The 57,671-nt window shown below is 71.2% G+C and carries 46 protein-coding genes and 1 riboswitch (2 of these 47 only partly in view); of the genes, 30 read left to right on the plus strand and 16 right to left on the minus strand.

The features are described from left to right. The 6 genes from zwf to PKF00_RS10535 all read left to right on the plus strand — a co-directional run. Positions 1–178, plus strand: the final stretch of a protein-coding gene (gene zwf / locus PKF00_RS10510; protein WP_271217232.1) for a glucose-6-phosphate dehydrogenase. It extends 1,298 nt beyond the left edge of the window; the window shows 178 of its 1,476 coding nt (coding positions 1,299–1,476); its start codon lies beyond the left edge, outside the window; the stop codon is at positions 176–178. Positions 179–225: 47 nt separating this feature from the next. Beyond that, positions 226–2,103, plus strand: a complete 1,878-nt coding sequence (edd, locus tag PKF00_RS10515; RefSeq protein ID WP_271217233.1) for a phosphogluconate dehydratase — start codon at positions 226–228, stop codon at positions 2,101–2,103. Between the two features lie 10 nt (positions 2,104–2,113). Beyond that, entirely contained in the window at positions 2,114–3,070 is a 957-nt protein-coding gene (gene glk / locus PKF00_RS10520) for a glucokinase (RefSeq protein WP_271217234.1), read from the plus strand. Beyond that, positions 3,067–3,678 (plus strand): bifunctional 4-hydroxy-2-oxoglutarate aldolase/2-dehydro-3-deoxy-phosphogluconate aldolase, encoded by a 612-nt coding sequence (gene eda / locus PKF00_RS10525; protein WP_271217235.1) that lies wholly within the window; start codon positions 3,067–3,069, stop codon positions 3,676–3,678. Before glk ends, eda begins: the two co-directional genes overlap by 4 nt. A 335-nt stretch (positions 3,679–4,013) precedes the next feature. Beyond that, the gene (locus PKF00_RS10530) at positions 4,014–4,718 is read left to right on the plus strand and encodes an ATP-binding protein (protein WP_271217236.1); all 705 of its coding nucleotides are present in this window, start codon (positions 4,014–4,016) and stop codon (positions 4,716–4,718) included. A gap of 130 nt (positions 4,719–4,848) precedes the next feature. Then, the gene (locus PKF00_RS10535) at positions 4,849–5,442 is read left to right on the plus strand and encodes a TetR/AcrR family transcriptional regulator (RefSeq protein WP_271217237.1); all 594 of its coding nucleotides are present in this window, start codon (positions 4,849–4,851) and stop codon (positions 5,440–5,442) included. 31 nt (positions 5,443–5,473) lie between these two features. On the opposite strand, the gene PKF00_RS10540 is transcribed toward PKF00_RS10535, so the two are convergent. Next, positions 5,474–5,899, minus strand: coding sequence for a hypothetical protein (locus PKF00_RS10540; RefSeq protein ID WP_271217238.1), 426 nt, complete (start codon positions 5,897–5,899; stop codon positions 5,474–5,476). 179 nt (positions 5,900–6,078) lie between these two features. On the opposite strand from PKF00_RS10540, the gene PKF00_RS10545 reads away from it, so the two are divergent. The 4 genes from PKF00_RS10545 (at position 6,079) to PKF00_RS10560 (ending at position 10,161) form a co-directional block, all read left to right on the plus strand. After that, complete coding sequence (locus PKF00_RS10545) at positions 6,079–6,903, plus strand: helix-turn-helix domain-containing protein (RefSeq protein ID WP_271217239.1); 825 nt, start codon at positions 6,079–6,081, stop codon at positions 6,901–6,903. Further along, entirely contained in the window at positions 6,894–7,088 is a 195-nt protein-coding gene (locus PKF00_RS10550; RefSeq protein ID WP_271217240.1) for a DUF397 domain-containing protein, read from the plus strand. The genes PKF00_RS10545 and PKF00_RS10550 overlap by 10 nt, the downstream gene beginning before the upstream one ends. 303 nt (positions 7,089–7,391) lie before the next feature. After that, on the plus strand, positions 7,392–8,801 hold the full coding sequence (locus PKF00_RS10555) for a DUF4331 domain-containing protein (protein ID WP_271217241.1): 1,410 nt from the start codon (positions 7,392–7,394) through the stop codon (positions 8,799–8,801). Between the two features lie 70 nt (positions 8,802–8,871). Further along, positions 8,872–10,161 carry a tetratricopeptide repeat protein gene (locus PKF00_RS10560; protein WP_271217242.1) on the plus strand — a complete coding sequence of 430 codons (1,290 nt, stop codon included), beginning with the start codon at positions 8,872–8,874 and terminating at the stop codon, positions 10,159–10,161. 60 nt (positions 10,162–10,221) lie between these two features. Here the strand turns inward: PKF00_RS10560 and PKF00_RS10565 are convergent, their stop codons facing one another. Continuing rightward, a complete protein-coding gene (locus PKF00_RS10565; RefSeq protein WP_271217243.1) occupies positions 10,222–10,674 on the minus strand; it encodes an Lrp/AsnC family transcriptional regulator in 453 nt (150 codons plus the stop codon). A gap of 115 nt (positions 10,675–10,789) precedes the next feature. Here PKF00_RS10565 and PKF00_RS10570 point away from each other — a divergent pair, with 115 nt between their 5' ends. Beyond that, a complete protein-coding gene (locus PKF00_RS10570; protein ID WP_271217432.1) occupies positions 10,790–14,299 on the plus strand; it encodes an indolepyruvate ferredoxin oxidoreductase family protein in 3,510 nt (1,169 codons plus the stop codon). Between the two features lie 432 nt (positions 14,300–14,731). On the opposite strand, the gene PKF00_RS10575 is transcribed toward PKF00_RS10570, so the two are convergent. The 3 genes from PKF00_RS10575 to PKF00_RS10585 all read right to left on the minus strand — a co-directional run bounded on the left by PKF00_RS10575 (position 14,732) and on the right by PKF00_RS10585 (position 18,217). Then, entirely contained in the window at positions 14,732–15,232 is a 501-nt protein-coding gene (locus tag PKF00_RS10575) for a DUF4190 domain-containing protein (RefSeq protein WP_271217244.1), read from the minus strand. A 417-nt stretch (positions 15,233–15,649) separates the two neighbouring features. Then, a complete protein-coding gene (locus PKF00_RS10580; RefSeq protein ID WP_271217245.1) occupies positions 15,650–17,104 on the minus strand; it encodes an MFS transporter in 1,455 nt (484 codons plus the stop codon). A gap of 48 nt (positions 17,105–17,152) precedes the next feature. Continuing rightward, positions 17,153–18,217, minus strand: coding sequence for a LacI family DNA-binding transcriptional regulator (locus PKF00_RS10585; protein ID WP_271217246.1), 1,065 nt, complete (start codon positions 18,215–18,217; stop codon positions 17,153–17,155). A 297-nt stretch (positions 18,218–18,514) separates the two neighbouring features. Between PKF00_RS10585 and PKF00_RS10590 the strand changes: the two genes are divergently transcribed. Next, positions 18,515–19,798 (plus strand): ABC transporter ATP-binding protein, encoded by a 1,284-nt coding sequence (locus PKF00_RS10590; RefSeq protein WP_271217247.1) that lies wholly within the window; start codon positions 18,515–18,517, stop codon positions 19,796–19,798. 108 nt (positions 19,799–19,906) lie between these two features. On the opposite strand, the gene PKF00_RS10595 is transcribed toward PKF00_RS10590, so the two are convergent. The 4 genes from PKF00_RS10595 to PKF00_RS10610 form a co-directional block, all read right to left on the minus strand. After that, entirely contained in the window at positions 19,907–20,539 is a 633-nt protein-coding gene (locus tag PKF00_RS10595) for an ACT domain-containing protein (protein ID WP_271217248.1), read from the minus strand. A gap of 94 nt (positions 20,540–20,633) precedes the next feature. Then, positions 20,634–21,926 (minus strand): NosD domain-containing protein, encoded by a 1,293-nt coding sequence (locus PKF00_RS10600; RefSeq protein WP_271217249.1) that lies wholly within the window; start codon positions 21,924–21,926, stop codon positions 20,634–20,636. A 135-nt stretch (positions 21,927–22,061) separates the two neighbouring features. Beyond that, positions 22,062–23,678, minus strand: a complete 1,617-nt coding sequence (locus tag PKF00_RS10605) for a glycoside hydrolase family 13 protein (RefSeq protein WP_271217250.1) — start codon at positions 23,676–23,678, stop codon at positions 22,062–22,064. Between the two features lie 382 nt (positions 23,679–24,060). Further along, positions 24,061–25,290 carry an alpha/beta hydrolase family protein gene (locus PKF00_RS10610; RefSeq protein ID WP_271217251.1) on the minus strand — a complete coding sequence of 410 codons (1,230 nt, stop codon included), beginning with the start codon at positions 25,288–25,290 and terminating at the stop codon, positions 24,061–24,063. Between the two features lie 481 nt (positions 25,291–25,771). Between PKF00_RS10610 and pulA the strand changes: the two genes are divergently transcribed. Further along, positions 25,772–28,429: a pullulanase-type alpha-1,6-glucosidase gene (pulA, locus tag PKF00_RS10615; RefSeq protein ID WP_271217252.1), complete on the plus strand. Its 2,658-nt coding sequence runs from the start codon at positions 25,772–25,774 to the stop codon at positions 28,427–28,429. A 22-nt stretch (positions 28,430–28,451) separates the two neighbouring features. On the opposite strand, the gene PKF00_RS10620 is transcribed toward pulA, so the two are convergent. After that, on the minus strand, positions 28,452–29,039 hold the full coding sequence (locus PKF00_RS10620; protein ID WP_271217253.1) for a putative glycolipid-binding domain-containing protein: 588 nt from the start codon (positions 29,037–29,039) through the stop codon (positions 28,452–28,454). A gap of 258 nt (positions 29,040–29,297) precedes the next feature. Here PKF00_RS10620 and PKF00_RS10625 point away from each other — a divergent pair, with 258 nt between their 5' ends. The 4 genes from PKF00_RS10625 (at position 29,298) to PKF00_RS10640 (ending at position 35,060) form a co-directional block, all read left to right on the plus strand. Next, on the plus strand, positions 29,298–30,275 hold the full coding sequence (locus tag PKF00_RS10625) for an alpha/beta hydrolase (protein WP_271217254.1): 978 nt from the start codon (positions 29,298–29,300) through the stop codon (positions 30,273–30,275). A gap of 194 nt (positions 30,276–30,469) precedes the next feature. Continuing rightward, positions 30,470–32,527, plus strand: a complete 2,058-nt coding sequence (locus tag PKF00_RS10630) for an N-acetylneuraminate synthase family protein (protein WP_271217255.1) — start codon at positions 30,470–30,472, stop codon at positions 32,525–32,527. 320 nt (positions 32,528–32,847) lie between these two features. Next, positions 32,848–33,777 (plus strand): glycosyltransferase family 2 protein, encoded by a 930-nt coding sequence (locus PKF00_RS10635; protein WP_271217256.1) that lies wholly within the window; start codon positions 32,848–32,850, stop codon positions 33,775–33,777. Further along, positions 33,774–35,060 carry an alpha-2,8-polysialyltransferase family protein gene (locus PKF00_RS10640; protein WP_271217257.1) on the plus strand — a complete coding sequence of 429 codons (1,287 nt, stop codon included), beginning with the start codon at positions 33,774–33,776 and terminating at the stop codon, positions 35,058–35,060. Before PKF00_RS10635 ends, PKF00_RS10640 begins: the two co-directional genes overlap by 4 nt. Before the next feature lie 253 nt (positions 35,061–35,313). On the opposite strand, the gene PKF00_RS10645 is transcribed toward PKF00_RS10640, so the two are convergent. Both PKF00_RS10645 and PKF00_RS10650 read right to left on the minus strand, forming a co-directional pair. Further along, positions 35,314–36,498: a DUF6716 putative glycosyltransferase gene (locus PKF00_RS10645; RefSeq protein WP_271217258.1), complete on the minus strand. Its 1,185-nt coding sequence runs from the start codon at positions 36,496–36,498 to the stop codon at positions 35,314–35,316. Between the two features lie 11 nt (positions 36,499–36,509). After that, a complete protein-coding gene (locus tag PKF00_RS10650) occupies positions 36,510–37,547 on the minus strand; it encodes a hypothetical protein (RefSeq protein ID WP_271217259.1) in 1,038 nt (345 codons plus the stop codon). A 147-nt stretch (positions 37,548–37,694) separates the two neighbouring features. Between PKF00_RS10650 and PKF00_RS10655 the strand changes: the two genes are divergently transcribed. The 9 genes from PKF00_RS10655 (at position 37,695) to PKF00_RS10695 (ending at position 47,642) form a co-directional block, all read left to right on the plus strand. Then, on the plus strand, positions 37,695–38,558 hold the full coding sequence (locus PKF00_RS10655) for an oxidoreductase (RefSeq protein ID WP_271217260.1): 864 nt from the start codon (positions 37,695–37,697) through the stop codon (positions 38,556–38,558). A 21-nt stretch (positions 38,559–38,579) separates the two neighbouring features. Further along, positions 38,580–39,158 carry a TetR/AcrR family transcriptional regulator gene (locus PKF00_RS10660; protein ID WP_271217261.1) on the plus strand — a complete coding sequence of 193 codons (579 nt, stop codon included), beginning with the start codon at positions 38,580–38,582 and terminating at the stop codon, positions 39,156–39,158. A gap of 392 nt (positions 39,159–39,550) precedes the next feature. Continuing rightward, a riboswitch (cyclic di-AMP (ydaO/yuaA leader) is annotated at positions 39,551–39,687 on the plus strand. Positions 39,688–39,703: 16 nt separating this feature from the next. Beyond that, the gene (locus PKF00_RS10665) at positions 39,704–40,426 is read left to right on the plus strand and encodes a CHAP domain-containing protein (protein WP_271217262.1); all 723 of its coding nucleotides are present in this window, start codon (positions 39,704–39,706) and stop codon (positions 40,424–40,426) included. Positions 40,427–40,894: 468 nt separating this feature from the next. Next, positions 40,895–42,247, plus strand: a complete 1,353-nt coding sequence (locus PKF00_RS10670; RefSeq protein WP_271217263.1) for an ABC transporter substrate-binding protein — start codon at positions 40,895–40,897, stop codon at positions 42,245–42,247. Between the two features lie 79 nt (positions 42,248–42,326). Next, on the plus strand, positions 42,327–43,301 hold the full coding sequence (locus PKF00_RS10675; protein ID WP_271217264.1) for a carbohydrate ABC transporter permease: 975 nt from the start codon (positions 42,327–42,329) through the stop codon (positions 43,299–43,301). Beyond that, entirely contained in the window at positions 43,298–44,182 is an 885-nt protein-coding gene (locus PKF00_RS10680) for a carbohydrate ABC transporter permease (protein ID WP_271217265.1), read from the plus strand. Before PKF00_RS10675 ends, PKF00_RS10680 begins: the two co-directional genes overlap by 4 nt. Further along, entirely contained in the window at positions 44,179–45,603 is a 1,425-nt protein-coding gene (locus PKF00_RS10685) for a GH1 family beta-glucosidase (RefSeq protein WP_271217266.1), read from the plus strand. The genes PKF00_RS10680 and PKF00_RS10685 overlap by 4 nt, the downstream gene beginning before the upstream one ends. A 32-nt stretch (positions 45,604–45,635) precedes the next feature. Next, on the plus strand, positions 45,636–46,643 hold the full coding sequence (locus tag PKF00_RS10690) for a LacI family DNA-binding transcriptional regulator (protein WP_271217433.1): 1,008 nt from the start codon (positions 45,636–45,638) through the stop codon (positions 46,641–46,643). A gap of 102 nt (positions 46,644–46,745) precedes the next feature. Beyond that, positions 46,746–47,642, plus strand: coding sequence for an aldose 1-epimerase family protein (locus PKF00_RS10695; protein ID WP_271217267.1), 897 nt, complete (start codon positions 46,746–46,748; stop codon positions 47,640–47,642). A 201-nt stretch (positions 47,643–47,843) separates the two neighbouring features. Here PKF00_RS10695 and PKF00_RS10700 read toward each other — a convergent pair whose 3' ends face one another. Both PKF00_RS10700 and sigK read right to left on the minus strand, forming a co-directional pair. Further along, positions 47,844–48,680, minus strand: coding sequence for an anti-sigma factor (locus PKF00_RS10700; RefSeq protein ID WP_271217268.1), 837 nt, complete (start codon positions 48,678–48,680; stop codon positions 47,844–47,846). Then, a complete protein-coding gene (sigK, locus tag PKF00_RS10705; protein ID WP_271217269.1) occupies positions 48,677–49,267 on the minus strand; it encodes an ECF RNA polymerase sigma factor SigK in 591 nt (196 codons plus the stop codon). Before sigK ends, PKF00_RS10700 begins: the two co-directional genes overlap by 4 nt. 94 nt (positions 49,268–49,361) lie before the next feature. Between sigK and PKF00_RS10710 the strand changes: the two genes are divergently transcribed. Together PKF00_RS10710 and PKF00_RS10715 are read left to right on the plus strand one after the other, a co-directional pair. After that, complete coding sequence (locus PKF00_RS10710; protein WP_271217270.1) at positions 49,362–50,573, plus strand: FAD-dependent oxidoreductase; 1,212 nt, start codon at positions 49,362–49,364, stop codon at positions 50,571–50,573. Between the two features lie 82 nt (positions 50,574–50,655). After that, a complete protein-coding gene (locus tag PKF00_RS10715) occupies positions 50,656–51,987 on the plus strand; it encodes a class II 3-deoxy-7-phosphoheptulonate synthase (RefSeq protein WP_271217271.1) in 1,332 nt (443 codons plus the stop codon). A 72-nt stretch (positions 51,988–52,059) separates the two neighbouring features. Here PKF00_RS10715 and trxA read toward each other — a convergent pair whose 3' ends face one another. Then, positions 52,060–52,431, minus strand: coding sequence for a thioredoxin (gene trxA / locus PKF00_RS10720; RefSeq protein WP_271217272.1), 372 nt, complete (start codon positions 52,429–52,431; stop codon positions 52,060–52,062). Between the two features lie 476 nt (positions 52,432–52,907). Beyond that, a complete protein-coding gene (locus tag PKF00_RS10725; protein WP_271217273.1) occupies positions 52,908–55,334 on the minus strand; it encodes an ExeM/NucH family extracellular endonuclease in 2,427 nt (808 codons plus the stop codon). A gap of 246 nt (positions 55,335–55,580) precedes the next feature. On the opposite strand from PKF00_RS10725, the gene PKF00_RS10730 reads away from it, so the two are divergent. Together PKF00_RS10730 and PKF00_RS10735 are read left to right on the plus strand one after the other, a co-directional pair. Then, positions 55,581–56,921, plus strand: coding sequence for a pentapeptide repeat-containing protein (locus PKF00_RS10730; protein ID WP_271217274.1), 1,341 nt, complete (start codon positions 55,581–55,583; stop codon positions 56,919–56,921). A 195-nt stretch (positions 56,922–57,116) separates the two neighbouring features. Continuing rightward, on the plus strand, positions 57,117–57,671 hold the 5' portion of the coding sequence (locus PKF00_RS10735; protein WP_271217275.1) for a permease prefix domain 1-containing protein. The gene runs 153 nt beyond the window's last position; only the first 555 of its 708 coding nucleotides appear in the window; it begins with the start codon at positions 57,117–57,119; its stop codon lies off the right edge, out of view.

Consider the following 57,671-nt stretch of genomic DNA (forward strand, 5'->3'; position numbering starts at 1 on the left):
GTTCATGCGGCGTGACGAGGTCGAGGCCGCCTGGCGGTGGATCGACCCGATCCTCAGCGAGTGGGAGTCGCACGGCACACCGCCCGAGCCGTACCCGGCCGGCAGTTCGGGGCCCGCCGGAGCCCACGAGCTCGTCGCCCGCAGCGGCCGTACCTGGCACGAGGAGAACCCGGCATGAACGACCTCGCGAACCACGAAGACCGAAACGACGACGGAGGAGGCCGGATGAACCCCGTCATCCAGGAGATCACCGACCGCCTGACCGAGCGCAGCCGCGCCAGCCGCGCCGCCTACCTGGCACGGCTCGACGCCGAGGCGGAGGCGGCCCGCGAGCGCGGGCCCGCCAGGGGGAGCCTGGGCTGCGCCAACCTGGCCCACGGCTTCGCCGCCGCGGGCGAGGGCGACAAGCGGGACCTGCGGGCCAACGTCAAGCCGGGCGTGGCGATCGTGTCGAGCTACAACGACATGCTGTCGGCCCACCAGCCGTACGAGACCTATCCGCCGATCCTCAAGGCGGCCGTCCGCGGCGCGGGCGGCGTCGCGCAGTTCGCGGGCGGCGTGCCCGCCATGTGCGACGGCATCACCCAGGGCCGCGCGGGCATGGAGCTGTCGCTCTACAGCCGCGAGGTCATCGCGATGGCCACCGCGATCGCGCTCTCCCACGACATGTTCGACGCCTCCCTCATGCTGGGCGTCTGCGACAAGATCGTGCCGGGCCTGCTGATCGGCGCGCTGCACTTCGGCCACCTGCCCGCGGTCTTCGTGCCCGCCGGACCGATGACCTCCGGTCTGCCCAACAAGGTCAAGGCACGCACCCGGCAGCTGTTCGCCGAGGGCAAGGTCGGCAAGGCCGAGCTGCTCGACGCCGAGTCGCAGTCCTACCACTCGCCCGGCACCTGCACCTTCTACGGCACCGCCAACTCCAACCAGGTCATGATCGAGGTCATGGGCCTGCACCTGCCGGGGTCGACCTTCGTCAACCCGCGCACCGAGCTGCGCGAGGCCCTGACGAAGGCGGCGGGCAGGCGGGCGGTCGAGATCACCGCGCACGGCGGCGAGTACACCCCCGTCGGCAGGGTCGTCGACGAGAAGGCGATCATCAACGCCTGTGTCGCGCTGCTGGCGACCGGCGGCTCGACGAACCACACCATGCACATCGTCGCCATCGCCGCGGCGGCGGGCATCGAGCTGCTCTGGGACGACCTGGCCGCGCTGTCGAAGGCGGTCCCGCTGCTGACGCGCATGTACCCCAACGGCCAGGCCGACGTGAACCACTTCCAGGCCGCGGGCGGCATGCAGGTGCTCATCGGCTACCTGCTGGACGCCGGCCTGCTCCACGCGGACGTGCTGACGATCGCCGGGCACGGCCTCGACCACTACCGCTCCGCCCCCCACCTCAAGGACGGCGAGCTGCTGTGGGAGGAGCGCGCCGAGGGCAGCACCGACCCCGACGTGCTGCGTCCCGTCTCGGAGGCGTTCTCCCCCGACGGCGGCATCCACATGCTCGACGGCAACCTGGGCCGCGCGGTCAGCAAGGTGTCGGCGGTCAAGGAGGAGCACCTCGTCATCGAGGCTCCGGCGAAGGTCTTCGACGACCAGCTGGAACTGCTGCGCGCCTTCGAGGCGGGCGAGCTGGACGGCCAGGACTTCGTCGCCGTCATCCGCTACCAGGGACCGAGCGCGAACGGCATGCCCGAGCTGCACAAGCTCACCCCGCCGCTCGCGGTGCTGCTCGACCGGGGGCAGCGGGTGGCGATCGTCACCGACGGCCGCATGTCCGGCGCGTCCGGCAAGGTCCCCGCCGCCATCCACCTGTCGCCCGAGGCCGCCCACGGGGGTCCGATCGCGCTGGTCCAGGACGGCGACCCGATCCGCCTCGACTCGACCGAGGGCACCCTCGAACTGCTGGTCCCCGCCGAGGAGCTGGCGGCCCGCACCCCGCAGGGCGCGCCGCTCACCGACGCCCAGTGGACGGGCACGGGCCGCGAGCTGTTCGCCGCCTTCCGCCGTACGGCGGGGCCCGCCGAGCGCGGCGCCGGGATCTTCGCCCTGAACGGCCGCGCCGAGAGCGTCGCCGCACTCGCGAACGGAGCCGAGGCGTGAGGGAGGTCCGGTGAGCCTGCCATGGCTCGTCGCCGACGTCGGGGGAACGAACGCCCGATTCGGCCTGGTGACAAGACGAGGCGGGGGTCCTGAGGCGGTGGCCGTGCTGGCCGGCGCCGAGTACGACGGCCTTCCCGAAGCCGTAGCCGCCTATCTCGCGGAACACGCGGGCGGAGTTCAGCCGGGAGCGGCCTGCATAGCGATAGCGGGACCGGTCAAGGGCGACCGTTACCGGCTGACGAACGCCGGATGGTCCGGCTCGGTGCGCGACCTGGGGATCCCCAACGCCGAACTGCTCAACGACTTCGAGGCCCTGGCCGAGTCCCTGCCCTACCTGGGCGACGGCGACCTGGTCTCGCTGGGCGGCCCCGCGCCCTCCCGCGGGGTCAAGGCCGTGCTCGGTCCGGGAACCGGTCTCGGGGTCGGCGGTCTGGTGCCCGCGGCCGAGGGCTGGGTGGCGATCCCCGGCGAGGGCGGTCACGTCACCGTGCCGATCCTCGACGAGCGGGACCACGAGATCGTCAGCGCGTTGCGCGCCGACGGGCTGGAGCACGTGGTGGCCGAGCACCTGCTGTCCGGTCCCGGGCTGACCCGGCTGCACCGCGCCCTCGCGCTGGTGCGCGGGGTCAGGGCTCCCCGCCTGTCCGCCTCGGACATCGTGGCCAGGATGGACGACTCGCTGTGCGCGGAGACCGTCGAGGTGTTCTGCGGCATGCTCGGCACCTTCGCGGGGAACGTGGCCCTCACCCTGGGAGCCCGCGGCGGCGTCTACCTCGGCGGCGGCGTGCTGCCCCGTATCGTAGACCGTGTCCGTTCCAGCGACTTCCGCCGCCGGTTCGAGAACACCCCCACGCTGAACGACTACCTGTCCGACATCGCCACGACCCTGATCGTGGCCCCCCAGCCCGCGCTCGTCGGCGCGGCCGCGTGGCTGGACCAACGCCTGTCCAACATGGAGTACGCATGAGTCTGCTCGACATCGCCCCGGTGATCCCGGTCGTCGTCATCGACGATCCGGAGACCGCCGTCCCTCTGGCCCGCGCCCTGGTGGCGGGCGGCCTGCCGGTGATCGAGGTGACCCTCCGCACGGCCGGTGCGCTGGAGGCCGTCGAGCGCATCGCCGCCGAGGTGCCCGAGGCGGTCATCGGCGCGGGAACCATCCGTACCGGGGCCGACGTGACCGCCGCCGTGGCCGCCGGGGCCCGGTTCCTGGTCAGCCCGGGCAGCACGCCCGCGCTGCTGGACGCCATGGAGGGCGGCGGCGTGCCGTTCCTTCCGGGGGTGGCGACCGCGTCCGAGGTCCTGGCGCTGGCCGAGCGCGGGCTGACCGAGATGAAGTTCTTCCCCGCGGAGGCGGCGGGGGGCCTGCCGTACCTGAAGTCGCTCGCGGGCCCGCTGGCCGACGTGCGCTTCTGCCCGACGGGCGGGATCAGGCTCGCGACGGCTCCCGACTACCTCGCCCTGCCCAACGTCGGGTGCGTGGGGGGGACCTGGCTCACCCCCGCGGACGCGCTCGCCGAGGGCGACTACGCCCGCATCGAGAAGCTGGCCTCCGAGGCGGCGGCGCTCCGCTGAGGAGACCGTCCGCCCGGAAGCCTCCTGTGGGAGGCGGACCGTCCCCGCTCCGGAGCCGTCCCGTCGCACCGCCGGGCCCTCCGCACCGCCGCCTCGTGATCCGGGGCGCCCTTGGGCGATCAGGTGACATGTCCGTCTCCCCAGCGCGGAGTAAGTGGATGGATTCGTCCGAAAGGTGGAGGCGGGGGCGTGCTTCCCCTACCCTGTAACGACGAGGGGAGTACTTCCCAAGAACCGACCCGGTCAGTACGGACGCCCTGCGGCGTCCCCGGGCGGTCGCCCGTGCGACGCGGGTGAAGGAGACCTCGAGTGACCGCGTCATTCGAGGAGCCCTCATGCCCGCAGACCTTTCCTCCCCCACTCCCTGCCCGACGTCCGCCGTCCCGGCGCCCGACGTCCCGCCCCCGGCACCCGCCGACCCGGCCCCGTCGCCGAAGGGCGGCTCCGAGGTCCTGGAGTATCCCGCCGGGTCGCTGGTCCTGCTCGCCGGGCTTCCCGGCGCGGGCAAGAGCACTCTGCTCGACCGGCTGTACGGCCTCAGGGGCGACGAGCGGGAGCCGGTGGCCTCGGGCGCGGTCCGGGTGATCGACTCGCGGCAGTCGCGCAACTGGTGGGCCCGCTACCTGGGCCCGGTCCCTCCCCGGGCCCGCACCCCGATCGTGCACGCCACCCACGTGTGGCGGATCGCGCGGGCCGTGCTGGGCGGGCACGACGTGGTCGCGCACACCAGGGGCACCTGGTCGCACATCCTGTACGGCTTCGCCTGGATCGCCCGCCGCGCGGGCGGCGAGGTCCACCTGATCCTGCTCGACGTGGAGCCGCAGACGGCCCGCGCGGGACAGTTCTCCCGGGGACGGGTGGTCACCGCCACGACCTTCGCCCGGCACTGCCGCCGCTGGCGGGTCATCGTCGACCGCGCCCGTGGCGGGTCCCTTCCCCCCGCGGCCGGTGTCACGCTGCTGGACAGACCCGCCGCCGACCGGCTCGGCGCCATCCGTTTCACCGGCCCCCGCCCCGGGCGTCCGGCGGCCCGGACCTGACGGGCGGAGCGGGCGGGGGGCGACGCGTCTCCGGAAGGCGTCGGCGCGCACCCGGCGGGCACCGAACATATGGAGCAGCGCTCCGGAACATAGTATCGGTACTCCGCCCGTGATCCAGAAAGGCCGCCGCATGGTGAAAGCGACCGAAACCCCGACCAGCGCGGAACCCGCCATGCGCGCGGACGCCCGCCGCAACCGCGACCGGGTGCTGGCCGCCGCCAGGACGGTCTTCTCCGAGCAGGGGACCGACGCCTCCCTGCGGGACGTCGCCAGGCGCGCGGGGGTCGGCATCGGCACGCTCTACCGGCACTTCCCCACCCGGGAGGCGCTTCTGGAGGCGTTGATCGGCCACGGCTTCGACAGGCTCTGCGCCGCCGCGGACGAACTGCTCACCGCCCCCTCCCCCGGGGACGCGCTGACCACGTGGCTGCACGACTTCGCCGTCGGCAGCGCCACCTACCGGGGACTTCCCGCCTCGGTCATGAGCGGGGTGCAGGACGAGGGCTCGGAGCTCCACCGGTCCTGCGTGTCCATGCGCGCGGCCGCCGCCCGGCTTCTGACGCGCGCGCAGGAGGCCGGGGCCGTACGCTCCGACCTGGTCATCGAGGAACTGCTCACGCTCGGCGCCGCGATCGCCTGGGCGAACGAGCAGATCCCCGGGCGGGCGAACCTGACCGACCGGTTGCTGTCGCTGACCATGCAGGGCATACAGCACCGGCAGTGAGAGAGTCGGACGGGCCCGCCCTCGCGCCCGCCTACCGGACGGGAGCCCCCCAGGGGTGGTCCTCACCCGCCCTGGCGGGCACGCCCGTCGCCCTGACCGCAGGGCGCACGGCCCTGCCCGGCGGCGGGACCGTCCTGTCGGGCGGGGGCGCGACGGAGTGGCGCCGCTCCCCCCTGAGCTCGGCGTGGCGCAGCATCACCCCGCGCGCGACGGTCGCCGGGTTGTCCACTCCGTAGACCGCGTAGAGCCGCCGCCCCGTCTTCGGCGACATGCGCCCGGTCCACCAGCGGTAGACCATCCCGTCGGTCCAGATCACCAGGTCCCCCCGCACCGACACCAGTGCCAGGCCGTAGCCGCCGTGAACGTCGCCTTCGACGCCCTGCCGTGCCAGCTCGTCCCTGAGCAGACCGGCGGCGTGTACGGCGGGCGTCCCGGCGAGCGCGCCTTGGACGATCACACCGTCCACCTCCTCTCGGCATTCCATGGAAACGATTCGTCGTTTCCTCTTCCCAGAGTGAACAGGAGTGATTACTTTCTGTAGATGTTCGGCTACGAAGAGGTACATGCACCTCGGTTCGGGTCGGCTGTAGGTTCCACCCCGACCCCTGTAGGACCCAGAAAAGACGGGAGCCCCCCATGCCCGCACCGAAGGAGCTGGACCCCAGTACGAGCGTCAGCGCCTACTGGGGATCCGAGCTGCGCAGGTTGCGGGAGGCGAGAGGCTGGAGCCAGCAGGAGCTGGCCAGGCGGACCTCCTACTCCACCTCTCTGGTCGGCCTGATCGAGACCGCCGCCCGTGCTCCCACCAGGAAGTTCGCGCAGAGATGCGACGAGGTGCTGGAGACGGGCGGGACCCTCGTGAAGCTCTGGCCGCTCATCGGCCGAGAGTCCTCCCCCGCCTGGGTTCGCTCGCTGTTCGAGCTGGAGTGGGAGGCTCGGACGCTGCGCAACTACCAGCTCGCGGTGGTTCCCGGGCTGCTGCAGACCGAGGACTACGCGCGGGCTCTGACCCGGGCGGGACGGCCGTTCGACACCGAGAAGGAGGTTGAGGAGATGATTACTGTGCGTATGCAACGGCAGCGACTGCTCGACCGGCCGGACCCCCCGATCCTCTTCGTCCTGCTGGACGAGGCCGTGCTGACCCGCCCCATCGGCGGCGGCGGTGTCATGCGCGGGCAGCTGGAACACCTTCTGAAAGCCACGACGCGACCGAGGGTCACCATCCAGGTGATTCCGTTCGAGGTGGGCGCGTACGCCGGGCTGGCGGGCCCCATATTGGTGCTCTCCTTCAAAGGCGCCCCCGACATCGTGTACATGGAGAACGCGGAATCCGCGCAAATCCTGATCGATCCGGCGCGGGTCGACCCTCTATCGGCCCAGTTCGACGCCCTGCGCTCCTATGCCCTACCCCAGGCCGCATCGGCGGCCTTCATCGAGAAAAGGATGAACACATGGATCTGACCGGCGCACAGTGGCGCAAGAGCAGCCGCAGCAACGGCAACGGCGGCGAATGCGTGGAGGTGGCCGTCAACCTCCCCGGTGTCGTCGCGGTGCGCGACAGCAAGAACCCCGAGGGGCCCGCCCTGCTGTTCACCCCCCAGGTGTGGACCGACTTCCTGACGCGCGTCAAGACCGGCAGGGTCTGAGAGAAACCCGACGGCCCCCGCCGCTCCCGCGGGGGCCGTCTCGCATGCGCCCCTCCCGCTTCACGCGCCGCGGCGGCCCGGCGACGCTTCGGCGATCTTGTTTTTGGCGTTTCTTGGCTGACGCTCGGCGGGGGCCCCGGTTCGCCGATGCTAATTTGATCATGAGCCAGGAGGCCGACGGGCGCGTTCTCCGGGAAGGCCGGCTCCTCTCGGCCCGCGTGCCGCCGCGGCACGAACACTTCCCCGCCGCGGCGACGCGCCGCCCGCCCCGCGGCCTTCGACAGCGAATTCAGGCAGGAGGCCATGGGAGAACTCAGTGAGCCGGCGAGCTCGCCGCGGAGCAGGGCGTCGATCCTCGCCGTCGGCGTCTGCGCGACGATCGTGGCCGGAGGCCTCCTGCTCGGACCTGCGGCCAAGCCGGTCGGGGCGACCGGCCACTGGGACGCCCCGGCGTCGACCGGCGACCCGCAGGTCGACGCCGCGGACCTCTACGCGTTCACCAGCCCGGAGAGGCAGGACACGGTCACGCTGGTGGTCGACTACGCCCCCTTCCAGCCGCACAACACGCTTCGCCCGTTCGCCACGGAAACGCACTACGACCTGCACGTCGACAACACGGGCACCGGGAGGCCCGACATCACCTACCGCTGGACGTTCACCGACGAGGACCGGCGCCCGGCGTTCACCTCGCTCGCGACCAGGGGGGTGGTGAGGTCGGCGCGCGACGGCTCCCTGCTCTTCCGCCAGCACTACACGCTGCGCAGGCTGCGGCCGGGCAGGCCCGAGCAGATCCTGGTCGAGGACGCGATCGCGGCGCCGTCCCACCTCGGCAGCCTCGTCATGCCCGACTACCGGCGGCTGCGCGACGAGGCGGTGGTCAGGCTGCCCGGTGGCGGCCTTGCCTTCGCGGGGCAGGCCGCCGACCCGTTCTACAGCGACGGCAAGGCCGTCGGCCTGCTGCGTTTCGGCGTGCCCAGCCCTCCGGCGGCGACCGGCGTCCCGCTGAACGTGAACGCGCTGGCCCTCCAGGTGCCGAAGTCGGAGCTGGCGCTGGGCGGCGACCCGCGGGCCAACCCGGTGGTCGGCGTGTGGGCCACGGCCTCGCGCAGGTCGCTGGGCCTGCGCTCGCCCGACGAGGCGGAGTACGTCCAGGTGTCCCGTCTCGGCAATCCCGACTTCAACGAGATGTTCGTCCCCCGGGCCTCCCAGGACCGTTTCAACGGGATGAGCCCGCACCAGGACCGGGGGACGGCCGAGGTGGTGGGCGGGCTGCTGAATCCGGAGCGGGCCGGGCAGGTGCAGGCCGCGACCGGGGCGCGCGCGCCCGAGGCGCCTCGCAGGGACCTGGAGGAGGTGTACCTCACCGGGCTGACGACCCGCTCGGACGGTCCGATCAGGCGGGACCTCAACTCCCAGCTGCTCAACCGCGACGTCGTGAGGGACGGGTTCGCGCCCGCCGAGGAGCTGCGGCTCAACATGGGCACTCCCGTCACCGCCGCCCCGCACAGGTACGGCCTCCTCCGTGACGATCCGCAGGGGTTTCCCAACGGCCGCCGCCTGACCGACGACGTGGTCGCCATCGGCCTGCGTATGCTCATGGGAGAGCCCGCGGGGGCGGGCAGCCCCTGGCTGGTCGACGAGAACGCCGCCGTCCTGCTGACCAAGCCGGTGACGGGCTTCTTCCCCTACCTCGCCATCCCCAACTACTTCTGACGCCCTCCTCGAAGATCTCCTGAAGACCACTACCTCTGGGACCGCGGGAATGAAGCGCCTACCGAGATTCATGCCGTTGTTCGGATGCCTGGCCGTGAGCGGCGCCCTGTTCGCCCTGTTCGCCACGGCGGGAACGTCGCGCGACGCCAGGACGTTGCGCGACACCGGGATGGAGCCGTCACGGCCCGCGCCCGCGTCCCCCGACCCGGCCGACTTCATCACCGGCGCGCAGTCGTACCTGCGCCGCCACCCCGCCGACGCGCGGACCTGGGCCGACCTGGGCGGCGCGCACCTGGAGCAGGCGAGACGCACAGGGGACCCGGCTCACTACGTGAGGGCGCGCGGGGCCTTCGAACGCTCCCTGAAGCTGTCCCCCCAGGTCGACGCGATGATCGGGCTGGGCACCCTGGCCAACGCCCGGCACGAGTTCGGCCGGGCGCGCGCCTGGGCGTTGCGGGCCCGCAGGGCCGCGCCCTACCGCTGGCCGCTGTACGGAGTGCTCACCGACGCCTACACCGGACTCGGCCGGTACGGCCGGGCGGAGCGGGCCCTGCAGCGGATGCTCGACGGCAGGCCCGACGTGGCCTCGCTCTCCCGCGCCGTCCACCTGCTGCGGCTGCGCGGCGAGAGCGAGCGGGCGAGGGAGGCGCTGCTGCGGACACGTCTGATGGCCTCCTCCTCCACCGACCTGGCCCTGTGCGACTTCCAGCTCGGCGAGATCGAATGGGAGAGCGGGCGTCCGAGGGAGGCGCTGCGCGCCTACGGGCGGGCGCTGGCCGCCGACCCCGGTCACGCCGCGTCCTTCGCGGGGCGGGCGAGGGCGGAGGCGGCTCTCGGCTGGAGCGGCTCGGCGATCCGCGACTACGGCGCCGCGGTGGCGCGCGATCCCGGGTTCGCCGTCGAGTTCGGCGAGTTGTACGAGTATCTGGGGCAGCCGGAGAAGGCCCGGCAGCAGTACGCGGTCTTCGTGGCGGGCAACAGGCTCATGGGGGCCGCGGGGACGGCCGACGCCCTGGAGGCGGGACGGTACGAGGCCGACCACGGCGACCCCGGCGCGGCCGTGCGGCGTCTGGAGGCGGAGTGGAGGCGGCGTGGCAGCGTCGAGGCGGCCGACGCCCTGGGGTGGGCCCTGCACCGGGCGGGCCGTGACGCCGAGGCGGCCGGGTACGCCGCCCGCGCGGAGCGGCTCGGCGGCCACGACGCGCTGTTCGCCTACCACCGGGGCGAGATCGAGCGCGCCCTGGGGCGCCGGACCGTCGCGCGGGCCCATCTGACCAGGGCGTTGCGGATCAACCCGTACTTCTCCCTCGCGGGCGCGCCGAAGGCCCGTCAGGCGCTGATCGAGCTGGGCGCGGCGTGAGGCGACTCCGGCCCCCCGCCCGGCTTCCTGTCCGGCTCCCCGCCTGGCTTCCTGTCCGGCTCACAGCGGCAGGACACCGCCGGGCTTGAGGGCCTTCATGGCGATCTGGGAGGTCAGCTTGTCGAGGCCAGGCAGGCGGCCGAGCCTCTCCAGGCACAGCTGGCTGTAGGCCTCCATGTCGGGCACCGCGACCCGCAGCACGTAGTCGGGGCGGCCGAACATCCGCAGGCACTCGACCACGTCCTCGATCTCCATGACGGCCTCCTCGAAGGCGGTGACCGTCTCCGCGTCCTGCCCCTCCAGCTCCACGTAGGCGAGGACCTGGAAGCCGCGCCCGACGGCCACCGGGTCGATCACGGCCCGGTAACCGCTGATCACCCCCGTCTCCTCCAGGTTGCGCACTCGGCGCAGACAGGGCGAAGGGGTCAGCCGCACGCGTTCGGCGAGTTCGAGGTTGCTGAGCCTGCCCTCCAGCTGCAGAAGGCCGATGATTGCGCGATCAGTTGCGTCCATGGCACCAGATGCTAACCAAGGAGCCTATGGCAATAAATATTGACATCATATTTCGGACATCCTGGCATAACCTTGCGGCAATCCAGAAGAGCACGGCAAGACGGGACCCATGATCATGACGATCTCCGCCGAAATCCGCGAAACGGCTCCCGATGACCGATACGCCCTTGAAGAGGGCCAGGTGTTCATGACCGGAACGCAGGCCCTGGTCCGGGTGATCCTCGACCAGATGCGCGCCGACCGCGCCGCGGGCCTCGACACCGGGACGATGGTCTCCGGCTATCCGGGCTCCCCTCTCGGCGGTTTCGACATGGAGCTCGCCCGCTCGCGGCGGCACGCGGAACCGCTGGACGTCGTGCACCGCCCCGGCCAGAACGAGGAGCTCGGCGCGACCGCGGTCTGGGGAAGCCAGCTCGTGCCCGTGCTTCCCAGACCGCGCAAGGCCGGCGTGCTGGGCGTCTGGTACGGCAAGGCCCCCGGCGTCGACCGCGCCGCCGACGCGCTGCGGCACGGCAACTTCGTCGGCGCCCACCCCCAGGGCGGCCTGATCGCCCTGTGCGGCGACGACCCGATCTGCAAGTCGTCCACGCTCCCCTCGGCGACGGAGAGCGCGCTCGCCGCCCTCGGCATGCCGATCATCCACCCGGGCAGCGTCCAGGAGCTGCTCGACCTGGGCCGTCACGCGATCGCGGCCTCCCGGGCCAGCGGCCTGTGGGTGGCGGTCAAGGCGGTCACCGACGTCGTCGACGCGACAGGAACGGTCCATGTCGGCGCGGGCCGCGTGGTCCCCGTCACGCCCGTCGTCGAGTACGAGGGCAAGCCGTACCGGCACGTGCCCGACGCCACCCTGCTCACGCCGTGGTCGCTGGAGATGGAGCGGACGCTCACCGGGCCGCGCCTCGAACTGGCCCGCGCCTACGCCAGGGAGAACGGCCTCAACCAGGTCACCGTCGACCCCCGTGACGCCTGGCTCGGCATCGTCGCCTCCGGCACCGCCTACTACGACGTGCGCGAGGCGTTCCGCAGGCTGGGCGTCGACCCGGCCGAGCTCGGGGTCCGCATTCTCAAGATCGGCATGATCTGGCCGCTCGAGCCGGAGATCGTCAGGACCTTCGCCAGGGGGCTCACCGAGATCCTCATCGTCGAGGAGAAGGGCCCGATGCTGGAGACCCTGGTCAAGGACGTCCTGTACGGCACCGCGGACGCCCCGCGCGTCCTGGGCAAGCTCGACGAGAACGGCGCCCCGCTGATCCCGAGGACCGGGGGCGTCGACGCCGACCTGGCCGCCAAGGCGGTCGCCTTCCGGCTGCGCCGCGCGGGCATCGAGGCCTCCGCGGGCGAGCGGGTCACGAAGGGGCTGGCCGTGATCTCCCGTCCCGCGCCGCTGAAGCTTCTCGGCCCGCAGCGCACCCCGTTCTTCTGCTCCGGCTGCCCGCACAACCGCTCGACCGCCGTCCCCGACAACGCCCCCGTCGGCGCGGGCATCGGCTGCCACACGATGGTCGTGATCAACCGCGAGGGCAAGGGCTCGCTGACGGGCCTGACCCAGATGGGCGGCGAGGGCACGCAGTGGATCGGCCAGGCGCCGTTCACCGAGACCCCGCACATCTTCCAGAACCTGGGCGACGGCACCTTCCACCACTCGGGCTCGCTCGCCGTGCGCGCCGCCGTCGGCGCGGGGGTCAACATCACCTACAAGCTGCTCTACAACAGCGCGGTCGCGATGACCGGCGGCCAGACGATCACGCCCTCGCTGGCCGTGGCCGACCTGACCCGCTGGCTGGAGGCCGAGGGCGTGCGGCGGGTGATCGTCACCACCGACGAGCCGGAACGCTACCGGGGGGTGACGCTCTCCCGGATCGCCGAGGTCCGCGACCGCACCGCGCTCGAGCAGGCGCAGCGGGAGCTGGCTGCGGTTCCCGGCGTGACCGTGCTGGTCCACGACCAGCAGTGCGCGGCGGAGAAGCGGCGGCTGCGCAAGAAGGGCGACCTGCCCGACCCCGTCAGGCGTGTGGCGATCAACCAGCGGGTGTGCGAGGGGTGCGGCGACTGCGGGCAGAAGTCGGAGTGCCTGTCGGTGCTGCCGGTCGAGACAGAGTTCGGCCGTAAGACCGAGATCCACCAGTCGTCCTGCAACAAGGACTACTCGTGCGTCGAGGGCGACTGCCCGTCCTTCCTGACCGTCGTGCCCGGCGGGAAGAGCGGCGGGAAGGCCAAGCCGCGCGTCACCGCGCCTGCTCCTCCCGAGATGCCCGCGCCCGTCTTCCGCACCGGGGAGGCGACCGTCAGGCTGGTCGGCATCGGCGGCACCGGCGTGGTCTCGGTGGCGCAGATCCTCGGCACCGCCGCGATGCTGGACGGCAAGCGGTCCCGGGGACTCGACCAGACGGGGCTGGCCCAGAAGGGCGGCACGGTCGTCTCCGACATCCTGATCTTCGAGGGCGAGGACGACCGCTCGGCCCGGGCGGGCACCGGCGGGGTCGACGCCTACCTCGCGCTCGACCTGCTCGGCGCGACCGACCCGAAACACCTGCGCACCGCCGACCGCGACCGGACCGTCGCGGTGGTCTCCACGAGCCTGGTCCCCACCGGCTCGATGGTCCTCGACCCCGCCACGCACGTCACCGAGCTCGGTTCGCCGATCGGCGCGCTCGAGGCCCGCACGCTTCGCGAGCTGAACGTCTACCTCGACGCCGAGGAACTGGCCCAGGCGCTGTTCGGCGACCACATGCCCGCGAACACGATCGTGGTCGGCGCGGCCTGGCAGCGCGGGCTCATCCCGCTCAGCCTGGAGTCGATCGAGCGGGCCGTACGGCGCGGCGGCGGCAGGGCTGCCGACATGACGATCGCCGCCTTCCACTGGGGCAGGGCCGTCGTCGCCGCCCCCGAGGCCGTGGCCGAGGCGACCCGCCCCTCCTCCCCCGCCGAGCCGTCGCCGAGCCCGGAGGTCACGAGACTCGTCGACTCCGTCGCGGAGCGGGACACCGAGCTGCACCGCCTGCTCACGGTACGGGTGTCCGACCTGGCCGCCTACCAGAACCCGCGCTACGCCGCCCGCTACACCGACGCGGTCAGGGCGGTCCTTGCCGAGGAGCGGAAGTCCTCCGGAGGGCCCTCGCCGATCACCGAGGCCTACGCCCGCCACCTGCACCGGCTCATGGCCTACAAAGACGAGTACGAGGTCGCCCGGCTGCACCTCGACCCCGCCGAGCGCGCCCGGATCGCCGCGGAGTTCGGCCCCGGAGCCAAGATCTCCTACAACCTGCACCCGCCGGTCCTGCGCGCCATGGGCATGAACCGCAAGATCCGCCTCGGCGTCTGGTTCGATCCGGCCTTCCGCCTGCTGTACGGCATGCGCCGGCTGCGCGGCACCCGCCTGGACCCGTTCGGCATGGCCGGGGTGCGCAGGACCGAACGCGAGCTCGTCGGCGAGTACACCCGCGACGTGCGCCGCGCCCTGTCCCGCCTGCGCCCGGAGAACCAGGAGCTGGTCCTGGAGCTGGCCGAGCTGCCGGACGTGATCCGAGGCTACGAGCACGTCAAACTGCGCAACGTGGCCAAGTACCGCGAGTCCGCCCAGGTCATCCTCGACCGGCTGGGCGACGGCCAGGACCCGCGCGTCTGACGCGCGTTGATCTCGGAGCACGCCTCTTCCGTCGCATGGCGGCGGTGCCGCCGGGGTCACCGGGTCGCTCTCGGGCGGCCCGGCCCCGTCGTCGACGCCTCCTGCAGCCGGTGCTTGACCGGAGGGAAAGGAAGAAGCCGGAGAGCAGGAGAGGGCTGGAGGAGGCGGAGCGCTCGATCCACAGACCGTCGTCGACGGGTACGCCTACGTCTCCGGCCTCTACCCGCCGCCTCGGGGCAAGACCTGGGTGCGTTCGAAGTTATTGCAGGAGTGACAAGAAGGAACTGTTCGACTCTCCTATGACTTCTTCGACCTCGAGCCGCAGAAGCTCATCAACTCGCTGCGGTGACGAGGGGGCGCTCCGTCACGCTCTCCCTCCCTTCCAGCGGTCGTCGCAACACCCCGGTTCGGGGAGTGCGATGGACACGGCGACTACTTCGCACAGGCCAACATCTCATCCTCGGTGTCCGCTGATGCGATGCAGTCGATGCGCCGCTGGGTGTCATTAACAGCAGTGAACACATGCTGAGCTCCCCAGATGGATGCGGTGGCGGCGAAGATGCCGAGGATCATCCCGATGGTCGCGACACCGCCGTTTGTCGCCACGCCTTTGCGGGCGCGGGACATGCCGGTGATGCCGAGGGCGATGGCGACGATCGCCAGAGGTCCGGCTATGACGAATCCAATGGCGACGAATCCGAACAGGCATCCGATGCCGCCGCAGATGAGCGCTGCCAAACCTAAGCCATTACGCGGCGCCGGCATCGGCGGGGCGGGCTGGTGGTAGCTGTACGGGCCAGGCATCTGCTGGGTTTGCCGGCCGTGGAAAGGCTGCCCGGGCGGCGGCCCGTACTGCGGCGGCATGGTGTGGGGCTGCGGCGGCCGGCCTTGGGGCGGCCCGTACTGCCCGTACTGCCCGTACTGGTCGTTCATGAGAGGCTCCTGAGACTTAAGGTGAAGCGTAGGACGCACCGCTCGTTGAATGGGTTTGCACACTTGCACGGAATCGGCTGATCGATCGGAAAGTGACGCGCGTTCAGGCCAGGTCGGGGGTGTTCGCGCCGCAGCTGTCCACACCTTTTCTGTCTGACTTCTCCGCGATATCAGGGTTTCACATCTGGCGGAAAAGACACACAGAAGGCGCTTTTTACCTTGGATCGCAAATTCACGCATTCTGCCGGTTTTGTGGCTGTTTTCCGACTGTGGGGTGAAGGTCTTCGTCCACCGTGAAGCGAGAGCGACTCCCCGTAACGGCCGGCATCAGGAGTCACGTGATGTTCAGGATCCGGGTTGCCCCTGGGTGGATGTCAGCCGTTCCCGACCGGCTAGCGGGTGGCTCCGGCCCAGCGGCTACGTCGTCCTGACGGCCGACAGGGGCGGGGTGAGGTCCTCCAGTGAGGCGCGCTCGGCCTTGACGCCCAGGAAGATCGTGACGATCCCCGCGGCCACCATCATGGCCGAGGCGAACAGGTAGCCGTAGAACAGCCGGGTCGGGTCCGGGTTCTCCTGGTCGCCGATCAGGGCTCCGAAGACGGCCGGGCCGAGGGCGCCGAAGGTCTGGGCGATCGCGAAGAACACCGCGATCGCCAGGGCCCTGATCTCCAGCGGGAACAGCTCGCTGACGGTGAGGTAGCCCGAGCTGGCCGCCGCCGAGGCGATGAAGAAGATGACCGACCACAGCAGCGTCTGGGTGGTCGCGGTGAGCGCGCCCTCCTTGAACAGCCAGCCGGTCACGGCCAGCAGGAGGCCGGAGACGATGTAGGTCGAGGAGATCATCGGCTTGCGGCCGACGGTGTCGAAGAGGTGGCCGAGCACGAAGGGGCCGAGCAGGTTGCCCAGGGCGAACAGGAACAGGTACTTCGAGGCGTCCGAGGCGCTCACGCCGTAGAACTGCGAGAGCACCAGCACGTAGGTGAAGAAGATGGCGTTGTAGAGGAAGGACTGGCTGATCATCAGGGTGGCGCCGAGGACGGACCGTTTCGGGTAGTCCATGACGATCACTCTGAGCACCTCGCGGTAGGGGACCGTGCCGTGCGGCCTGATCTCGATGACCTTGCGCCGGTCGACCGGCGGCAGTTCCCGTCCGGAGGCCGCCACCTGGCTCTCGATCACCTCGATCGCCTTCTCCGCCTCGCTCTCCCTGCCGTGCATGACCAGCCAGCGCGGGCTCTCCGGCAGGTGCCGTCGCAGCCCCCAGATCACCAGGCCGAGCAGCGGGCCGATGAGCAGGCCGAGCCGCCAGCCCAGGTTCACCGGCAGCAGGTCGGGATTGAGCAGGATGTAGGTGGACGCGGTGCCGATCATCGCGCCGAGCCAGTAGGTCCCGCTGACCGCCAGGTCGACCCGGCCCCGGTACCTCGCCGGGATCAGCTCGTCGATGGCCGAGTGGATCGCGGCGTACTCCCCGCCGATGCCGCTTCCCGCGACGAACCTGAACACCAGCAGCCACCAGTAGCTGAAGGAGAACGCCGTGAGGCCGTTGGCGACGAGGTAGAGGCCGAGGGTGAAGATGAACAGCTTGCGCCGTCCCAGCCTGTCGGACAGGCGTCCGAACACGAGGGCGCCCGTGACCTGCCCGAGAAGGTACACGGTCGCGGCGAAGCCCACCTGCGCGGAGGTCAGGCCGAGGGTCTGGCTCTCCCTCAGGACGTCGCCGACGGCGCTGGCGATCGTGATCTCCATGCCGTCCAGCACCCAGGCCACCCCGAGCGCGACGACCATCCTGGTGTGGAACCGTGACCACGGCAGCCGGTCGATCCGCGCGGGAACGAGACTTCTGATGGTTTCGTGCTCCGATGCCCCCATAAGGACCCAGAGTAGTGTCCCCGTCGCCCAGAGTAAGAAAACGCCGCCCTAACGGTTCACCAGCGGGCCCGAGCCCGTCGAGCGGCGCACGACCAGCTCGGGCTGGAAGATCAGCTCGACGCGCTTGCTCCTGGCCCCGTTGATCTCCTCGATCAGGGTCGCCACCGCGGCGGAGGCCATCGCGCCGATGGGTTTGCGGACGGTGGTCAGCGGCGGGTCGGTGAAGGCGATCAGCGGGGAGTCGTCGAAGCCGACGACCGAGACGTCGGCGGGCACGGACAGGCCCCGGTCCCGGCACGCCCTGATCGCCCCCAGCGCCATCAGGTCGGAGGCGCACACCATCCCCGTGCATCCCCGCTCGAGCAGCCGGGCGGCCGCGGCCTGGCCCCCCTCGACCGAGAACAGCGAGTGCGAGATCAGCTCGTCGACCTCCGTCGCCCCCAGCAGCTGCGCCATCGCCTGGCGGTATCCCTCGATCTTGCGGATGACCGGCACGAACCTGCGCGGCCCGAGGGCCAGGCCGATCCGCTCGTGCCCGAGGTCGACCAGATGCTGTACGGCCAGCCGCGCCGCCGCCCTGTCGTCCGGCGAGATGAACGGCGCGTCGACCCGGTCGCTGTAGCCGTCCAGCAGGATGATCGGCAGCCCGCGGTCGACCAGGCGCGTGTAGCGCTCCACGTTCGCCGTGGTGTCGGCGTGCAGCCCGGAGACGAAGACGATGCCGCTGGCCCCCCGGTCCAGCAGCAGCTCGGTGAACTCGTCCTCGGGGGCTCCGCCGGGCAGCTGGGTGCACAGCACCGGCGTGTAGCCGTGCTGGGTCAGCGCCTTCTCGATCGCCTGGGCGAAGGCGGGGAAGATCGGGTTGTCCAGCTCGGGGGTCACCAGGCCGACCAGCCCGTTGCTGCGTTGGCGGGACCGCTGCGGGCGCTCGTAGCCCATCACGTCCAGCGCCGCCAGGACCGCCTGCCTGGTGGCCGCCGCGACTCCGGGCCTGCCGTTCAGCACCCGGCTGACCGTGGCCTCGCTCACTCCCGCGTGCACGGCGATGTCGGCCAGCCTGGTGCCCGCGCCGTCGAGGCGGGGCCGGGGGACCCGCGGGAGTTCACCGTCCATCACAAGCACCCCACCATGCGGCCGAGCGGTACGCAAGCCAGAGGCGTACGGCCCCCGGGACGTGAAAGTCGCACCCGAAAGTTTTTCGCAAACTGTAACATCGCGGGCCCGTTATCACGATCAGCACCTGAACGATGTCGTCTTGTCGTCGCACTGCTCACGGATGGACGGGGAAGTGACCAGGAGATGCTCGATTTCTAGCAACATCTATGGACACGCGGGCGAGTGTCGCGATGTACTACCTCATCAATCACACGGCTGGATCCGGGCAGCGGAACCCGGGAGGAACGAGCGCGCATGAGTACCGTCGTCCTCGACAATGTGACCAAGGTCTACCCGGGCGGGTACCTGGCGGTCGACCGCATCAACCTGCGCGCGGAAAACGGGGAGTTCCTGGTCCTGCTCGGACCTTCGGGGTGCGGCAAGTCCACATTGCTGCGGATGATCGCGGGGCTGGAGGAGATCACCTCGGGGGACCTGTGGCTGGGGGGCACGCTGGCCAACGACCTCGCTCCGCGTGACCGCGACGTCGCCATGGTCTTCCAGAACGGCGCGCTCTACCCGCACCGCACGGTGCGCGGCAACATGGCCTTCCCCCTGGAGATCGCCAAGGCCGACCCCGCGCTGGTCAGGGAGCGGGTGACCGAGCTGTCCAAGGCCCTGCACATCGACGAGACCCTCGAGCGCCGCCCTGGAACGCTCTCCGGCGGTCAGCGTCAGCGCGTCGCGATGGGCAGGGCGATCGTCCGTCAGCCCTCCCTCTTCCTGATGGACGAGCCGCTGTCCAACCTCGACGCGGGCATGCGCACCGAGCTGCGCATGGAGATCTCCTCCCTGGTCCGCTCCCTCGGGGTGACCACGATCTACGTCACCCACGACCAGGTCGAGGCCCTGACCCTGGCCGACCGCATCGCCATCATGAACCGCGGCGTGCTCCAGGACCTCGGCACCCCCGGCCAGGTCTACAACGACCCGGCCACCGCCTTCACCGCCGCCTTTCTCAGCTCCCAGCAGCTCAACCTGCTGGCCGCCATCGTGCGCACCCCGCAGAACCAGTTCATCCAGCTGGACTTCGGCCCGCACCAGATCACGATCCCTTGGACCGATCCCAGGGCCTACGCCATCTCCCAGCACGTCGGCCGCCAGATCATCGTCGGTCTGCGCCCCGACTGCCTCGCCCCCGTGCCCGAGTCCTTCGAGGGTCCCACCTTCTTCGGCCGCGTCAGGGCGCTGGAGTACCACGGCCACGAGTGGCTCGCCTACGTCGAGAGCGGCATCCAGTCCGTGGCCGTTCCCGAGCCCCCCGACCCCCGCAACAACGCCCGCGCCCTGGCGACCTCGGCTTCCGGCGGCCGGGCCATGGCCGCCCTCCGCAGGCTGCTGCCCGGGCGGGCGGCGGAGCCCGAGGCGGAGCAGGAGCAGGAGCAGATCGGCGGCACCCACCGCAGGGCCGACCTCATCGTCCGGGTCGGCTCGCGCCCCGTCTGGCGTGCGGGCGAGCCCGCCCGCGTGGGCGTCGACGCGAGCCGCCTGATGCTCTTCGCCCCCGACGGCTCCCGCATCGACCCACCGCACCGCTGAGCTCACCGCTGCCCGGAAAAGCCCGTTCCCCCGCCCCACAAAGCCCGCAATCGCCGCGGAGGCGCTGAAAAGCCCTCAGAGGCCCGGAAAGGGCGTCTCGGGAGTCGGTCAGCGGCCGATGATGGAGACGATCTCCACGACACGGACGGCCCTGTCCAGCTCCGCGCGGTGGAAGGAGGGCCCCTCGGTGCGGGCGAGAACCAGGTGGAGGCTCGCCCCGGGCACGGGAAGGCTCATGAACCGGTGCCGTCCCGCCGTGAGCGCCGAGGGGCGCAGACACGTGAGGTCGGCCGCCTTGACGCCGGAGAGGCCTCCCTCCTCGTCGAGGGAGCGGGGGGCCTGCCAGCTGCGGTGGACGAGCTCGCCGCTCTCCGTGGAGACGGCGACCGCCCATTCGGCGCTCACCAGGTCGGGGATGGCGTCCACCAGGGTGGCGAAGGCGCGCGCCGGATCGGAGGCGACGTGCTTGAGCAGGTCGTAGTCGGAGGAGGCGCCGGGGATCTCTCGGGTCGGCCAGACGGCCTCGACCCGGATGCCGGGCACCGCTGACAGGCGGTCACGGATGTCGTCCGCGTCGAAGGGTCCGGACCAGGAGACGGTGAAGTCGTCCACGGCCCGTCCGGCCTCTCGTTCCAGCACCGTCACCTGGAGAATGTCGGCGCCCAGCGTGCCGAGCACCCTGGCCACCTGGCCCAGGGCGCCGGGCCTGTCGGGAAAGGACACCCGTAGCCGCAACATCATCGTCGATCACCTCTCTCTGGACACAGGGTGTCCCAGACAGGTTTCACGAAGATTCCGGGGAGATGTCTAGGATAAAACCTTAAGTCCGAAAAGCTTAGTTCTGGTAGGCGCCCGCGTCCGGGGTGCCGGACAGCGGGTTCCCCGCCAGGTCGTGGGCCATGGCGGTGCCGCCGTACCACTCGGGGTCGAGCTTGAGGCCCCGGTCCAGCGCCGGGGAGCCGGGACGCAGGCGCAGGTCGTCACGGCTGCGGAAGCGCGGGTCGGCCACGACGGACTTCGAGCCGAGCTTGAACCTGCGGGACCTGCCCATGTAGACGCTGCCGCCCTCGTCGGCCCCCTTGCCGTCCTCGAACCCCATCTGGCCGCCGACCACGACGACGTTGTTGCGCATCCTGAGGATGCCGGGCGAGCAGCCGTCGTGGCAGGACCAGCCGATGGTGTCGCGGGCGGGCAGGTAGACCGAGTTCTGCACGGCGACGGTGCCGAGCACCGGGCCCACCACGTGGCCGGGACCGCGGGTGACCAGGAAGGAGCCGCGCTTGCGGGAGGAGGTCACCACGTTGTACGCGAACAGGTTGCCCGTGGCGGTCTTGCCCTTCTCCGCCCCCAGCTCGACGAAGGTCTCGTTGTCGCGGGCGATGTTCCGGGTGACCCTGTTGCGGTCGCCGTTGAACACCTCGACGGCCGCGCCGTCGGTGCCGTAGTCGTGGCTCGCCGCGTAGCTGCCGGTGATCACGTTTCCGGTGATCAGGTTGTCGTCGCCGTTGAGCAGCACGCCGAAGGCGCCGGAGTCGTTGTCGCCGCCGCTGTCGTTGACGCTCATGCGGTCGTTGCGGGTCAGCACGCTGTTCCTGACGACGTTGTGAGCGCCGACGACGTGGACGCCGCTGACGTTGCGGTCGGCCAGGACGCCGTCAAGCTCGTTGCGGGTGCCGCCCAGCTGGAACCCGGCCCACCGGCAGTTGCTCGCGCGCAGCCCGGAGACACGGAGGTAGGCCCCCTCGATCACCACGCACTCGTCGTCGGTACCGCTGATCTTCGGGGCGGAGCCCTTGCCGTACGGCTCGACCGAGATGGGCTTGGCGGCGGTGCCCTTGGCGTCGAGCGTCAGGGGCCCGCGCCAGGCGCTGCCGCGCTTGAGGCGCACGACGTCGCCCGGGCGCAGTTTGACCGCGTTGACGTTGTCCAGAGAGCGCCACGCCTTGGCGGGCGAGGTGCCGGACGCCGAGTCGTCCCCGCCCTTCGAGTCGACGTAGTAGACGCCGCCCGCGCCCGCACCCGCCTCCGCCGACATCGGGGCCGCGGCGAGCAGCCCGCTCGCCGCGAGCACCGCCAGGACGGGAACGGTCCATCGCGGCCTGGTCGACTCCATGGGGGTACGCTCCATCACTGTGACGATCAGCTGGTCAGCGCAGATCCTGGCACACCAGGTTCCCGTCAAGCCATCGGGGTGACCACTCCACGGCGAACCGTTACAACTCTTTCACCGGCGTTGAGGGTGGCATTGCCCGGCCGGCCGCCCTCACAGGCCGTCGCGCTCCCACCAGACGGCGGAGTCGGGCGCGAGCCGCGCCACGCCGCCCTCGACGACCGGCTCCGCGCTGGCGAGCAGCACGCGTCCCGGAAGGGGCAGCTCGACCTGCTCCCCGGTCAGGTTGAGCGTACAGGCGAACCCCTCGCCCCGGGTGAAGGCCAGCGTGCCCTCGGGAGAGTCGAGCCACTCCAGCGGGGCGTCGTCGAAGGACCTCAGGGAACGCCTGGTCCGCAGCGCCCGCCGGTACAGGCTCAACGTCGACCGCGGGTCCCTCAGCTGCGACTGGACGCTGAGCGGCCCCCATGAGGCGGGCATGGGCAGCCAGGACTCCTCGATGCCCGGCAGGCTGAAACCGAAGTGCGGCTCGACGTCGGCCCACGGGATCGGCACCCGGCAGCCGTCCCTGCCCGCGTCGGGGTCGCGCAGCCGCTGCGGGTCGCGCAGGAACTCCTCGGGCAGGTCGAGGACCTCCGGCAGGCCCAGCTCCTCGCCCTGGTAGAGGTAGGCGGAACCGGGCAGGGAGAGCGTCAGCAGCGCCGCGGCGCGGGACCTGCGCAGGCCGACCTCGCCGCCGCCGTAGCGGGTGACGTGCCGCTTGACGTCGTGGTTGGACAGCACCCAGGTCGTGGGCGCGCCGACCAGCCCGGCCGTGGCCAGCGACTCGTGGATCACCTCGCGGAAGCGGGCCGCGTCCCACGGGGTGCTGAGGAAGTGGAAGTTGAAGGCCTGGTGCAGCTCGTCGGGGCGGACGTAGTTGGCCAGCCGCAGCGGGGACGGCGCCCACGCCTCGGCGACGCCGATCCGCTCGCCGGGGTAGGAGTCGAGCAGCCTGCGCCAGGCCCGGTGGATGTCGTGGACGCCGTCCTGGTCGAAGAACGGGACCACGTCCGCGCCGATCATCCGGACCTGGTCCTCGTGACCGACGTCGGGCAGGCCCTCCGCCTTGATCATGCCGTGCGCCACGTCGACGCGGAAGCCGTCGACGCCCAGGTCGAGCCAGAACCTCAGGACCGACTCGAACTCCGCGTGGACCTCGGGGTTCTCCCAGTTCAGGTCGGGCTGCTCAGGGGCGAACAGGTGGAGGTACCACTCGCCGTCCGGCAGCCGGGTCCAGGCGCGGCCGCCGAAGATCGACTCCCAGTCGTTGGGCGGCAGCTGCCCGTCCTCGCCCTTGCCCTGGCGGAAGACGTAACGCTCCCGCTCCGGGCTGCCGGGCCCCGCGGCCAGGGCCTGCTGGAACCAGGCGTGCCGGTCGGAGGTGTGGTTGGGCACGATGTCGACGATCACCCGCAGGCCGTGCCGGTGCGCGTCGTCGATGAGGGCGGCGGCGTCGGCCAGCGACCCGAAGATCGGGTCGACGTCCCGGTAGTCGGCCACGTCGTAGCCGAAGTCGGCCATCGGCGAGGTGTAGAACGGCGTCAGCCAGATCGCGTCGACCCCGAGGTCCGCCAGGTAGCGCAGCCGGCTCCGCACGCCCAGCAGGTCACCGATCCCGTCGCCGTTCCCGTCGGCGAAGCTGCGCACGTAGACCTGGTAGATCACCGCGTCGCGCCACCAGCGGGCGGCGGTCTCACTGGGACGGTCCACATGGACGAGCTCGGTCATATCGATCCCCCGATCAAGTGACTTGTCAAGACGTGACGGTCCGGCGTCGTCACGACGCGGTGGCGCCTGCCACGTGCCCGGCGACCAGCCGCGGAGCCGGCGCAGGGTACGCCGGACGTTACGCGGACGTGAGCCGTGACGGAAGAAGTTTCTGCAAGAGTCTGCAAACTTGTTACAGATCAGAGTAAAGGAGACAACAGGGGCGCCCTCCGCGTCGCGGAGGGCGCCCGGAATCTTTAGTTGTCAGCCGTTATGACGCTGTCACCTGCGGCTCCACCCCTCCGGCGGCGACCGACCGTCACCGCCGGAGGCGTCGGGCTTGCGAAAACCGTGCAAGGACTTGCAGGGGTCGGGCTCCCGGGGCCGCTCCCCCCACGGGACCTCAGCAGGTGGTCGCCGGGGTCCCTCCGGAACGGACGGTGTTGACGAAGTTCAGGGCGTCGTCGAAGGAGGCCGCGACCGCCGCCCTGTGGTCGGCGCCGGAGTAGACCTTGTAGCTGACCTTCTTGGCCTTCGCGCACATGGTGCTGATCAGGTGGTCCGTCGTCTGCTTCGGCACCAGGGCGTCGTCGGTGCCCTGGGCGACGAGGGTGGGGACCCGCACCGCGATGCCGGTCGGGTCCTGCGTCTGCAGGTAGCGCGTGAGCGGCCCGAGGTCGGCGCCGGGCGCGAAGACGTTGTTCACCGGGATCGTCGCGGCCACCTCGCGGATCTGCGCCAGGCAGCTCGTCCTGCCCGCCGTGAGCAGGGGCTTCGCCTCCGCGGTCAGGAGCGCGTCGGGCACGACGGCGGGGTCGGCCGCGGACGCGCCGATGAGGAGCGTGGGCAGGAAGGCCAGTGCCGCCTGGGCGCCCGGGCCGCCCGCCTGGATGTAGGGGGCGGTCTGGCTCAGCCCCACCCCGCCCGGCGCGATCGCCACCGCGCCCAGCAGCTTCACGTCCTTGCGCGTGTTCTCGGCGGCGGCGGAGAACAGCGCCGCGTGCCCGCCCTGGCTGTGCCCGATCGCGAACCAGCCCTTGCCGACCCGGTGGTCGACGTTGCGCGCGGCCCGCACCATGTCCAGCACCGTGTTGGCGGCGCTGCGGCCGTTCATGTACGGATGCTCGCCCGGCGTGCCGAGCCCCTCGTAGTCGGTCTGCACCACGGCGAAGCCGCGCGCCACCCAGGCGTCACGCGTCTTGTCCATGAGCGACAGGTAGTCGTGGACGAGCCCGGTCGCGGTGTCCGCCGAGGGAGCGCACGCGTCCGCGGTGCCGGTCGTGCCGTGCGCCCAGCTGATCACCGGCCACCCGCCCGCGGGCGGCCGCTTCTTGGGCAGCGAGACCGTCCCGGAGACCGCGATCCGCTTGCCCTTCCCGTCCTCGGACACGTAGGTGACGAGCAGGTTGCGGGCCGCGCTGGGAAGCGCCGCCGTGCCGGACAGCGGGCGGACGCCGAGGAGCTTGCCGCGCTGGCCGTGGACGGCGGCGGGACCCTTCGCCGCGGGCTCGTCGGAGGGCCCGGCGTCGGCGCTCGCCGTGCCCGCGGTGACCGTCACCGTGGCGGCGGCGAGGGTGGCCAGCGCCAGCATGACCGCGCGCCTGCGGCGCGGGGGGTGCGTGGAGGACTGCATGAACGCTCCTTGGTTCACGAGTTGCCGATTTTAATCGTGTCTGGGCGGAACGGTCAGCGAGGATCGTCGCCGAGCCGACCGGAGGCCGGGACCGGGAACGGCGGCACGCGAGGGATGAGGCCTGAACCGACCATCACGCCGGACCTGCCGTCCCGCTGTCCGGGACCTGTCGCGCCTGCCGTACCACGGTCCCCGCACCGCCGATCGGTTCAGGCAACCGTAGCTCGCCTGCCGGCGCGCCCTCCGGTCCCACTCAGCGGTATCGGCGCCCGGAGATCCCGGTGTCTCCCCGCTCCGGCGAAGCCGACGGCCCGAGGAGGACCGCGGACCTCCTGTTCCTGCATTACCGCCGCCCTGGTGGGAACGACGAAGGCAGGGGACCGTGCCCGCAGGGCCGACATGGCCGCCGCACCGGGCCGACCGGGCGGGACGGGGCAGAACGTTCGCTTCCGCGTCCCCTCGACCGAGGGGGACAGCGATCGTGAGCCACACCGTCCGCGAAGACGCCGCGAGGGACCTGAGCGGATCGGCGGCGCACTGGATCGACCGGAACACGGTCGTCTGGAGAGGCGAGTCCTCCGGCGAGCTCACCCACTGTCTGCTCTTCTCGGAGAAGGGCGACATCGCCTGCGCCCTCGGAGACCTGACCGGCGACACCGGAAGCATCCGCCTGTCCCCCGGCGCGCTCACCGGCGCGCAGCGGGCCCGATGGCCCCACCTGGCCGGGCACGGCGCCTTCAGGGTCGACCCCCGCGACGCGGCTCTCCTGCCCGAGGCGCTGCGCGGCCAGGTGGTGGCGGTGCGGCGGGACGCCTCGGGCGCGCTGCTGGCCGCGACCGGCGTGCAGATCCCCGGTGTGCTCGACGACCTCTACGCCGAGGCGGTCCACGCCGGGCTCGGCCCGGTCTGGAAGGAGGGAGGGCCGGAGGTCTCGGTGTGGGCGCCGACCGCGCGCGTCGTCGAACTGGCGCTGTACGACGCCCCCCGCGGCGGGAGCCGTACCGTCCACGAGATGCGGCGTGACGACCGCACCGGCGTCTGGTCGGTCGCGGGCACGCCCTCCTGGCGATGGCGCTACTACACCTTCCTGGTCACGGTCTACTCCGGGGCCGCGGGCGGGATCGTCGTCAACGAGGTCACCGACCCCTACAGCCTGTCGCTGGCCGCGGACTCGACCCGCAGCCAGCTCGTGGACCTGTCCGACCCGTCCCTGCGGCCGGAGGGCTGGTCCTCGCTGCCCAAGCCCCTCGCCGTGCCCCAGGAGCGGGTGGCCGTCCACGAGCTGCACGTGCGTGACTTCTCGGCCTCCGACCTCTCCGTGCCCGCCGACCTGCGCGGCACCTACGCCGCGTTCGCCCTCGACTCCACGGGGACGGCGGAGCTGCGCGGGCTCGCCGTGGACGGTCTGACCCACGTGCACCTGCTGCCCGTCTTCGACTTCGCCACCGTCCCCGAGCGGAGGTCGGAGCGCGCCGAGCCGGAGTGCGACCTGGCCGCGATGCCCGCCGACTCGGACCGGCAGCAGGCCTGCGTCTCCCAGGTGGCGGCGCGGGACTCCTTCAACTGGGGCTACGACCCGCTGCACTACACCGTTCCCGAGGGCTCCTACGCCTCCGACCCCGACGGGCCCGCGCGCATCAGGGAGTTCCGGGAGATGATCGCCGGGCTGAACGGAGCCGGGCTGCGGGTGGTCATGGACGTGGTCTACAACCACACCTACGCCGCGGGCCAGGACCCCGCGTCGGTGCTCGACCGCGTCGTGCCCGGCTACTACCACAGGCTGCTCGACGACGGCCCGGTCGCCACCTCGACCTGCTGCGCCAACACCGCGCCCGAGCACGCCATGATGGGCAGGCTGGTGGTCGACTCCGTCGTCACCTGGGCCCGCGAGTACAAGGTCGACGGCTTCAGGTTCGACCTGATGGGCCACCACCCGAAGGCGAACCTGCTCGCGGTCCGCGAGGCCCTGAACCGGCTCACGCCCGCCGAGGACGGCGTCGACGGCCCGTCGATCATCCTGTACGGCGAGGGCTGGAGCTTCGGCGAGGTAGCGGGCGACGCCCGTTTCGAGCAGGCGACCCAGTTCAACATGGCGGGCACCGGCGTCGCCACCTTCAGCGACCGGCTGCGCGACGCGGTGCGCGGCGGCGGCCCGTTCGACGCCGACCCCGGCGTGCAGGGGTTCGGCTCGGGCCTGGCGGGCGCGCCGAACGGCTCCGCGGCCAACGGCACGCCCGAGCAGCAGCGGGAACGCCTCCTGCGCTACCAGGACCTGATCAAGGTGGGCCTCGCGGGCAACCTTCGCGACTACGTCTTCACCGCCTCGGACGGCAGGCGGGTCAGGGGGGCCGAGGTGGACTACAACGGCTTCCCCGCCGGATACACCGCCGCCCCCGGCGAGGTCGTCAACTACGTGGACGCCCACGACAACGAGACGCTGTTCGACGCCCTGGCGTACAAGCTGCCCCGGGCGACGACGATGGCGGAACGGGTGCGGATGCAGACGCTGTCGCTGGCCACGGTCCTGCTGGGGCAGGGCGTCTCGTTCGTGCACGCGGGCAGCGAGCGGCTCCGTTCCAAGTCGTTCGACCGCAACTCCTACGACTCCGGCGACTGGTTCAACCGGCTGCTGTGGGACTGCGCGCAGGGCAACGGCTTCGGCGGGGGCCTGCCGCCCCACAGGGACAACGGCCACCGGTGGGACTACGCCAGGCCGCTGCTCGCCGACCCCGCCCTCCTGCCCGACTGCGCGGCGATCGCCTCGGCCAGGGCCAGGTACGGCGAGTTGCTGAGGATCCGCTCCTCCTCCCCCGTCTTCGCGCTCGGCTCCCTGGCCGAGGTGCAGCGGCGGCTGACCTTCCTGCCCGGCGGCGTCCGCGAGATCCCGGGGGTGGTGACGATGCACCTGGACGCCTCGGGTCTCGACCCGCGCTGGGCGTCGGTGACCGTCGTCTTCAACGCGACCCCCGAGACGAGAGCGCAGGCCGTGGCCGCCCTCGAGGGCGCTCCGGTGACGCTCCACCCCGTTCAGGCGGCCTGCGACGACCCCGTGGTGCGGCAGTCGGGCTTCGACCCCGCCACCGGAACGCTGAGCGTCCCCGGACGGACGGTGGCCGTCTTCGTGCGGCCCGCGCCCTGAGGCGAATCCGGGGGACCGGTCGTCACGCGGCCGGACGCGCGCTAGTCACCAGCCTGGCCAGACCCGGATAGTCGGTGACGATCCCGTCGTCGTCGAAGGCGAGCTCCGCGCCGAAGTTCTCGCTCTCGTAACGCACCCTGTTGGGGGCGAGGTGGGTGTACCGCTGGGGGTGACGCACCACGTGCAGATGGGGAACCCGGACCCACGCCATGACGAGGTCCACCTGCCCCGCGCACTCGGCGAGGCCGTGCCGGAGCACCGGCATGGTGTTCGTCAGCGGCGAGAGCCCGAGATCGCAGTCGAGCGCGCCGTTCAGGACGTTCATGTCACCGCCGGGCGGCGGCCCCTCCAGCCGCCCCTCCTCCTTGGTCTCGCACGACCAGCTTCCGTGGGCGGAGCGGCGAAGGTCGAGCGCCCTGTGCCAGTCCGCGCCGTGAACCCGCACGGACAACAGCTCGGTCACGTATCCGGGAAGGGTGCGCAGGGTGTACTCGAGCCGGTAGGGCTCGGGGTCGGTGCCGATGGCGACCCCGACCGCCGTCAGCTCCGTCCCGAGGTTCACCTCCGCGTACTCGGCGCCCTCGTCCTTCATCCACACGAGCCCGCGCATCGTCGCCCCTCTCACCCGCCTGTCTCCCCTCCCCCCGGGACGATCTCCCGTCTCCGGGGGAACCGCTCCCCCCGCGGGGGCCGGTGGCACCGACCTACCCCCGGAGACTCCCGTGAACCGTCACGGGGCTCGCGGACGCGGGAACGCGCAGGTCACCGCTCTCGCTCCTCGCGCGCGGCGCCCTCTCGGGGCCACCGGCCGCCCCGCCACGCGGCCCTGGCGCTTCCTGTGGCCGTGAAGACCCGCCAGGATTGGCGTGTGAACCGCACAGCCGTACGCCTCGGGGTCCTCCTGGCCGTAGGAGCAGCGGTGGCGGCCGTGCTCCTGGCCCTGCTGATGCCCTTCTCCTCCGGGGGCTCGTCGCTCCCCTCCGAAGGCTCGTCGCAGGACAGGCGGCAGGACGTCCAGGTCAAGCGTCTGAGCGAGCGCGACCACGTCCTCACCATCGCCTCCCCCGCGCTGGGACGCGAGGGCCTGGCACGGGTGCTGCTTCCCAGGGACTGGCGTCCGGGCTCGGGACCGTGGCCGGTGCTGTACCTGCTCAACGGGTGCTGCCAGAGCGAGTACGACGCGTGGGCGACCCAGGGGGACGCCGTCAGGCTCACCTCGGCCTACCCCGCGATCGTGGTCATCCCCGAGGTCGGCGAGATCGGCTTCTACTCCGACTGGCAGGACGGGCCCGGCTGGGAGACCTTCCACCTCACCGAGGTGCGCCGGATCCTCGAACGCGACTACGGGGCCGGAGACCGGCGGGCGGTGGCGGGGCTGTCCATGGGGGGCCTCGGCGCTATGTCCTACGCCGCCCGCAACCCGGGGATGTTCCAGGCCGCGGCCTCCTTCTCCGGCGTGCTGAACACCCTCGACGGCAACGGCGGCGTCGACTGGCTGCTCGACCAGTACGGCGAGGACTCGGCCGACCTGTGGGGCGAGCCCGGCGACCCCGACTGGGCGGCGCACAACCCCGCCGACCTCACCGGCGGGCTGCGCGGCCTGCGGCTCTTCGTCTCCTGCGGAGACGGCGCCCCGGGGCCGCTCGACCCCGCGGGCGCCGCGCAGGATCGCGGGGAGACGGCGCTGCTCCGCCAGGCGGAGACCTTCGCCCAACGGGCCGGGGCGAACGGCGGCCGGATCACCGTCGACTTCTACGGACCCGGCACGCACACCTGGCCCTACTGGCGGCGCAGCCTGGAACGCGCGCTCCCCATGCTCATGGAGTCCATCGGAGCCAGGCGCTGACCTTTCCCGCCCGCGCGGCGCAGCGTTCGGTGTTCTCCACGCTGCCCTCCGTGTTGGAGCTCCCGATGGTCCGGAAAGTTAAGACGGCCGACTTTGGACGTTCAACTCAGTCACCCCTGTCCGGTCACCCTCGTGGCTAGCGTTCTAAAACGCCCCAGCTCAGGGGCATTTGCCGTATGTCATGAGGAGCCACCTTGCGAGTCCTGGCCGTTGTCCCCGCCCGTGGAGGTTCGGCGGGCGTCCCGTTGAAGAACCTGGCCGCGGTGGGCGGCACTCCCCTGGTCGCCCGTGCGGTGAAGGCCTGCCTGCGGGCCGAGCTGATCGACGAGGTGGTGGTCAGCACCGACCACCAGGGGATCGCCGAAGTGGCACGCGGGGCAGGGGCGACCGTGATCGAGCGGCCCGAGGAGCTGAGCGGTTCGACGGCCTCCAGCGAGTCGGCCGTCCTGCACGTCCTCGACCACCTCCCGGACACCCCGGACGTGGTCATCCTGGTGCAGTGCACCAGCGCGTTCATCGACCCGGCCGACCTCGACAGCGCGATCGTCAAGGTCCTCGACGGCACCGCGGACGTGGTGTTCTCCGGCCTGGAGACGCACGAGTTCCTGTGGAACACCGCCGGAGCGGGCGTCAACCACGACCCGGCCCACCGGCCGCGCCGCCAGGACCGCGAGCCGGACTTCCGCGAGACCGGCGCCTTCTACGTGATGCGCACCGAAGGCCTGCGCGAGCACGGGCACCGCTTCTTCGGCGCCGTCACCGTGCAGCCGGTGCCGTCGCGGCACGCCATCGAGATCGACACCCCTGAGGACCTGGAGATCGTCAGGGCGCTGGCGCCGTTCGTCGACCGGCCGGAGCCGATCGACGTGGACGCGGTGATCACCGACTTCGACGGGGTGCACACCGACGACCGCGCCTACGTCGACCAGGAGGGCCGCGAGATGGTCGCGGTCAGCCGCTCCGACGGCATGGGCGTCTCGCTCCTGCGGCGGTCCGGCGTCAAGATCATGATCATGTCGACCGAGCACAACCCGGTGGTCGCCGCCCGCGCCCGCAAGCTCGGCGTGCCGGTCCTGCAGGGCCTGACCGACAAGCGGACCGTGCTGCGCGACTGGCTGGCCATCGAGGGGATCGACCCGGCCCGCGTCGCCTACATCGGCAACGACGTCAACGACCTCGGCCCGATGGAGGACGTCGGCTGGCCCGTCACGGTGCCCGACGCCCACCCCAGGGTCCGCGCCGCCGCCAGGACCGTGCTGACCAGGCCCGGCGGCTTCGGCGCCGTACGGGAGCTGTGCGACCGGGTGCTCGCGGCCCGTCCCGAGCCCGAGGTCGCGCCGCCGGCAGCCCCCAGGACCGAGCTGCGGCTCACCCCGGTCGCCAAGCCCGTCCAGATCGGCGACGCGCTCGTCGGCGCCGGCCAGCCGGTCTACGTGATCGGCGAGATCGGCATCAACCACAACGGCGACATCGACATCGCGCGCAGGCTCATCGACGTGGCCGCGGACGCGGGCTGCCAGGCGGTCAAGTTCCAGAAGCGCACGCCGGAGATCTGCGTGCCGCTGGAGCAGCGCGACCAGATCCGCCAGACGCCGTGGGGCGAGATGACCTACATGGAGTACAAGATCAGGACCGAGTTCGGCCTGGACGAGTACACCGAGATCGCCAAGCACTGCCAGGAGCGGGGCCTGCACTGGTTCGCCTCGCCGTGGGACGTGCCGTCGGTCGACTTCCTCGAGTCCATGGACGTGGTCACGCACAAGGTCGCCTCGGCGAGCGTGACCGACCTGGAGCTGCTGCGCGCCCTGTCCGCGACCGGCAAGCCGATCATCCTGTCCACCGGCATGTCCACGCTGGAGGAGATCGACAGGGCGGTGGAGATCCTCGGCACCTCCAAGCTGGTGCTGATGCACGCCACCTCCACCTACCCGCTCCCGCCGGAGGAGGCCAACCTCCGCACGATCGTCACCCTCCAGGAGCGGTACGGCGTGCCGGTCGGCTACTCGGGTCACGAGCGCGGCCTGCAGATCTCACTGGCCGCGGTGACCCTGGGCGCGGTGACCGTCGAGCGTCACATCACGCTGGACCGCACCATGTGGGGCTCCGACCACGCCGCCTCACTGGAGCCCTCGGGCCTCGAACACCTGGTCCGCGACATCCGCATCATCGAGACCGCCCTCGGCGACGGCGTCAAGCGGGTCTTCCCCGGCGAGGAGGCCCCGAAGTCACGGCTGCGCCGGGTGACTGTATGAATTGCTGTGTTCATTGCGACGCCTGACGGCGTCGCGGGGCTTGGGCGCTTTCGGGCCGGTGTCTTCCCTCGTCGCTCATCCGCTTCGCTCCTTCGCTCCTCAGTCCAGACACCGGCGCGCCCAAGCCGAAACCCGTCCCGACACCGGGGAGCCGAACGGTTCCCCGGTGTCGAGGAGGGGACGACGCTCGGATATCGCACCGTCGCCGTGCAGGGGCTTCCCGGGGGCGGCCCCCGGCGGTGTGATCGATTCAGGCAGCGGCCCCGGAGCGGGAACGCCCGGAGGCCTGTGGTGACCATCTTCGACAGGGAAAGAAAAAGTTGATCAAGTTGTCCGTCGTCGTCCCGGTCAGGGACGCCGAGCTCTACATCTCCGACGCGCTCACCTCGCTGACCAGGAACGCGCGCAGGGACTTCGAGTTCATCGTGGTTGACGACGGATCGGCGGACGCGACCGGGCAGATCATCGAGGACTTCCGCGACGATCTTCCCGGTCTCGTCGTGCTGCGCAACGAGACGCCGGTCGGGCTGGCCGACGCCCGCAACCTAGGGGTCTCGCTGGCCTCGGGACGCTACCTGACCTTCATGGACGGCGACGACTGGCTGGCTCCCGGCTATCTCGGCGAGCTGGTGGAGGCGATCGAGCGGCTCGGCTGCGACTTCGTCCGGGTCGACCACGTCCAGGTGGAGGGCAGGAAGCGGGTGATCCACCGGGCGCCGCTGGCGACGCGCGAGGTGGTGCTGAAACCGCGTGAGCACATCATGCCCGTCAGGGTGAAGACGATGGTCGACTACCCCTACGCCTGGGCCGGGATCTACCGCCGCGACCTGGGCGAGCTGTTGACCTTCCCCGGCCACCTGCACACCGCCGAGGACCGTCCGTGGATCTGGCGGCTGCACCGCCAGGCGGGCTCGTTCGCCGTGGTGTCGCTGGCGGGGCTGTTCTACCGGAGGATGGTCTCCGGCTCGCTGACCCAGATCGGCGACGCCAGGCAACTGCACTTCTTCGACGCCTTCGAGCTGGTGCTGTCCGACCTGGAAGAGGAGTTCGCCCCCAAGGCGGTGCGCACCTTCTGCGCGCTCCTGGCCCACCATCTGGAGCTGGGCGAGCGTTTCTCCCCAGACCTGCGCGCCCGCTTCGAGAAACGCGGCGCCGACGCCCTCAGGCGGCTGTCCCCCGACCTGCTCGCCGCGGGCCGCCTGGAGCCGGAACGTGACCAGATCCTGCAGAGGCTGTTGGAGGTCCGATGACACAGTTGTTCTACGCCTCGACCCTGTTCGGCGCGATGACGCTGGCGGCCGCGATCGACGAGGGCCGTTTCGGGCCGCACCGGGGACGCAGGATCCTGCTGGTCTCCAACAACGCGGCCATCCCGGAGATCACCCCGTCCCTGGACCAGGCCCCCGGCTTCGCGGCGCTGCGACCGCGCTTCGACGAGGTGTGGTCGTGGAACGACATCGTGGCGCCGTTGCACCCGTCCGACTGGAAGGCCCGCATCATCGAGGTCCCGATGCTGGCCCGCCTGCTGCGCTCCCACCTCTCCCTCGACGAGGGGCCGGACGAGCTGGTCCTGGAGTCCATCGCGGTGCCGCCGGCCAGGACCATCGCCGGCCTGGTCAAGGACTGCCCGATCACGGTCTACTCCGACGGCCTGATGAGCTACGGCCCGACCCGCGACCCCCTCCCCCAGGAGATCTCGGGGCGGATCACCCGTCTGCTCCACCTCGACCTCGTGCCGGGCCTGTCGCCGCTGTTGCTCTCCGAGTACGGGGTGCCCGCCCAGACCCTGCCCGACCAGGCGTTCCTCCGGGTGATCGGGCAGGCGGAGGAGCACGCGCGCGGCACCGAGGGCCTCGCCTCGGGACAGGCGATGATCCTCGGCCAGTACCTGTCCGCGCTCGACATCGTCACCCCCGAGGAGGAGGCCGGGCTCCACGCCGACATGCTGCGAGGTCTGGCGGCCAGGGGATTTCGCACCGTGCTGTTCAAGCCGCACCCCGCGGGCGGGCGGCGTCACGCGCAGCAGCTCCGCGAGACCGCCGGAGAGCTGGGAGTGACGCTGACGGTCGTGGGCGAGACCGTCCCCGCGGAGTCGTGCTTCGCCGCGCTCAGGCCGGAGCTGGTGGTCGGGTGCTTCTCCACGGCCCTGATCACCGCCCGGCAGCACTTCGGCCTGCCGGTGGCGGCGGTCGGGGGCGAGACGGTCCTGGAGCGGCTGTCTCCGTACGAGAACAGCAACCGGATCCCGGTCACGATCACCGACGCCCTGCTTCCGCGCCTCTCCCCTGACGGGTCACTGCGGGAGCCGCCGACGGTCGATCTCCAGGAGCTGGTCAGCGCCGTGGGCTACTGCATGCAGAGCGGCTCCCATCCGGGACTGCGCGAGCGGACAGCCGCCTACCTGGACGCCAACGGCCCCGCCCGTTACTTCAAGCGACAGCGCCTGACCGCGCTCGAACTGGTCTCCCCGGCCGCCACGGACTCCAGCCCCCTGGGCAAGCTCCGCCGCCGCCTCTCCAGAGCCCTCTCCTGACTGCGTGTCCCCGTCGGCGTGCTCCCGCGATCACGCCTTCGGGGCCGGCGCCCCACCGTCGCGCGGGGGGCGACCCCGAACACCGCCGGTGCGTCGAGACGGCGCGCCCCGCCCGGCCTCGACAAACGAGACCCGTCGAAGGCACACCCATGTCGAACAGCCACCCGCCCCCGAGTGTTCCCGCCCGGGAGCGAAAGTGGTTTCGGCTTGGGAGCGCCCAGGCCCGCGACGCGCAGCGTCGCAATGAACACAGCTAGAAGGCGCCCAGGTAGCGGCGCATTCTTCGCTTGGCCCGGTAGCCGACACGCAGCACCTTGGGCGGCACCTCGACGCGCAGGCGGGCTCTGCGGCGGGCGGCGGCGTGCTGGGGGCCGTCGAGCAGGGACTTGGCGGGGATGAGGCGTCCTGAGCGGGCCTGGCCGACCAGGGCGACCATCCGGGAGACCCAGTCGCTGTCTCCGGCGGGGTGGAAGTAGTTCGCCTGGCACCAGGCTTCGTCCGGGGTCAGGAAGCGGCCCTCCGCCACGTCCTCCAGGGTGCCGAGCAGGCCGCTGTTCTCGAAGACCAGGTTGATCATCTCGGCGCTGACGCCGAAGTCCGACAGCACCAGCAGCGGCACCGACTGGGCGATCGCCTCGAGGGCGGCGGTGGAGCTGACGGTGACGAACCCGGCCGCGTGGGCCAGGTGCTCGTGCATGGGTCCGACGGCGAAACGCACCGCGTCAGGACGGACGTGCCCCTCGGTGACCAGTGACTGCCACAGGCGCTGGTAGTGGTGGCGCTCGTTGTGGGTCTGGCGCTCGGTGTCCAGCGCGCGGAGTTTGACCACCACGTCCAGGTCGGGGCGCCGCTCGGCCAGGGCGGCCAGGGCGAGCAGGATCCGCTCGCGCTCCTCCCTGCGTTTGGGCACCTTGGCCTGGGTGGCGAACACGACGCGGTTGCGCGGCCCCGTGACGGGGACCTCCTGGCCGTTGTGGAGGAACGGCAGCCGGGTGAGGCCGATCGCCCCGCCGCCGCCCAGGTCCCTGCCGATCGCCGTGAACTCCTCGACCTCCCGCCCGCTGTGCAGGACGAACAGGTCGCATCCGCTGCGGAAGAGCCATGCCTTCTCGGTCGCCGGGATGGAGATCCCCGGCAGGCCGGACACGAAGACCGGCCTCGGTTCAAGACCCGCCAGCACCTCGCTGACCAGCACGTCCACCACAGGCCCCGTGCAGGCGACCAGGACAGCGTCCGGCCTGAACCGCTCCGCCGCCCTGCGCAGCGCTCTGGCGGACAACACGGGCGGGTCGGTGGCCGCGCCTGCCACCGCCGCGTGGATCTGGGCCGCGGAGGGCGTGATGGGGGTGCGGATCACCGTCAGCTCCGCCGTACAGCCGGAGGGCAGGCTCTCCAGCAGGTAGGCGGCCCACTTCAGGTAGGAATCCGAGTCGGCCACGGCCAGGACCTTCAACCTGTGACTCCAGTGTCGTGATGGGCGAACATCGAAAGGTGGGAACGGAGGGAGGGAGCCGCCTGGGCGGTCCACCACTCGTCGGGGACGTCCACGGTCTCCACGGCGACGCCGCGGGCCGACAGCAGGACGCGCAGGGAGGTGACCGCGGTCGACGGCAGGCTCAGCACCCGCTGTTCCGCGGCCAGGCCCCGCAGGGTCATCTCGGCGGGGGCTCCGCCGTCGTAGACGGTGATCCCGGGTTGTTCCCTGACCCGGGCGAGATCGTCTGGGTCCTCCCTGCGGTGCGGGAAGTAGGCCACGGGTTCGGTTGAGCCGAGTCCCGCCAGCCAGGTGAAGTAGCGGTCGCGGTGGATGAGGCCGTTGCGGACCAGCGAGGTGCCGAGGACGACGGTGCGCTCCCGGGGCCCCGGCCCGCGCAGGGGCTGCGACCTGAGCCACGCGAAGTCGTGGGTGACGAGTTCGGCCCCCCTGTCGCGTACGGCCTGCGCCAGCTCCGCGGGGACGGGCAGCGCCGTGAAGACCGACAGCCGCCCCGCGCGCGCCGCGGCCCTCAGTCGCAGACCGGCGGCGACGCCGAGCGCCTTCCTGAGCGGGCTCGCCGTGGCCCTCGCTCTCAGCAGCGGCGTCCAGGCGCGCCCGGTGAGCAGTTCCAGGAGCCTGATCGTGGCCAGGCCGTCGTCGACGATCACGATTCGTCCGGGAAGGGCGGTGAGCCAGCCCGCCTGGACCTTGCCGGAGAAGGCGTCGCCGACCGCCCAGCTCACACCCCGGTGCGGCCTGGGCATCTCGGGGGCCGGCATGGCGAGTTCGAGGCCGTCGGGCGGGCCGAGCCTGGCGATCTCGCGGCGGGTGACGGCGAGCGGTCGCAGCTTGGCCCTGGGGATCACTCTGGCATGGGCGCCGAGCAACCCCGCGTGGTGGGCCTCCACGGCGCAGAGCATCTGCAGCGGGGACTCCACCCAGGCAATGGCCGAACCCTGCTCCCGCGCGTGGTCTCGACCGTCCTCCACGCCGGGCGATGACCCGTTCACGACTGCCTCACCGTAACCCGGATGTCTTACAGGCCTGGGAACTGCGGGTGAACACCCGAATACACCCACTTGCGGGGCCAACAACAGGCGATCTACGGTGGTGTACGAAACCGTTTCGTACACCCACCCTCCTCGTAGGAGTGAATCGTGTGGACTCTTGATGACATTCCCGACCTCACTGGTTTCACCGCGCTGGTCACCGGCGCCAACAGCGGGATCGGGTTGCCGACCGCCTTGCACCTGGCCAGGCGCGGCGCCCGGGTGGTCATGACCGCACGCGAACAGACGAGGGGGCAAGGGGCGCTCGACGCGATCAGGACGGCGGTTCCCGGCGGCGAGGTCGAGCTCAGGCTTCTCGACCTCGCCGACCTCGGCTCGGTACGGGCGTTCGCCGACGGCTTCGACGAGCCGCTGGACCTGCTGGTCAACAACGCGGGCATCGGCATGATCTCCCGGCAGACCACAGCCGACGGCTTCGAGATGCAGTTCGGCACCAACCATCTGGGCCACTTCGCACTGACCGGCCTGCTACTGCCCCACCTGCTGGCCAGGCCAGGGGCCCGGGTCGTCACGGTCTCCAGCGACGCGCACAGCCTGGGCAGGATCGACTTCGACAACCTGGGCCTCGAACGCGGCTACGGGCGTGTCTCCGCCTACAGCAGGTCCAAGCTCGCCAACCTGCTGTTCACACTGGAGCTCCAGCGCCGGGCGCGAGGGAGGCTGCTCGGCCTGGCCACCCACCCCGGCGCGACGGCGACCGGCATCATGGGGAAGGGGTGGGTGGCAAGGCCCGTCGGCGCCCTCATGCGCCTGCTGCTCCAGCCGGCGGAGAAGGGGGCGATCCCCTCTCTCTACGCCGCCACCTCTCCCCACGCGACCGGCGGCCTGTTCGTCGGCCCAGGCCCGAAGGCGCTGACCCCCTCGGCGAGGGCACGGGACGAGAGCCTGGCACGGCGGCTGTGGGAGACCTCGGAAGACCTCACGGGCGTACGATTCAAAGTGATCACGTAGCCGTCAGTCACCGGAGGCACCTTGCGTCTCGACCCCACGCGAGAGCGGGCGATTCTCGACGCGACCGTGGAACTGCTCTCCGAGGTCGGCTACGACCGCATGTCCGTCGACCAGATCGCCAAACGGGCCAGCGCGAGCAAAGCCACGATCTATCGCCGCTGGCCCGGCAAGGAGGCCCTGGTCGTGGACCTCGTGTGCAACCACCTGGAGGTCGAGGCCGCCCCGCCGCCGGACACCGGGTCGATGCGCGGCGACCTGCTGGCGGTGGTCAAGGGGTTCTGCGGGATCCTCGAGCAGAGGCACAACATGATCTTCGGCCTCCTCCCCGCCCTGCTCACCACCCCCGAACTGGCGGCGGCCCTGCGCGACAAGGTGCCGCGCCCCGACATCACCGGCATCACCCCGCTGCTCGACCGGGCCCGCGAGCGGGGTGAGCTGCCCGGGGGGGTCGACCCGGGCGAGGTCAGGACCGTCGCCGAGTCCCTGGCCTGGCACCGGCTGCTGTTCACCGGCAGACCGCTCGACGACTCGTTCGCGGAGGAGACGGTCGACAGGGTGCTGCTGCCGCTGCTCCGCTCCTGGTCGGCGGCGGGGTCCTGACCCTCCCGAAGGCCCCTGCCAGGTAAAGGACCCCGTCTTGACCAGGCAAAGGACGGGTCCGCGAAAAGATCTACGTTAACCTCCGGGCGCGGCGGGCGGATCATGACCCGCGATCGCCCCCTTCGTCGCCCCGCTGCCCGAAAAGCCTTTTCCCACAGGGGTTTCCGGCCCCGAAGTGAAGATCGGCGCGGCACGGGAGGCTCGAAAGTCGGCCTAGTCTTCCCGCCTGATTCCGAGCTATTCCAAAGCCAAGGCAATGTGCCGGACTTGTAATCGTCTGTCCGGTTCACGTACGTTCAACGAATTCGTGGCGAACGCCTAGACCTTCGCAGGTCAACGCATTGCCAGCACATTGCCCGACCGTGATCCACCAGGTGGGACCTCCGCCTGACTGGACACGGCCGCCGAATCCGCGATTACGCGGAACCGGGGAACCAAGTTTTTGGGGTGAATCAGCGCGTCCAGCGCTGTAGGGCACTTTCCAGCCCGAACCCGTCAGCTAACCCGGTAGGCGGCATGGAAGCGACGCAAGGAGCAGTAACCCCATGGCCAAGCACCGCCTTACCTCCACCCCCAAGACGCACTACCTGGCCCGCATCATCCTGGGAACGTCCATCGCCCTCACCGGCGCGGTCTTCGCAGGCCCCGCCGCCCTGGCGGACGCCCCGGGGAACGCCCCGGTCGGCGCTCCCCCCGTCGAGGTCAAGACCGAGGTCAAGACCGTCAAGGCCGCCAAGACCCGCCTCGAGAGCGAGGCCGAGCGTCTGCCCAAGGTCACCGCGCAGCAGGTCCTGGAGCTCGCCTCCAAGCAGATCGGCATCAGGGAGAACTCACAGGGCGGCGGAACCAAGTTCCAGTCCTGGTACATGTCCTCCGAGCGCGCCAAGGAGACCACCGCCCGTGACGGCGGCCGCAGCGTCAGGGACTACGCCAACGCCCCCTGGTGCGCGATGTTCGTCTCCTGGGTCGGCGAGCACGCGGGCATCCGCCCCACGATGGGCTGGGACGCCTACACCGTCTCCCACGCCAAGTGGTTCAAGAACCACGACCACTGGGGCACCACCCCCAAGCCCGGCGCGGTCGTCTACTTCGACTGGAACGGCGGCAAGAACCTCGAGGGCATCGACCACGTCGGCTTCGTGAAGAAGGACAACGGCGACGGCACGATCACCACGATCGAGGGCAACACCGGCAACGGCAAGGTCGAGCAGCGCGTCCGCCCGACCTCCCAGGTCGTCGGCTACGGCTACCCGGTCTACAGCGGCTGACCCGCCCGCTGTAACGGCTGTTCCCCCACACCCGGAAAAGGGGCGTGGCTCATCCGAGCCGCGCCCCTTTCCGCGTCCCCGCTCCCCCTCCTCGCCGCCGTCTCCACGCGCCCGCCCACCCGACTCCCCTTGCCGCCTCCTCCCCTCCGCCCGCTCGCCCCCCGCCACCGGCACGCTCCGCCTCGGGGTCTCGGTCATCGATCATCCCGAGCACCCTCTCCCTTTGGGAGCGCTCCCAAAGCATCAAATGTACCTTTTGTCGCCTATGTGCCTATATACACCTCGGCGACACGCGGACGTAACGGTTGAGTTTCGGCGTATTGACGTTTCGACCACCCGTCGTCCACCCTTCGTGGGAGCGCTCCCAGCACATTGAGGAACCGCCCCATCGCAGGATCGCGTTCGTCGGGGACCGATCCCCGATGTCACCTCCCACCGATTCGGGCGACCACCTGAGAGGGGTCCGGAATGTCGAAAAACAGGCGGCGTGGCAGGTTCGCCACGGTCACGGCGGTGGCGGCCACGGCGCTGGCCGTAGCCTCGTGCGGTTCGGGCGAACCCGCTCAACCCACGGCGGGCGGCGGTGCCGCGTCCGCGGCGGCCGAGCCGGTGACCATCACCGTGCACACCTTCGGCGGCGGCGAGAACTTCGGCTACGACAAGGCCGTGGAGACGTGGAACGCCGCGCATCCCAACATCCAGATCAAGTACCAGAACCTGACCGACCGCTTCGAGGACGTCTACCTGCCCCAGTTGCTCCAGCGCCTGCAGGCGGGCAGCGGCGCGGCCGACGTCATCGCCCTCGACGAGGGCGCGATGGGCCTGATGAAGGCCCGCCCGCAGTTCTTCACCGACCTCGGCCAGTACGGCCTGGACAGCCGCAAGGCCGACTTCCCCGCGGCCAAGTGGGACAACGGCGTCAACACCGAAGGCAGGCTGTTCGCCCTCGGCACCGACATCGGCGGCATGACCCTGTGCTACCGCACGGACCTGTTCGAGAAGGCGGGCCTGCCCACGGAGCGCGAGGAGGTCGGCAGGCTCTGGCCTGACTGGAACGCCTTCATGGAGGTCGGCAAGAAGTTCCAGGCCGCCAACCCCGGCAAGGACGACCCGAGATTCCTCGACGGCCCGAACACGCTCTACAACGTGATCCTGTTCCAGGAGGCGCCGAAGAACGGCAACGTCGCCTACTTCGACAAGGGCGACAAGCTCGTCATCGAGACCAACCCGGCCGTCAAGACCGCCTTCGACACGGTCAAGAGCTTCAGCCAGGCGGGCCTGACCGCCAAGCTGTCCTCCTTCACGCCGCCGTGGAACGCCGCCATCAAGAAGGGCGGGTTCGCCACGATGGGCTGCCCGGCCTGGATGTTGGGCGTGGTCTCCGGCGCGGCGGGCGAGTCCGGCAAGGGCAAGTGGGACGTCGCGGCGGTGCCCGGCGGCGCGGGCAACTGGGGCGGCTCCTACCTCGCGGTGCCCAAGCAGAGCAAGCACCCCAAGGAGGCCGCCGAGGTGCTGAACTACCTCACCGGCAAGGAGGGTCACGTCATGGCCTTCCAGGAGGCCGCGGCCTTCCCGAGCTCCATCCCGGCCCAGCAGGACCCCGCGGTCAGCGAGCTGAGAAACCCCTTCTTCAACGACGCGCCGACCGGCCAGATCTTCGGAGCCTCGGTCAAGGACCTGCAGCCCACCTTCCTCGGTGAGAAGCACGCACAGGTGAAGACCTCGGTCGAGAAGGTCCTCGAGGGCATGGACCAGGGCTCGGTCCCCTACGACCAGGCCTGGACGAGGTTCCTCGGGGCCGGCGTCAAGGCGGCGGGCTGACCCAGGGGCCCGCGCGGGCCGGGCGGGCGGCGCCCCCGCCGCCCGGCCCGCCGCCCGCCCCTCGCTGAAAGGCTGATCGATGACCCTTCACCTCGAAACCGCGACTCCCGCCGGGTCCGGCGGGAGCGGCCCCCCGGCGGAGCGGACACGGCGGGGCGGCGCCTGGACGGCCAGGTTCGACCTCCTGGCGACCCCCTACCTCTTCGTCTCCCCCTACTTCCTCCTCTTCGCCGTCTTCGGCGTCTTCCCTCTCGGCTACACCCTCTGGGTCTCGCTGCACGACTGGGAGCTCGCCGGGGACAGGACCTTCGTCGGGGTCGACAACTACCTCTCCCTGATCACCGACGACGCCTTCTGGAACGCGGTGGTCAACACGCTCGGGATGTTCGTCATGTCGACGGTCCCGCAGCTGGTCCTCTCCCTGGTCCTGGCGAACGCCCTCAACAAGCGCATCCGGGGCAGGCTCCTGCTGCGCATGGGCGTGCTGCTGCCACTGGTCACCTCCGTCGTCGCGGTCGCCGTCGTCTTCACCCAGCTCTACGGGCGCGACTACGGCATGGTGAACTGGTTCCTCGGCCTCTTCGGGGTCGACGCGATCAACTGGCAGAACGAGAAGTGGTCCTCGTGGATCGCGATCTCCACGATGATCGACTGGCGCTGGACCGGCTACAACGCGATCATCCTGCTCGCCGCCATGCAGACCGTCCCCAAGGACCTGTACGAGGCGGCCGCCATCGACGGCGCGAGCGCCCGGCGGCAGTTCTGGCGGATCACCATCCCCCTGCTCCGCCCGACGATCGTCTTCACGGTGTTCGTCTCGACCATCGGCGGCCTGACGCTGTTCACCGAGCCGGTCATGTTCGACGGCAACCCGACGATGAGCGGCGGCGCGACCGGCCAGTACCAGACGGTGGCGATGTTCGTCGTCAAGGAGGCGTTCCGCGACTTCGACCTCGGGTACGCGGCCGCCGCCGCCTGGCTGCTGTTCGCGCTGATCCTCCTCGGCACGCTCGTCAACCACTCCCTCACCCGCCGCATCGGGGGGACCGAATGACCGCGACACGCACCGGCCGCCGCGCGGGCGGGACGCTCCCCGGGACCCGTGACCGCGTCTGGGACGCGGGCCCGCTGACGAAGGCCGTCCTCGCCCTCGCCATCGTGATCTCCGCGTTCCCGATCTACTACATGTTCGTCATGGCCACCCGGACGAACGAGGAGGCGATCGACGTCCCCCCGCCGCTGCTGCCCGGCGGCCACCTGGGGGAGAACGTCGCGCGGCTGCTCGCGACCGAGGACGCCTACTTCCTCACCGGCCTGGTCAACTCGGCCGTCGTCGCGGTCACCGTGACCCTGTCGGTGATCCTCATCTCCACGCTGGCCGGATTCGCCTTCGCCAAGCTGCGCTTCAGAGGCGGCAGGGTGCTGCTCGGCCTGGTCCTGGTGACGATGATGGTCCCGCTGCAGCAGATGGGCGTGGTCCCGCTGTACGAGCTCATGGTCGCCCTCGGCTGGACCGGTCAGCTCAAGGCGGTGATCCTGCCCTTCCTGGTCAACGGGTTCGGCGTCTTCATGATGACCCAGTACACCCGCCAGGCGGTGCCGGACGAGCTCGTCGAGGCCGCCCGGGTCGACGGCGCGTCCACCGCGCGCGTCTACGCGAGCGTCGTCCTGCCCGCGCTCAGGCCGGGCATGGCGGTGCTGGCCCTGCTCGTGTTCATGCAGACGTGGAACGAGTTCATGTGGCCGCTGATCGTGCTGAACCCGGACAACCCCGTGGTGCAGACCTCGATCGCCGCGCTCAACCAGGCCCACGGCACCGACTACGTCATGTTGTTCACCGGCACGGCGGCCTCGGTCCTCCCCCTCTTCGTCGTTTTCATCGTGTTCGGCCGCCAGATCGTCGGCGGCCTCATGGAAGGTGCGGTCAAGGCGTGACGACACGACAGACGCAGGTTCAGACTCCGGATCTGGTGTTCCCCCCCGGCTTCGTCTGGGGGGCCGCCACCTCCGCCTACCAGATCGAGGGCGCCGTCTCCGAGGAGGGGCGAGGCAGGTCCGTCTGGGACGTCTTCGTCCGGCAGCCGGGGCGGGTGGTGAACGGCGAGAACGCCGACGTCGCCGTCGACCACTACCACCGCTACCGCGACGACGTCCGGATGATGGCCGGCCTCGGCCTGGGCGCCTACCGTTTCTCCGTCTCCTGGCCCCGCGTCCAGCCCGACGGCGCCGGAGCGGTCAACAGGCGGGGCCTCGACTTCTACAGCAGACTGGTCGACGAGTTACTCGCGCACGGCGTCGACCCGTGGGTGACGCTCTACCACTGGGACCTGCCCCAGGCCCTGGAGGACGCGGGCGGCTGGCCGGCGCGGGACACCGCGGAACGCTTCGCCGACTACGCGGCGGTCGTGCACGACGCGCTCGGCGACCGGGTCCGCAACTGGGGCACGGTCAACGAGCCCTGGTGCGCGGCCTTCCTCGGCTACGCCTCGGGAGAGCACGCCCCGGGACGGCGCGAGCCCGCGCGGGCGGTGCGGGCCGCGCACCACCTGCTCCTGGGCCACGGCCTGGCCACGGCGGCGATGCGCGCCCAGCGGGCGGACAGCAGGATCGGCGGCTGCGTCAACCTCTACGCGGTCTCGCCGCAGACCTCCTCCCCTGCCGACCTGGACGCCGCCCGCCGCGTCGACGGCCTGCAGAACCGCTTCTTCCTTGACGCGCTCCTGAGGGGTGAGTACCCGGCCGACGTCCTGGAGGACCTGGGCGAGGCGGCCGGGTTCGCCCAGGAGGGGGACCTCGAGGTCATCTCGGCCCCGCTGGACATGTTGCTGGTCAACTACTACAGCCGTTTCACCGTCTCCGGCGTGCCCGGCGGCGCGGCGTCCGCCGCCGCGGCGCCGATCGAGGCCGGGTCGCCCTGGGTCGGCAGCGAGCACGTCTCGTTCGTCGAGGGCGGGCGTCCCGTCACGGCCATGGGCTGGGAGATCGACCACGACGGCCTGCGCGAGATCCTGCTGCGGCTGGCCGAGGAGTACCCCGGGGTCCCGCTGGTCGTCTCGGAGAACGGGGCCGCCTTCGACGACGTCGCCGACGCCGACGGGTTCGTGCGCGACCCGGAGCGCAGGGACTACATCGAGGCTCATCTGCGCGCCTGTCACGACGCCATCCAGGCGGGAGCGCCGCTCGAGGGCTACTTCGCCTGGTCGCTGATGGACAACTTCGAGTGGGCCTGGGGGTACGGCAAGCGGTTCGGTCTGGTCCGCGTCGACTACGAGACCCAGCGCAGAGTTCCCAAGGGGAGCGCTCTCTGGTATGCCGAGACCATCAGGCGTGGCGGCCTGATCCGTCCGGCAGAATAAGGGTCTAAGGATCTTTCATGGGGGCGAGAACAATGAACGGCGACCGTCGTCCGACCCTTGAGGCGGTCGCGGCTCTGGCCGGTGTCGGTCGCGGCACCGTCTCCCGGGTCATCAACGGCTCGCCGAAGGTGAGCGAGAAGGCCCGCGACGCCGTGCAACAGGCCATCAGGGAGCTGGGCTACGTCCCGAACCGGGCGGCCCGCACACTGGTCACCCGGCGCACCGACACCGTCGCGCTGGTGGTCTCCGAGTCGGAGTCACGGGTCTTCGACGAGCCCTACTTCGCGGGGACCATCCGCGGCATCGGCTCCGCGCTGTCGGAGACGGGCCTGCAGCTGATCCTGGCGATGGCCCAGTCCAGGCAGGACCACGAGCGGCTGGAGCACTATCTGACCGGGCAGCACGTCGACGGCGTGCTGCTGATCTCGCTGCACGGCGCGGACCCGCTGCCGGGCAGGCTGGAGGAGATGGGCGTGCCGACCGTCATCGGCGGCAGGCCCGTCGGGCCGGCCCCCTACAGTTACGTCGACGTCGACAACAGGGCCGGGGCCAGGCAGGCGGTGAAGTACCTCCTGGGCAGGGGCCGCAGGCGGATCGCCACCGTCGCGGGCCCGCAGGACATGGGGGTCGGCGTCGACCGGCTCGCGGGCTACCGCGACGCGCTGATCGCGACGGGGGTGCCGGAGCTCGTGGCCTACGGCGACTTCAGCGAGGCGAGCGGCGCGGCCGCCATGCGCGAACTCCTCACGAAGGACCCCGGCCTCGACGCGGTCTTCACCGCCTCGGACCCGATGGCGCTGGGCGCGATGCGGGTGCTTCGCGAGGAGGGCAGAGCCGTCCCCGGCGACGTGGCGGTGATCGGGTTCGACGACTCACCCGCGGGGGCGCACTCCTCGCCCGCCCTGACCACCGTGCACCAGCCGACGGAGGCGATGGGCCGCCAGATGGCCCATCTTCTGGTCGCCCGCATCAACGGCGAGCATTTAGAGCAGCCTGTGGTGATACTGGACACGCACCTGGTCGAGCGGGCCTCCGCCTGACCGCCCCGTCCCCGGCCGGCTTCGCGCTCTCCCCCTGTCCCCGCCCGCTCGGCCCGTCCTCCGTCCTCTGTGTCCCCTCCTGTCCCCGGCGAAAGGACCATCGTGTCCCGGCAGTTCACCCTCCGCGGCGGCGGCTTGCACGCCGAGATCAGCGAGCGGGCCGCGGCCCTGCGCGTGCTCAGGCACGGTGAGCGCGACCTGGTGACCCCCTGGCCGCAGGACGGCCCGATCCCCTTCTACAGCGGCACCCTGCTCGCCCCCTGGCCGAACCGGGTCGGCGGCGCGCGCTACACCTTCGGCGGCCTGACCCACCGGTTGCCCGCGAACGAGGAGGACAGGGGCAACGCCCTGCACGGTCTGGTCGCCGAGACCGACTGGCAGGCGGTCGAATGGCTGGCGGTGGAGGACGAGCACGGCTTCGTACGGCTGGCGCACACCATCACCCCGACGCCCGGCTACCCCTTCACGGTCGCCCTGCAGGTGCGTCACTCCCTGACCTCCGAGGGGCTGACCACCACGCTGAGCGCGGAGAACACGGGCGAGGAGGCCGCGCCGTACGGCTGCGCGCCGCACCCGTGGCTGCTGGCGGGCGACCGGGTCGAGGACTACGAGCTGCTGGTGCCCGCCGACAGGGTGTCGCCGCCCGACGACCGGATGCTGCCGAGCTCCCTGGAGGACGTCTCCGGCACGCCGTACGACTTCAGGAGCCCGCGGACCGTCGGCGAGACGGCCCTCGACCACACCTTCACCGGGCTGACGCCCGACGCGGACGGGCTGGTCAGGGTGCGGGTGCGCGGCCCCGAGGGAGGGGTTGAGCTGCGCTGGGACGCCTCGGCGCTGCCGTGGGCGCAGGTGTGCACCGGCACCGGGTTCGGCCACAGGGGCCTGGCCGTGGAGCCGATGACCTGTCCTCCCGACGCCTTCAACTCGGGCGTCGACCTGATCGTGCTCCAGCCGGGCGACAGGGTCGAGACCTCCTGGACGATCTCCCCCCTCTGATCCGGCCGCCCGAGGCGACACGGCGGACCGGCGCGCTCCTCCGCCGCGTCTGTCTCGCCCTGATCACGCTCGTGGAGAACGGCCCCCGCCGGTGTCCGGAGAAGGACCGCGCCCGCTCCGCGGCGGAAGCGCCGCCTCGCCGCTCGGGCGCTGGAGGTGCTGCGAGCCGCGCGGTGGACCCGCGCGGGCGCGTGCCGGGCGTCAGACGGACGGAAGGTCGGCGACCATGATGGGGGTGGTGGTCGGCCTGTCGGATCCGCCCGCGGGCTCGACGGTCAGGCCGACCCGCTGGTCGCCTCTGAGGGGGGTGGTCAGCAGTGGCGTGGTGACGTCGCCCTCGGCCTGTTCGAGCAGGCCCGCGGGGCGGGCGCCGTCCGGGCCCATCAGCCACACCTCGTAGACCCGGGAGTCGGGCAGCGGGGGGAGCCCTCTGGTCGTGACCACCATCCGCCCCTGCGAGGGCGACAGCACCATGGTGCAGACGCCGCCGGAGGAGACGGGGTATCTCACGGTCTTGGCGTCCGAGGCGGCGATCACGGTCACGGCCTGCCGGAGCTCGTCGCGGTCCCTGACCGCGTCGACGGCGATGGCGCCCATGGCGACGGCGGCGGCGCTCGCGGCGGCCACCAGACCGATCGCGACCCGCCTGCGCCACGGGGGACGGGCCCTGAGCGGCACCACGTCGCCGGGCGGAGGCCCCGCGCGACGCCCCTCGGCGTCGTGCTCGCCCGAGGGAGGAACGTCCGTACGGCGGTCGCCCGTCCTGCGGCCCTTCGGGAGGGGTTCCTCCACGGTCCGGTCGAGAAGGGGCGGTTCCTGGCGGACCTCGGCGATGCGGGCCATGACGCGGGCGCGCAGCGCGGCGGGCGGCGCCTCCGCGGCGGCCACGCCCAGCCTGGCGGCCGTCTCCGACAGCCCTCGCACCTCGACGGCGCAGGACTCGCACCTGGCCATGTGGTCCTCGAAGAACACCACGTCGTGCTCGGGCAGCGCGTGCAGCGCGTAGGCGCCGGACAGGGTGTGGAGGTCCTCGTTCATCGTTCCACCCCCATGCAGTCACGGAGCCTGACGAGGCCGTCGCGCATCCTGGTCTTGACGGTGCCCAGCGGCACCCTCAGCAGCCCGGCGACCTCCGGATAGCTGTAACCACCGTAATAGGCGAGGGTCACGGCCTGTCGTTGCAGATCGGTCAGACCGCCCAGACAGCGGCGCACCCGCTCGCCCTCCAGGCGGGTGGTCACCGTCTCGGAGACCTCGTCGTAGGGGACCTCGCCCGACATGCGGGAGACCCGTTCCTCCCTGGCGGTCGAGGCCTGGGCGGACCTGACCCGGTCGACGGAGCGGCGGTGGGCCATGGTCATCACCCACGACAGGGCGCTGCCGCGCGTCCGGTCGTATCTGGAGGCGGTCCGCCAGACCTCGACCAGGACCTCCTGCGCCACCTCCTCCGCCTGCGCCCTGTCCCGCACCACTCGCCGGGCGAGGCCGAAGACCGGCCCGGCCAGCAGGTCGTAGACCCGGTCGAAGGCCTGCTCGTGCCCCAGCGCCACCTGGGACAGGAGCTCCTCCAGACCGGGTTCCTCCCCGGGGACCGGCGCCCCGGCGGGCTCACGTTCTGTCCTCACACCCGCCTATTCGACACCGTGTGACGGACGGATTGCCAGGAGAGGTGTTTTCTTCGAGGGCAACATGTGCCAAAATTTCATTGGGTGATGAATTATGAGTCAGAACACATGTGTGATCGCCGGGGGCGGCCCGGCGGGGGCCGTGCTCGCGCTGCTGCTGGCCAGGGCGGGCGTCCAGGTGACGCTGCTGGAGAAACACTCCGACTTCCTGCGTGACTTCAGGGGTGACACCATCCATCCCTCGACGCTGCAGGTCCTGCGGGAGGTCGGCCTGGCCGAGGAGTTCCTGCGGCTGCCGCACCACAAGGCCCGCGGCATGACGATCCGGACCGACGACGGAGCGGTGCCGATCGCCGACCTGTCCAAGCTCGACAGCGAATACCCGTACATCGCCTTCGTCCCGCAGTGGGACTTCCTCAACCTGGTGACCACGGCCGCCGCGCGCCACCCCTCCTTCCGTCTCGTCATGAACGCCGAGGTGCACGGCGTGATCCGCGAGGGCGACGCGGTGCGCGGCGTCCGCTACCGCGACCCGGACGGCGAACACGAGCTCCGGGCGACGCTCACCGTCGCCGCGGACGGCCGCCACTCCGACGTGCGGCGCGCCGCCGGGCTCGTCCCGGTCGAACACGGCGCGCCGATGGACGTGGTCTGGTTCCGGCTGCCACGCGAGCCCACGGACCCCGACGAGACGTTCCTGCGCCTTTCCATGGGCAGGCTCATGGTGGTGATCAACCGGGGAACCTACTGGCAGCTCGCCTACGCGATCCCCAAGGGGGGCTTCGACGCCCTGCGGGCCGAGGGCGTCGAGGCGCTTCGCGAGCCGGTGGCCGCCCTGCTGCCCTTCCTGAAGGACCGCACCGGCCTGCTGACGGGCTTCGGGGACGTGAGCGTGCTGTCGGTCGCCCTCAACAGGCTGCGGCGCTGGCACCGTCCCGGACTGCTGGTCATCGGGGACGCGGCGCACGCCATGTCGCCGGTCTTCGGCGTCGGCATCAACCTGGCCGTGCAGGACGCGGTGGCCGCGGCCAACCTCCTCGCGGGGCCGCTGGCCTCGGGCGCCGAGATCCCCGAGTCCCTGCTCGCCAGGGTCCAGCGCCGCCGTACACCGCCGACCGTGGTGACCCAGTTCGCCCAGCGCGTGGTGCAGGCCCGAGTGATCCGCCCCGCCCTGTCGGAGAACGACACACCGGTACGGCTGCCGCGCGACCTGGCCCACATGCCGGTCCTCGGCGCCCTCGCCCGCCGTTTCATCGGCCTCGGGGTCCTTCCCGAGCACGTCAGAAGCCCGTCGCAGAGCGGGTGAGACCTCACCGGAGACAAAGACGTTCTCAATCCGTGGACATCTAGGTGGGTTCGCCCACGCAAGTGCAATAGCCTGGTATGTCGTGAGCAACAACCTCGATTCCTGGCGGCAGCTGACCGCGGCGCAGCAACCCGAGTGGCCCGACCGCGGCGAGCTGGACAGGGTGGTCGCCGAACTGGCGGGGCTGCCCCCCCTCGTGTTCGCGGGGGAATGCGACAACCTCAAGGCCGAACTGGCGGCGGTGACACGGGGCGAGGCCTTCGTGCTGCAGGGCGGTGACTGCGCGGAGACGTTCTCCGGGGCCACCGCCGACGGCGTCCGCAACAAGCTGAAGACGCTCCTTCAGATGGCCATCGTGCTCACCTACGCGGCCAAGGTGCCGGTGGTGAAGATCGGCCGGATAGCCGGGCAGTTCGCCAAGCCCCGGTCCAAGGGGACCGAGGTCCGCGACGGGATCGAGCTTCCCGCCTACCGGGGCGACATGGTCAACGGCTTCGACTTCACCCCCGAGTCCCGCATCCCCGATCCCGGGCGGCTGCTGCGCGCCTACCACTCCTCCGCGGTCACGCTGAACCTCGTGCGCGCCTTCACCAAGGGCGGCTACGCCGACCTGCGGCAGGTGCACGCCTGGAACCAGGACTTCGTGAGCGAGTCCCCCGCGGGCAAGCGCTACGAGCAGCTCGCCAGGGAGATCGACCAGGCGCTGGCGTTCATGCACGCCTGCGGAGCCGACCCGGAGGAGTTCCACAGCGTGGAGTTCTACTCCTCGCACGAGGCGCTCATCCTCGACTACGACCGGGCGCTCACCAGGATCGACTCGCGGACCGGCCAGCCGTACGACGTCTCGGCGCACATGGTCTGGATCGGCGAGCGCACCCGCCAGCTCGACAGCGCGCACGTGGAGTTCTTCTCCCGCATCCGCAACCCGATCGGCGTGAAGCTCGGCCCGACCACCACCGCCGAGGACGCCCTCGCGCTGGTCAGGAAGCTCAACCCGGACAACGAGCCCGGCCGCCTGACCTTCATCACGAGGATGGGCGCGTCGAAGATCCGCGAGCACCTGCCCTCGCTGGTGGAGAAGGTCACCGCGGACGGCGCCCAGGTGGCCTGGATCTGCGACCCGATGCACGGCAACACCTTCGAGGCTCCCAGCGGGCACAAGACCCGGCGCCTCGACGACGTGCTGAGCGAGGTCGCGGGCTTCTTCGAGGTGCACCGCGCGCTGGGCACGCACCCCGGCGGCGTCCACATCGAGTTCACCGGTGACGACGTCACCGAGTGCGTGGGCGGCGGCTACGAGATCGTCGAGGACGACCTGGCGCTGCGCTACGAGACGGCCTGCGACCCGCGCCTCAACCGGAGCCAGTCCCTGGACCTGGCCTTCCGGGTGGCGGAGCTGTACCGCTCGGCCTGACCGCGTCCGTCCTCCCGCGGCTCACACGCGAAAGCCCCGCGCCTTCGGGCGCGGGGCTTTTCCATCGGGCCGTCAGTTGTTCTGGACGCCCATCTCGTTCGCCAGCTCCGCACGGATCGCGTCCATGTCGAGCGCGCGGACCTGGCCGATGAGGTCCTCGAGCGCGGGCTCCGGCAGCGCTCCGGCCTGGGCGAAGACAACGATGCCGTCACGGATGGCCATGATCGTCGGGATCGACGTGATGTCGAAGCCCTGAGCCAGACCCTGCTGCGCCTCAGTGTCGATCTTGCCGAACTTGATGTCGCCGTGCTTCTCCGACGACTTCTCGAAAATCGGCCCGAACGTACGGCACGGCCCGCACCAGGCCGCCCAGAAGTCCAGCAGGACGATCCCCTCGTCGGCGATGTCGTTGAAGTTCTTCTCGGTTACCTCAATGGTCGCCACCGGTGGCTCCTCTTGTTGTCACGTCTGTCTGGCTGGCATAACCACTTCCCTCCCACGAGCATTCCATCCCGTGGCGCCCGCGGGAACAGGCGGGGCGGGGGACGGGGCAGGCCGCCCGCCGAGGCCGCCGCCCGAGGCGTGATCGCGCTCAGGACACGGCCCGGGACGTGAGCGACGACCGGCGCGTGGCCGGTGTGATCGGCCGCCTCAGCGGGTGGTTCGTCGTCCGGGGGAACTCCCTGCTCCCACAGATGGACCTGTGCCTCACTCCCACCAGGCTCACCAAAAGAGATATCCAGTCAAAAGCATTTAAATGCGTATAAGAGTGCACGGCAATCGACACCGTAAGCGCGTCGTCGCCCATCCGGCTCCCGGGGCCGGGAATTCCGCCCGCCCACGCGTCACGACTCGGAACAGGCCGGGAAAGGGGCCGGTGATTCACCGCGGTGAATCACCGGCCCCCTTTCCCGGTGCGGCTACCGCCCGCCGGGCAGGGTGAGCCCGATGACCAGGGGGTCGTGGTCGGAGGAGCGGAAGGCGTCAGGCCGGTAGAGGCCCGGTGGGTTGTACTCGGTGTTGTAGTCGAGGAGGCGGCTCTCGTCGGCGTTGACGTGCCAGATCGTCGTGCTGGTCACCCGTCTGAGCAGGTCCCTGCCCGCCAGGGCGTGGTCGAGCTCGCCGCTGCGCCCGTCGAAGAGGTAGCTGTAGCGCAGCGGCGCGGGGACGAACCGCTTGGACAGGCTGGTCAGCCCGCCCGCCTCCAGCGTGTCGATCGGGTCCTCCTCGCCGTAGGCGTTGAGGTCGCCCAGCACCAGCGGGCCGGGCAGCCTCAGGCTCTCGACGAGGGCCAGCGTCGCCTTCGCCTGACGGACCCGCTCACCGTTGTAACAGCTCTGGCCGTCTCCCTGGTCGGCGTCCTGCCCGGTGGCGGCGGCGTCGCAGCCCTTCGACTTGAAGTGGTTGACCACCAGCGTGAACGGCTCGCCGCCCTGAGCCCTGCGGAAGGTCTGGATCAGCGGGGGCCGCCTGAAGACGGGATCGGTCGAGGAGCGGGCCGGGCCGACGAGCCGGAGCCTGGCGGGCTTGTAGATCACCGCGACGTGGATCAGGTCGGTGCCCGGATAGGGGTGGGTCAGCGCGGCGTACGTGCCGGCGCCCACCTCGGCGTTGAGCGCGTCGACCAGCGCCTGGACGGCGGTCTGGCCGTTGTTCTGGACCTCCATCAGGCCGACCGCGTCGGCGTTGAGGCCCTTGAGCGTGGCGACCAGCTTGGCGAGCTGCCGCTTCTGCTCCTCCGCGGTGCTCGCGCCGCGCGAGCCCAGCGTGGTGAACCAGTTGAGGGTGTTGAGGCTGGCCACCCTGACGTTGCCGAGGACCGGGAACGGCGCGGGCAGGCGCGGGTTGGTCCGCAGGAAGCCGATCGGCCTGGTCGGCTGGAGGCGGTACTCGCCGAAGCCGTACCCCAGCACGCCGGTGACGCCGAGCGCGGTGTCGCCGAGACGGACGGCACGCGGGTCGGTGTAGGGGACGGTCGGCGGGTTCTCCCTGGTCGAGCCGTCGTCGACGAGCAGGGAGCGACGCTCGTTCGCGGCCTCGCTCACGCCCGCCCTGTCGGTCGCCTGGAACAGGCGCCCCTCGGAGGAGAGGGTGACCTCACCGTAGCGGCCGAGGTTGTAGTGGTCGGTGACGGCGAGCGGCTCGGGGAAGGTGACGAGCATGCTCTCGACCGGCTCGAAGGTCGAGCCCTCCGCGCGCGGCAGGCTCCGCCTGACGGGCTCGACGGCGCCCGTGCCGCAGACGTCGACGGCGGTGACCGGCGACAGCTCGGTCCAGCCGTTGAACTCCACGACCTTGCCGGTGACCAGCACCCGGTCCCCCGCCTTGACGTCCCTGAACGAGCTCCTGGCGAAGGCGAACAGGCCCTCGGAGGTGGCCGGGTCGGCGTCCGGGGCCGGGTCCTGCAGGAAGAACCCGCTGAGCTGGTTCGTCTCCTGGAAGTCGCCGGTCACGACGCCCTCGACGCGCACGGTCTGGCCGGCCAGCGGGCTGACGTCGCCGCCGCCCTGCACCTGGGAGATCCGGTGGGTCGCGGGGGTCTCGCACGGCTGCGCCGTCGGCGTGGGGGTGGGTTCCACGGTCGGGGTCGGCGTGGCGGTCGGCGTGGGGGTCGGCTCCACGGTGGGCGTCGGGCTCGGCGTCGGCTCACCGGTCGGGGTGGAGGTGGGGGTCGGCTCGACGTCGCCGCAGGGCGACGGAGCGGTGGCCCGGTTGCGCGGCGCGGGAGGCGCGCTCTCCAGGTCCGTGCCGTTGACGTCGGTGTCGGCGCAGCCGTGGTCCCGGCGCAGTGCCGCCGTGGTCGCGGAGAGGGTGGGAGCGGCGGAGCCCTCGTAGTAGTTCGCGGAGCCGTACCCGACGAGGTCCGCGATCAGCGCCGCCTGCTCCGCCGTGCAGGGGGTGGAGCCGCCGTTGCACGCCAGGCCCTGCGCCGAGCGGACCAGGACGACCTTGCCCGCGGTCGCGCTCATGTTGGTCGCGCCGGTGCTGTCGGGAGTCGGCAGCGGCGCTCCGTTGGCTCCCCCGCCCAGCTGGACCAGGTGGTACCCGCCCGGGGCCAGCGTGCCCGACAGCGGCACGACCGGGTTGGCGCCGAAGACGCCGGTGCCGGTCGCGCTGCCGTACTGGACGGACCAGCCCTCCAGCGCGACCGGCGCGGAGCCGCGGTTGAACAGTTCGACGAAGTCGTTGGTGAGCGGTGCGCCGCTGTTGCCGCCACCGCCGTAGACCTGGCTGATGACGACGGCGCCGGGCTCCGCCTGGGCGGGGGACGAGGCGAGGGCCGTGACTCCGGCGGCGGCGACGCCGAAGGCGGCGAGGGCGGCGAACGCCCGGGATAAAGCACGCATGACCGGGAGCGTAGAGCTCGTTTGACCGGCCGACACTTACTTGAAAATGACCAGAGGGTGAAATCGGCGAATCTTGACACTTTATGTTGACTGAAGGCATCAAGTTATAGCTTGCCTTGACGTAGATCTCGCTTAACCCTTCGTCTGGGGTATCACTGATTTATGAGAACTCTGGACGTGGGTTGGGTAACCTGCGCCGCCTCCCCGGAGTGCGCCGGATCGGCGCGACAGCCCTACGGACGCTGCATGGCCCACCTGGATCACCACGAGCTCGACGAGGTCGTCCGCGGCCTGTCCCCCGGCTCCGCCGTCGATCTGCGGGGCACCGTCGTCGGCCGGAGCCTGCTTGAGCGGGTCCTCGCCGCCACCCATGCCCGCCTTGGCCGGACCAGGTTCGACCTGGCGGTCTTCCCCGAGGACGCCAGGTTCGGCGACGTCGCCTTCCTCGGGGACGTCTCCTTCGACCAGGCCCGATTCCATCGCCTCGCCTCGTTCGTCGACGCGCGCTTCGCGGGGAACGTCTCCTTCAGGGAGGTGAGGCTCGCCAGGGAACTGTCGTTGCACGGCGTCACGGTCGCCGGGCACGCGGCCTTCGACCGGGTCTCCGTCGGCAGGGACGCGCTGTTCAGCGCGGCGAGGTTCGCCAGGACCGCGTCCTTCGAAGGCTCCGAGTTCCACGACTTCGCCGCCTTCGACGGCGCCCGGTTCGGCGGGGACGCCACCTTCCGCGGCAGCAGGTTCGGCCGGGCGGTCTCGTTCAGGAAGGCGGAGTTCGGCGGCCTGGCCGGGTTCGAGGCGACGCGCTTCTGGGCGGGCGGCTCCCTGACCCCCGTCGTGGTCGGCCGCCGCCTCAGCCTCGCGGGGGCGTGGGCGGGCAACGGCCTCGACCTGGCCGCCCGTGACTGCGTGGTCGACCTGCGGCGGATGCGGGTGACGGGCCGCCTGGCCGTGCGCCTTGACGGCGCGGTCGCCGACCTCGAGGGCGCGACGCTGCACGGCACGGTCACGGTCAACGGGCACGGCACGGCCAAGGTGACCTCCCTGCGCGGGGTCGAGGCCGAGGCGCTCGAACTGGTCTCCGTCGACCTGAGCACCTGCCGTTTCGCCGGGATCCGCACCCCGGAGCGGCTCAGGCTGACCGGCTGCGCGTTCGCCACCACCCCGCGCGGCGTGCGGTTCGCGCCACGCTGGCCGCCGCTGCGCTGGTGGACCCGGCGACGCACCCTGGCCGACGAGCACGCCTGGCGCGGGTGGTCCCTCTCCGAGACGGAGACGCCGACCCCGCACCGGCTCGCCGTCCTGTACTCCCGCCTGCGCGCCGGGGTCGACGACAAGGCGACCGCGGCCGACTTCGCCTTCGGCGCCATGGAGATGCGCCGCGCCACCAGCGGCGCGTCGGCACGCTGGCTGCTGTCGCTCCACTGGATCCTCAGCGGGTACGGCCTGCGGATGGGGCGCGTCCTCGGATGGTTCGCCCTGCTCGCGGCGATCACGGTGGGAAGCATCCTGATGAGCTCGGCCTCCCACGCCGCGCGCCGGTCGACCGCGCCGAGACCTCCCCTGCCCTCGGTCCACCTGTCCCCCTAGCCCTCCTCTCCGGCCAGGCCGGCTCCCGGAAAACGGCCGCTTCTCCGGGTGACGTCTCCCGGAAAGGCGCTCGTGGGGGCACGACGCGACAGGCTCCGGGTCTTCTCAGGGTTGTGCCTGATGCGCCGGGCCCACCTCGGTCACCACGATGTACGGTGAAACCCTCACAGGGGGCCGGGGTGGGTGGAGGCGGGCATGGAGGTGGGCGTGGAGGCCGGCACGGCCGGAGCGGGAGTCATCGACGACTACGTGGCCAAGCTCAGCCGTACGCTCAAGGGGCCCGAGGGCCCGAAACTCGACCTGGTCACCGAGGCGCGCGACAGCCTGCTCGACGCCACGGAGGCGCTGCAGCGCGAAGGGCTGACCAGGGTGGAGGCCGAGCTGGCCGCGGTCGAGGAGTTCGGCTCGATCGGCGAGGTCGCGCCGGGCTACCAGGAGGGGCTGTCGGTCTCGGCGGGACGACGGCTGGCCGCCCTGCTGTTCGTCAGCGTGCCGCTGACCACGCTCGCCTGGAGCGTGGTCTGGCGGCTGTCCCCCGACGACCCCGCGACCTACGCGCAGTGGCCCGCCTGGTTCCTGCCGGTCTCCCGCGCCCTGGACATCCTCCAGCTGCTCGTCGGCCTGTTCGGCGGGATGGCGCTGTTCGCGCTCGGCCGGGGACTGCGCAGGATCCGGCGCCCCCGGCTCGTCATCCGGTCGCTGGCGGTGCTGGTGTGCGTCACGCTGCCGGTCGTGGGCGCGCTGGGCGCG

Origin of the sequence: Streptosporangium carneum (assembly GCF_027922005.1) — a bacterium.
GTDB classification, from domain to species: domain Bacteria; phylum Actinomycetota; class Actinomycetes; order Streptosporangiales; family Streptosporangiaceae; genus Streptosporangium; species Streptosporangium carneum.

What these genes read in the sequence shown, in the direction of transcription:
- PKF00_RS10610 (WP_271217251.1), bottom strand. Translation starts at nt 25,290, where the DNA reads ATGCAGTCCTCCACGCACCCCCCGCGCCGCAGGCGCGCGGTCATGCTG.
- PKF00_RS10690 (WP_271217433.1), top strand. Translation starts at nt 45,636, where the DNA reads ATGAACGGCGACCGTCGTCCGACCCTTGAGGCGGTCGCGGCTCTGGCC.
- PKF00_RS10600 (WP_271217249.1), bottom strand. Translation starts at nt 21,926, where the DNA reads ATGGAGCGTACCCCCATGGAGTCGACCAGGCCGCGATGGACCGTTCCC.
- PKF00_RS10665 (WP_271217262.1), top strand. Translation starts at nt 39,704, where the DNA reads ATGGCCAAGCACCGCCTTACCTCCACCCCCAAGACGCACTACCTGGCC.
- PKF00_RS10730 (WP_271217274.1), top strand. Translation starts at nt 55,581, where the DNA reads ATGGCCCACCTGGATCACCACGAGCTCGACGAGGTCGTCCGCGGCCTG.
- PKF00_RS10680 (WP_271217265.1), top strand. Translation starts at nt 43,298, where the DNA reads ATGACCGCGACACGCACCGGCCGCCGCGCGGGCGGGACGCTCCCCGGG.
- PKF00_RS10575 (WP_271217244.1), bottom strand. Translation starts at nt 15,232, where the DNA reads ATGAACGACCAGTACGGGCAGTACGGGCAGTACGGGCCGCCCCAAGGC.
- PKF00_RS10700 (WP_271217268.1), bottom strand. Translation starts at nt 48,680, where the DNA reads ATGAACGAGGACCTCCACACCCTGTCCGGCGCCTACGCGCTGCACGCG.
- PKF00_RS10710 (WP_271217270.1), top strand. Translation starts at nt 49,362, where the DNA reads ATGAGTCAGAACACATGTGTGATCGCCGGGGGCGGCCCGGCGGGGGCC.
- PKF00_RS10590 (WP_271217247.1), top strand. Translation starts at nt 18,515, where the DNA reads ATGAGTACCGTCGTCCTCGACAATGTGACCAAGGTCTACCCGGGCGGG.
- PKF00_RS10565 (WP_271217243.1), bottom strand. Translation starts at nt 10,674, where the DNA reads ATGGACGCAACTGATCGCGCAATCATCGGCCTTCTGCAGCTGGAGGGC.
- PKF00_RS10580 (WP_271217245.1), bottom strand. Translation starts at nt 17,104, where the DNA reads ATGGGGGCATCGGAGCACGAAACCATCAGAAGTCTCGTTCCCGCGCGG.
- PKF00_RS10535 (WP_271217237.1), top strand. Translation starts at nt 4,849, where the DNA reads ATGGTGAAAGCGACCGAAACCCCGACCAGCGCGGAACCCGCCATGCGC.
- PKF00_RS10585 (WP_271217246.1), bottom strand. Translation starts at nt 18,217, where the DNA reads ATGGACGGTGAACTCCCGCGGGTCCCCCGGCCCCGCCTCGACGGCGCG.
- PKF00_RS10605 (WP_271217250.1), bottom strand. Translation starts at nt 23,678, where the DNA reads ATGACCGAGCTCGTCCATGTGGACCGTCCCAGTGAGACCGCCGCCCGC.
- PKF00_RS10675 (WP_271217264.1), top strand. Translation starts at nt 42,327, where the DNA reads ATGACCCTTCACCTCGAAACCGCGACTCCCGCCGGGTCCGGCGGGAGC.
- PKF00_RS10550 (WP_271217240.1), top strand. Translation starts at nt 6,894, where the DNA reads ATGGATCTGACCGGCGCACAGTGGCGCAAGAGCAGCCGCAGCAACGGC.
- edd (WP_271217233.1), top strand. Translation starts at nt 226, where the DNA reads ATGAACCCCGTCATCCAGGAGATCACCGACCGCCTGACCGAGCGCAGC.
- PKF00_RS10545 (WP_271217239.1), top strand. Translation starts at nt 6,079, where the DNA reads ATGCCCGCACCGAAGGAGCTGGACCCCAGTACGAGCGTCAGCGCCTAC.
- PKF00_RS10725 (WP_271217273.1), bottom strand. Translation starts at nt 55,334, where the DNA reads ATGCGTGCTTTATCCCGGGCGTTCGCCGCCCTCGCCGCCTTCGGCGTC.
- PKF00_RS10640 (WP_271217257.1), top strand. Translation starts at nt 33,774, where the DNA reads ATGACACAGTTGTTCTACGCCTCGACCCTGTTCGGCGCGATGACGCTG.
- PKF00_RS10670 (WP_271217263.1), top strand. Translation starts at nt 40,895, where the DNA reads ATGTCGAAAAACAGGCGGCGTGGCAGGTTCGCCACGGTCACGGCGGTG.
- PKF00_RS10555 (WP_271217241.1), top strand. Translation starts at nt 7,392, where the DNA reads ATGGGAGAACTCAGTGAGCCGGCGAGCTCGCCGCGGAGCAGGGCGTCG.
- PKF00_RS10570 (WP_271217432.1), top strand. Translation starts at nt 10,790, where the DNA reads ATGACGATCTCCGCCGAAATCCGCGAAACGGCTCCCGATGACCGATAC.
- PKF00_RS10595 (WP_271217248.1), bottom strand. Translation starts at nt 20,539, where the DNA reads ATGATGTTGCGGCTACGGGTGTCCTTTCCCGACAGGCCCGGCGCCCTG.
- PKF00_RS10620 (WP_271217253.1), bottom strand. Translation starts at nt 29,039, where the DNA reads ATGCGCGGGCTCGTGTGGATGAAGGACGAGGGCGCCGAGTACGCGGAG.
- PKF00_RS10560 (WP_271217242.1), top strand. Translation starts at nt 8,872, where the DNA reads ATGCCGTTGTTCGGATGCCTGGCCGTGAGCGGCGCCCTGTTCGCCCTG.
- PKF00_RS10530 (WP_271217236.1), top strand. Translation starts at nt 4,014, where the DNA reads ATGCCCGCAGACCTTTCCTCCCCCACTCCCTGCCCGACGTCCGCCGTC.
- eda (WP_271217235.1), top strand. Translation starts at nt 3,067, where the DNA reads ATGAGTCTGCTCGACATCGCCCCGGTGATCCCGGTCGTCGTCATCGAC.